At 57.2% G+C, this 55365-nt stretch carries 62 protein-coding genes, 1 tRNA gene and 1 riboswitch (2 of these 64 cut by a window edge); of the genes, 31 read left to right on the plus strand and 32 right to left on the minus strand.

Translation table 11 applies throughout. From position 1 onward, the window contains the following. Positions 1-1122 carry the 5' portion of an O-succinylhomoserine sulfhydrylase gene (metZ, locus tag GOW93_RS02785; RefSeq protein ID WP_170381537.1) on the minus strand. Its footprint begins 69 nt before the window's first position, so the window shows 1122 of its 1191 coding nt (coding positions 1-1122); the start codon lies at positions 1120-1122; its stop codon lies off the left edge, out of view. A 65-nt stretch (positions 1123-1187) separates the two neighbouring features. Further along, positions 1188-1265: riboswitch (SAM riboswitch) on the minus strand. A 121-nt stretch (positions 1266-1386) separates the two neighbouring features. On the opposite strand from metZ, the gene GOW93_RS02790 reads away from it, so the two are divergent. Both GOW93_RS02790 and GOW93_RS02795 read left to right on the plus strand, forming a co-directional pair. Further along, a complete protein-coding gene (locus GOW93_RS02790; RefSeq protein ID WP_170381538.1) occupies positions 1387-2076 on the plus strand; it encodes a glutathione S-transferase N-terminal domain-containing protein in 690 nt (229 codons plus the stop codon). 181 nt (positions 2077-2257) lie between these two features. After that, positions 2258-3241, plus strand: a complete 984-nt coding sequence (locus GOW93_RS02795; RefSeq protein WP_170381539.1) for a formylglycine-generating enzyme family protein — start codon at positions 2258-2260, stop codon at positions 3239-3241. A 50-nt stretch (positions 3242-3291) separates the two neighbouring features. Here GOW93_RS02795 and GOW93_RS02800 read toward each other — a convergent pair whose 3' ends face one another. Beyond that, a complete protein-coding gene (locus GOW93_RS02800) occupies positions 3292-3660 on the minus strand; it encodes an OB-fold nucleic acid binding domain-containing protein (protein ID WP_170381540.1) in 369 nt (122 codons plus the stop codon). Positions 3661-3787: 127 nt separating this feature from the next. Here GOW93_RS02800 and GOW93_RS02805 point away from each other — a divergent pair, with 127 nt between their 5' ends. Both GOW93_RS02805 and GOW93_RS02810 read left to right on the plus strand, forming a co-directional pair. After that, positions 3788-4111 (plus strand): 2Fe-2S iron-sulfur cluster-binding protein, encoded by a 324-nt coding sequence (locus GOW93_RS02805; protein WP_170324526.1) that lies wholly within the window; start codon positions 3788-3790, stop codon positions 4109-4111. Beyond that, the gene (locus tag GOW93_RS02810; protein ID WP_170381541.1) at positions 4111-4857 is read left to right on the plus strand and encodes an FG-GAP repeat domain-containing protein; all 747 of its coding nucleotides are present in this window, start codon (positions 4111-4113) and stop codon (positions 4855-4857) included. Before GOW93_RS02805 ends, GOW93_RS02810 begins: the two co-directional genes overlap by 1 nt. A 91-nt stretch (positions 4858-4948) precedes the next feature. On the opposite strand, the gene purD is transcribed toward GOW93_RS02810, so the two are convergent. Then, complete coding sequence (gene purD, locus GOW93_RS02815) at positions 4949-6211, minus strand: phosphoribosylamine--glycine ligase (protein ID WP_170381542.1); 1263 nt, start codon at positions 6209-6211, stop codon at positions 4949-4951. 75 nt (positions 6212-6286) lie between these two features. On the opposite strand from purD, the gene xseA reads away from it, so the two are divergent. After that, positions 6287-7780 (plus strand): exodeoxyribonuclease VII large subunit, encoded by a 1494-nt coding sequence (xseA, locus tag GOW93_RS02820; protein ID WP_170381543.1) that lies wholly within the window; start codon positions 6287-6289, stop codon positions 7778-7780. 7 nt (positions 7781-7787) lie between these two features. Here xseA and GOW93_RS02825 read toward each other — a convergent pair whose 3' ends face one another. After that, positions 7788-8183, minus strand: a complete 396-nt coding sequence (locus GOW93_RS02825; protein ID WP_170381544.1) for a hypothetical protein — start codon at positions 8181-8183, stop codon at positions 7788-7790. A gap of 126 nt (positions 8184-8309) precedes the next feature. Here GOW93_RS02825 and GOW93_RS02830 point away from each other — a divergent pair, with 126 nt between their 5' ends. The 5 genes from GOW93_RS02830 (at position 8310) to GOW93_RS02850 (ending at position 12610) form a co-directional block, all read left to right on the plus strand. After that, complete coding sequence (locus GOW93_RS02830; protein WP_170381545.1) at positions 8310-8948, plus strand: lysoplasmalogenase; 639 nt, start codon at positions 8310-8312, stop codon at positions 8946-8948. 58 nt (positions 8949-9006) lie between these two features. Further along, positions 9007-10170, plus strand: a complete 1164-nt coding sequence (ftsY, locus tag GOW93_RS02835) for a signal recognition particle-docking protein FtsY (protein ID WP_170381546.1) — start codon at positions 9007-9009, stop codon at positions 10168-10170. Positions 10171-10257: 87 nt separating this feature from the next. Beyond that, positions 10258-11160, plus strand: coding sequence for an EamA family transporter (locus tag GOW93_RS02840; RefSeq protein WP_170381547.1), 903 nt, complete (start codon positions 10258-10260; stop codon positions 11158-11160). A 16-nt stretch (positions 11161-11176) separates the two neighbouring features. After that, the gene (locus GOW93_RS02845) at positions 11177-11782 is read left to right on the plus strand and encodes an inner membrane-spanning protein YciB (protein ID WP_170381548.1); all 606 of its coding nucleotides are present in this window, start codon (positions 11177-11179) and stop codon (positions 11780-11782) included. Between the two features lie 159 nt (positions 11783-11941). Beyond that, positions 11942-12610 carry a Crp/Fnr family transcriptional regulator gene (locus GOW93_RS02850; RefSeq protein ID WP_170381549.1) on the plus strand — a complete coding sequence of 223 codons (669 nt, stop codon included), beginning with the start codon at positions 11942-11944 and terminating at the stop codon, positions 12608-12610. Between the two features lie 289 nt (positions 12611-12899). On the opposite strand, the gene GOW93_RS02855 is transcribed toward GOW93_RS02850, so the two are convergent. From GOW93_RS02855 to rpiA, 6 genes are all read right to left on the minus strand, one after another. Continuing rightward, positions 12900-14336, minus strand: coding sequence for a Do family serine endopeptidase (locus GOW93_RS02855; protein ID WP_174818995.1), 1437 nt, complete (start codon positions 14334-14336; stop codon positions 12900-12902). A gap of 185 nt (positions 14337-14521) precedes the next feature. Next, positions 14522-14716 carry a DUF2065 domain-containing protein gene (locus tag GOW93_RS02860; RefSeq protein WP_170381551.1) on the minus strand — a complete coding sequence of 65 codons (195 nt, stop codon included), beginning with the start codon at positions 14714-14716 and terminating at the stop codon, positions 14522-14524. After that, positions 14716-15603, minus strand: coding sequence for a protease modulator HflC (gene hflC, locus GOW93_RS02865; protein WP_170381552.1), 888 nt, complete (start codon positions 15601-15603; stop codon positions 14716-14718). The genes GOW93_RS02860 and hflC overlap by 1 nt, the downstream gene beginning before the upstream one ends. After that, a complete protein-coding gene (hflK, locus tag GOW93_RS02870) occupies positions 15603-16745 on the minus strand; it encodes an FtsH protease activity modulator HflK (protein WP_170381553.1) in 1143 nt (380 codons plus the stop codon). Before hflK ends, hflC begins: the two co-directional genes overlap by 1 nt. A gap of 72 nt (positions 16746-16817) precedes the next feature. Continuing rightward, entirely contained in the window at positions 16818-18176 is a 1359-nt protein-coding gene (gor, locus tag GOW93_RS02875; protein ID WP_170381554.1) for a glutathione-disulfide reductase, read from the minus strand. 172 nt (positions 18177-18348) lie between these two features. Next, positions 18349-19134, minus strand: coding sequence for a ribose-5-phosphate isomerase RpiA (gene rpiA, locus GOW93_RS02880; protein ID WP_170381555.1), 786 nt, complete (start codon positions 19132-19134; stop codon positions 18349-18351). Between the two features lie 167 nt (positions 19135-19301). Here rpiA and GOW93_RS02885 point away from each other — a divergent pair, with 167 nt between their 5' ends. The 4 genes from GOW93_RS02885 to GOW93_RS02900 are packed head-to-tail and all read left to right on the plus strand — an operon-like array spanning position 19302 to position 22764. Continuing rightward, on the plus strand, positions 19302-20003 hold the full coding sequence (locus GOW93_RS02885) for a glutathione S-transferase family protein (RefSeq protein ID WP_170381789.1): 702 nt from the start codon (positions 19302-19304) through the stop codon (positions 20001-20003). A gap of 1 nt (position 20004) precedes the next feature. Then, positions 20005-21378 carry an L-serine ammonia-lyase gene (locus tag GOW93_RS02890; protein ID WP_170381556.1) on the plus strand — a complete coding sequence of 458 codons (1374 nt, stop codon included), beginning with the start codon at positions 20005-20007 and terminating at the stop codon, positions 21376-21378. A 20-nt stretch (positions 21379-21398) separates the two neighbouring features. Continuing rightward, positions 21399-21809, plus strand: a complete 411-nt coding sequence (locus GOW93_RS02895) for a GFA family protein (protein ID WP_170381557.1) — start codon at positions 21399-21401, stop codon at positions 21807-21809. A 40-nt stretch (positions 21810-21849) separates the two neighbouring features. Continuing rightward, positions 21850-22764, plus strand: a complete 915-nt coding sequence (locus GOW93_RS02900) for a DMT family transporter (RefSeq protein WP_170381558.1) — start codon at positions 21850-21852, stop codon at positions 22762-22764. Here GOW93_RS02900 and GOW93_RS02905 read toward each other — a convergent pair. Next, positions 22709-23437 (minus strand): thiamine diphosphokinase, encoded by a 729-nt coding sequence (locus tag GOW93_RS02905; protein ID WP_170381559.1) that lies wholly within the window; start codon positions 23435-23437, stop codon positions 22709-22711. The two genes, GOW93_RS02900 and GOW93_RS02905, sit on opposite strands and share 56 nt — an antisense overlap. Positions 23438-23538: 101 nt before the next feature. Here GOW93_RS02905 and GOW93_RS02910 point away from each other — a divergent pair, with 101 nt between their 5' ends. Then, positions 23539-25149, plus strand: a complete 1611-nt coding sequence (locus tag GOW93_RS02910; protein ID WP_170381560.1) for a hypothetical protein — start codon at positions 23539-23541, stop codon at positions 25147-25149. A gap of 430 nt (positions 25150-25579) precedes the next feature. Here the strand turns inward: GOW93_RS02910 and GOW93_RS02915 are convergent, their stop codons facing one another. From GOW93_RS02915 to nthA, 5 genes are all read right to left on the minus strand, one after another. Next, positions 25580-25822: a DUF2842 domain-containing protein gene (locus GOW93_RS02915; protein ID WP_170381561.1), complete on the minus strand. Its 243-nt coding sequence runs from the start codon at positions 25820-25822 to the stop codon at positions 25580-25582. Beyond that, positions 25822-27117 (minus strand): adenylosuccinate synthase, encoded by a 1296-nt coding sequence (locus GOW93_RS02920; RefSeq protein ID WP_170381562.1) that lies wholly within the window; start codon positions 27115-27117, stop codon positions 25822-25824. The genes GOW93_RS02915 and GOW93_RS02920 overlap by 1 nt, the downstream gene beginning before the upstream one ends. A 217-nt stretch (positions 27118-27334) precedes the next feature. Beyond that, positions 27335-27670 carry a nitrile hydratase accessory protein gene (locus GOW93_RS02925; RefSeq protein ID WP_254443434.1) on the minus strand — a complete coding sequence of 112 codons (336 nt, stop codon included), beginning with the start codon at positions 27668-27670 and terminating at the stop codon, positions 27335-27337. Next, the gene (gene nthB, locus GOW93_RS02930; RefSeq protein WP_170381563.1) at positions 27667-28344 is read right to left on the minus strand and encodes a nitrile hydratase subunit beta; all 678 of its coding nucleotides are present in this window, start codon (positions 28342-28344) and stop codon (positions 27667-27669) included. The genes GOW93_RS02925 and nthB overlap by 4 nt, the downstream gene beginning before the upstream one ends. Continuing rightward, positions 28341-28955: a nitrile hydratase subunit alpha gene (nthA, locus tag GOW93_RS02935; RefSeq protein ID WP_170381792.1), complete on the minus strand. Its 615-nt coding sequence runs from the start codon at positions 28953-28955 to the stop codon at positions 28341-28343. The genes nthB and nthA overlap by 4 nt, the downstream gene beginning before the upstream one ends. 150 nt (positions 28956-29105) lie before the next feature. Here nthA and secG point away from each other — a divergent pair, with 150 nt between their 5' ends. The 10 genes from secG (at position 29106) to GOW93_RS02985 (ending at position 37347) form a co-directional block, all read left to right on the plus strand. After that, on the plus strand, positions 29106-29471 hold the full coding sequence (gene secG / locus GOW93_RS02940; protein ID WP_170381794.1) for a preprotein translocase subunit SecG: 366 nt from the start codon (positions 29106-29108) through the stop codon (positions 29469-29471). Between the two features lie 160 nt (positions 29472-29631). Beyond that, positions 29632-31275 carry a CTP synthase gene (locus GOW93_RS02945; protein WP_170381564.1) on the plus strand — a complete coding sequence of 548 codons (1644 nt, stop codon included), beginning with the start codon at positions 29632-29634 and terminating at the stop codon, positions 31273-31275. A gap of 102 nt (positions 31276-31377) precedes the next feature. Beyond that, positions 31378-32151, plus strand: a complete 774-nt coding sequence (locus GOW93_RS02950; RefSeq protein WP_170381565.1) for an isocitrate lyase/PEP mutase family protein — start codon at positions 31378-31380, stop codon at positions 32149-32151. A gap of 122 nt (positions 32152-32273) precedes the next feature. Next, a complete protein-coding gene (locus tag GOW93_RS02955; protein ID WP_170381796.1) occupies positions 32274-32723 on the plus strand; it encodes a TerB family tellurite resistance protein in 450 nt (149 codons plus the stop codon). Positions 32724-32743: 20 nt separating this feature from the next. After that, positions 32744-33181, plus strand: coding sequence for a TerB family tellurite resistance protein (locus GOW93_RS02960; protein WP_170381566.1), 438 nt, complete (start codon positions 32744-32746; stop codon positions 33179-33181). A gap of 5 nt (positions 33182-33186) precedes the next feature. Continuing rightward, positions 33187-33903: a phosphate/phosphite/phosphonate ABC transporter substrate-binding protein gene (locus GOW93_RS02965; protein WP_174818996.1), complete on the plus strand. Its 717-nt coding sequence runs from the start codon at positions 33187-33189 to the stop codon at positions 33901-33903. A 152-nt stretch (positions 33904-34055) separates the two neighbouring features. After that, positions 34056-34832 (plus strand): ABC transporter ATP-binding protein, encoded by a 777-nt coding sequence (locus GOW93_RS02970; protein WP_170381568.1) that lies wholly within the window; start codon positions 34056-34058, stop codon positions 34830-34832. A 38-nt stretch (positions 34833-34870) separates the two neighbouring features. Then, positions 34871-35584, plus strand: coding sequence for a transporter substrate-binding domain-containing protein (locus GOW93_RS02975; protein ID WP_170381569.1), 714 nt, complete (start codon positions 34871-34873; stop codon positions 35582-35584). Positions 35585-35656: 72 nt separating this feature from the next. After that, positions 35657-36544 (plus strand): ABC transporter permease, encoded by an 888-nt coding sequence (locus GOW93_RS02980; protein ID WP_170381798.1) that lies wholly within the window; start codon positions 35657-35659, stop codon positions 36542-36544. Further along, positions 36541-37347 (plus strand): ABC transporter permease, encoded by an 807-nt coding sequence (locus GOW93_RS02985; RefSeq protein WP_170381570.1) that lies wholly within the window; start codon positions 36541-36543, stop codon positions 37345-37347. Before GOW93_RS02980 ends, GOW93_RS02985 begins: the two co-directional genes overlap by 4 nt. Positions 37348-37451: 104 nt before the next feature. Here the strand turns inward: GOW93_RS02985 and GOW93_RS02990 are convergent. Further along, a tRNA-His gene (locus GOW93_RS02990) sits at positions 37452-37528 on the minus strand. 47 nt (positions 37529-37575) lie between these two features. Next, entirely contained in the window at positions 37576-38058 is a 483-nt protein-coding gene (locus GOW93_RS02995) for a GNAT family N-acetyltransferase (protein WP_170381571.1), read from the minus strand. A 77-nt stretch (positions 38059-38135) separates the two neighbouring features. Here GOW93_RS02995 and GOW93_RS03000 point away from each other — a divergent pair, with 77 nt between their 5' ends. After that, positions 38136-38324 (plus strand): DUF6324 family protein, encoded by a 189-nt coding sequence (locus GOW93_RS03000; protein ID WP_170381572.1) that lies wholly within the window; start codon positions 38136-38138, stop codon positions 38322-38324. Positions 38325-38328: 4 nt separating this feature from the next. Here the strand turns inward: GOW93_RS03000 and GOW93_RS03005 are convergent, their stop codons facing one another. Continuing rightward, positions 38329-38760, minus strand: coding sequence for an MmcB family DNA repair protein (locus tag GOW93_RS03005; RefSeq protein ID WP_170381573.1), 432 nt, complete (start codon positions 38758-38760; stop codon positions 38329-38331). A 9-nt stretch (positions 38761-38769) separates the two neighbouring features. Between GOW93_RS03005 and GOW93_RS03010 the strand changes: the two genes are divergently transcribed. Beyond that, entirely contained in the window at positions 38770-39822 is a 1053-nt protein-coding gene (locus GOW93_RS03010) for a hypothetical protein (protein ID WP_217354774.1), read from the plus strand. A gap of 214 nt (positions 39823-40036) precedes the next feature. Here GOW93_RS03010 and GOW93_RS03015 read toward each other — a convergent pair whose 3' ends face one another. The 6 genes from GOW93_RS03015 to GOW93_RS03040 all read right to left on the minus strand — a co-directional run bounded on the left by GOW93_RS03015 (position 40037) and on the right by GOW93_RS03040 (position 45106). After that, on the minus strand, positions 40037-41422 hold the full coding sequence (locus GOW93_RS03015; RefSeq protein ID WP_170381575.1) for a PIG-L family deacetylase: 1386 nt from the start codon (positions 41420-41422) through the stop codon (positions 40037-40039). A gap of 147 nt (positions 41423-41569) precedes the next feature. Beyond that, positions 41570-41866 (minus strand): hypothetical protein, encoded by a 297-nt coding sequence (locus tag GOW93_RS03020; protein ID WP_170381576.1) that lies wholly within the window; start codon positions 41864-41866, stop codon positions 41570-41572. A 58-nt stretch (positions 41867-41924) separates the two neighbouring features. Then, the gene (gene nusB, locus GOW93_RS03025) at positions 41925-42407 is read right to left on the minus strand and encodes a transcription antitermination factor NusB (RefSeq protein ID WP_170381577.1); all 483 of its coding nucleotides are present in this window, start codon (positions 42405-42407) and stop codon (positions 41925-41927) included. Next, complete coding sequence (locus GOW93_RS03030) at positions 42404-42955, minus strand: 6,7-dimethyl-8-ribityllumazine synthase (protein ID WP_170381578.1); 552 nt, start codon at positions 42953-42955, stop codon at positions 42404-42406. Before GOW93_RS03030 ends, nusB begins: the two co-directional genes overlap by 4 nt. A gap of 2 nt (positions 42956-42957) precedes the next feature. Beyond that, on the minus strand, positions 42958-44079 hold the full coding sequence (ribB, locus tag GOW93_RS03035; protein ID WP_170381579.1) for a 3,4-dihydroxy-2-butanone-4-phosphate synthase: 1122 nt from the start codon (positions 44077-44079) through the stop codon (positions 42958-42960). Between the two features lie 439 nt (positions 44080-44518). Beyond that, positions 44519-45106, minus strand: a complete 588-nt coding sequence (locus tag GOW93_RS03040; protein ID WP_170381580.1) for a riboflavin synthase — start codon at positions 45104-45106, stop codon at positions 44519-44521. 138 nt (positions 45107-45244) lie between these two features. Between GOW93_RS03040 and GOW93_RS03045 the strand changes: the two genes are divergently transcribed. From GOW93_RS03045 to GOW93_RS03055, 3 genes are all read left to right on the plus strand, one after another. Then, on the plus strand, positions 45245-46543 hold the full coding sequence (locus tag GOW93_RS03045; RefSeq protein ID WP_170381581.1) for a capsule biosynthesis protein: 1299 nt from the start codon (positions 45245-45247) through the stop codon (positions 46541-46543). Positions 46544-46639: 96 nt separating this feature from the next. Beyond that, positions 46640-47770, plus strand: coding sequence for a polysaccharide biosynthesis/export family protein (locus GOW93_RS03050; protein WP_368039629.1), 1131 nt, complete (start codon positions 46640-46642; stop codon positions 47768-47770). Further along, entirely contained in the window at positions 47770-49767 is a 1998-nt protein-coding gene (locus GOW93_RS03055) for a capsular polysaccharide biosynthesis protein (RefSeq protein WP_170381582.1), read from the plus strand. Before GOW93_RS03050 ends, GOW93_RS03055 begins: the two co-directional genes overlap by 1 nt. Here GOW93_RS03055 and ribD read toward each other — a convergent pair. The 6 genes from ribD to GOW93_RS03085 all read right to left on the minus strand — a co-directional run bounded on the left by ribD (position 49764) and on the right by GOW93_RS03085 (position 53374). Then, positions 49764-50864 carry a bifunctional diaminohydroxyphosphoribosylaminopyrimidine deaminase/5-amino-6-(5-phosphoribosylamino)uracil reductase RibD gene (gene ribD, locus GOW93_RS03060; RefSeq protein WP_170381583.1) on the minus strand — a complete coding sequence of 367 codons (1101 nt, stop codon included), beginning with the start codon at positions 50862-50864 and terminating at the stop codon, positions 49764-49766. The two genes, GOW93_RS03055 and ribD, sit on opposite strands and share 4 nt — an antisense overlap. Further along, complete coding sequence (gene nrdR, locus GOW93_RS03065; RefSeq protein WP_037307671.1) at positions 50861-51331, minus strand: transcriptional regulator NrdR; 471 nt, start codon at positions 51329-51331, stop codon at positions 50861-50863. Before nrdR ends, ribD begins: the two co-directional genes overlap by 4 nt. A 120-nt stretch (positions 51332-51451) precedes the next feature. Further along, positions 51452-51865 (minus strand): secondary thiamine-phosphate synthase enzyme YjbQ, encoded by a 414-nt coding sequence (locus tag GOW93_RS03070; RefSeq protein WP_170381584.1) that lies wholly within the window; start codon positions 51863-51865, stop codon positions 51452-51454. An 18-nt stretch (positions 51866-51883) separates the two neighbouring features. Continuing rightward, positions 51884-52273 carry a hypothetical protein gene (locus GOW93_RS03075; RefSeq protein ID WP_254443435.1) on the minus strand — a complete coding sequence of 130 codons (390 nt, stop codon included), beginning with the start codon at positions 52271-52273 and terminating at the stop codon, positions 51884-51886. Positions 52274-52363: 90 nt separating this feature from the next. After that, a complete protein-coding gene (locus GOW93_RS03080) occupies positions 52364-52912 on the minus strand; it encodes a DUF4166 domain-containing protein (RefSeq protein WP_170381586.1) in 549 nt (182 codons plus the stop codon). Beyond that, positions 52913-53374 carry a thiol-disulfide oxidoreductase DCC family protein gene (locus GOW93_RS03085; protein ID WP_254443436.1) on the minus strand — a complete coding sequence of 154 codons (462 nt, stop codon included), beginning with the start codon at positions 53372-53374 and terminating at the stop codon, positions 52913-52915. It lies immediately after the preceding gene. A gap of 300 nt (positions 53375-53674) precedes the next feature. On the opposite strand from GOW93_RS03085, the gene GOW93_RS03090 reads away from it, so the two are divergent. Further along, positions 53675-54694 (plus strand): helix-turn-helix domain-containing protein, encoded by a 1020-nt coding sequence (locus GOW93_RS03090; RefSeq protein WP_170381587.1) that lies wholly within the window; start codon positions 53675-53677, stop codon positions 54692-54694. Positions 54695-54880: 186 nt separating this feature from the next. Here GOW93_RS03090 and rpoD read toward each other — a convergent pair whose 3' ends face one another. Then, positions 54881-55365 carry the final stretch of an RNA polymerase sigma factor RpoD gene (gene rpoD, locus GOW93_RS03095; RefSeq protein ID WP_170381588.1) on the minus strand. Its footprint extends 1504 nt past the window's final position, so the window shows 485 of its 1989 coding nt (coding positions 1505-1989); its start codon lies beyond the right edge, outside the window; the stop codon is at positions 54881-54883.

Raw genomic sequence — 55365 nt, forward strand, 5'->3', positions numbered from 1 at the left:
GGACAGGCGGATCAGGCCGGGGGTGATGCCCAGCTCGTCTTTCTGTTCATCGCTCAATCGCTGGTGAGTCGTGGTCGCCGGGTGCGTTGCAATCGACTTGGCATCGCCCAGGTTGTTCGAAATCACCGGGATCGTCAGCGCGTTCAGGAAGGCAAACGCAGCCTCTTTCCCGCCTTTGATGTCCAGCGACAGGACCGTGCCGCCCTTGCCGCCAAGCTGCGTCTGCACCAGCGCGCTCTGCGCATGGGATTTCAGGCCGGGATACAGCGTCCGCTCCAGTGCACCATGACCTTCCAGTGATTCTGCCACCATCTGCGCGGTTTCAGCCTGTGCATTGACCCGCAGCGCCATGGTTTCAAGACCTTTCAGCATGATCCAGGCGTTGAACGGGCTCAGCGCACCTCCGGTATGCTTCAGATAAGGTTCAACGGTGCCGCGGATAAAGTCTTTCGTACCGATGATGACACCGCCCAGCGCACGCCCCTGCCCGTCAATATGCTTGGTAGCCGAATAAATCACCACATCTGCACCCTGCTCGATCGCGCGCGAGAATACCGGGGTCGAAAAGACGTTATCCACAATCACCTGCGCGCCGACCGCATGGGCAAGATCTGCCACAGCCGAGATGTCGATCACCTCAAGCGTTGGGTTCGACATGGATTCGAAGAACACAGCCTTGGTGTCTGGCCGGATCGCCTCTTTCCATTCATCCAGATTGGTGCCGTCGACAAAGGTCACATCGACACCAAAGCGGGTCAGAATGTTTTCGACAATATACAGGCAGGAGCCGAACAACGCTTTGGCCGAAACGATATGATCCCCAGCCTTCAGCATCGAGGTCAGCGCCCCGTTCACGGCCGCCATGCCAGACGCCGTTGCAAACGCGTCTTCCGCCCCTTCCAGCGCGGCAATACGCTGTTCGAACATCGACACGGTCGGGTTTCCGTAACGGGCATAAATGAACTCGTCCGGGCCACATTCCAGAAAACGCGCCTCGGCTTGCTCGGCGTTTTCATAGACAAAGCCTTGCGTCAGATAGATGGCCTCGCTGACCTCATTATATTGGCTGCGACGGATGCCGCCGTGGACGGCTTGGGTGCGTTTGTTCCAGCTCTCGCTCATGTCAATCCTCTCGACCCTTGTCTGGCAAGGGCATCAAAAAAACCCCAGACGCGGTCAAGCGAAAGGGGCCTTTCATCCTGACCTTTTAGCGGTGTTGTTTAGCGTGGCCCGCAATCCGGTAACAAATCGCCACGTAGCTTCCGCGACGCAAATACGCCGCGCGCCACTGGCAGTCAAGCCCAGCCCCACTCTGTCACGCTTTCGTAACACCCTCTTGCCGATTGCACAGAAAACCTCATGATCCTGGGAAGCTGAGGAGATATCATGATCGATCTATATTTCTGGCCCACGCCGAATGGCTGGAAGGCTTCTATCGCGCTGGAAGAGATGGAACTGCCTTATACCACCCATCTGATCAATATCGGCAAGGGTGATCAGTTCGACCCCGAGTTCCTGAAGATCTCTCCGAACAACCGAATGCCCGCCATTGTTGATCCCGACGGTCCGGACGGTGAGCCGGTTTCCGTATTCGAAAGCGGTGCGATCCTGATGTATCTGGCCCGCAAGACCGGCAAGTTCTATGGCGAAACCGAGCGAGATCGGATCGCCGTCGAAGAATGGCTGATGTGGCAGATGGGCGGCGTCGGCCCGATGGCCGGTCAGGCGCATCACTTTCTGAAATACGCGCCCTACATGGAGCCGCCGCAGGACCTGCCCTATGCCAAGGATCGCTATCGCACCGAGGTTGGTCGGTTGTATGGAGTGCTCGACCGGCGACTGGCCGAGAACGAATATGTCGCGGGCGATTTCTACTCCATCGCCGATATGTCGATCTGGGGCTGGGCCAGCCTGTGGGAGGGTCAGCAGCAGGTACTGGAGGACAAACCTCATTTCGCCCGCTGGCTGGAAACCGTCAGTGCACGCCCGGCCGTTCAGGCAGGTCGCGCGTTGCATGCAGAGTTGCGTGGGGATCATCGGAACAAGCAGGCGCAGGGGGTTTTGTTCAAGCGATAAGCCGCGTTGATCCAATGTCAGCTCTGAGCCCAAATTCACCGATTTCAAAAAGTCATTCTGCCAGCAATCTCTAGCCGCAACCGTCTTATTCCGGCTGTAGATCAACTTGTCAGAAGCCTAGCGATTGAATAATTATTGAGAGATTGTCTCTTCAAAGGTTTTTAATAATGGGAATTACTCTGTGTCGCCTAATAAACCGATACTTGTTACGAGTCTGATTGGCCTCTTTTCTCTTCCCGTGCTGGCCGAATCCATCCTGAAAAATGACCCCACGGTTGCGCCGTTGGAGATGTTTCAGGAATGCGATGTTTGCCCTGAAATGATCGCATTGCCATTAGGTGAATTTCTTATGGGCGGGCCGCCGGGGGAATCTCGAATTAAAACTTATTGGGCGAATGGCGGAATGCGCGAAGCCACACCCGAAGCCCCATACATTGCGTATCACGAAGGGCCCGTGCACCCGGTTGAAATCGACATGCCGATTGCGATGGGGCGGAATGAAGTTACACATGACCAGTGGATGGCTTGTGTCAACGACGGTGGTTGCAACGGGTACGTTCCAAGTACCTGCGTTTTGACAATAGACAACCCTTGCGTGAAGGTAGGTGGAAACCACCCAGTTATCGAAGTTTCATATTTGGACGCCGTAGCCTATGCGAATTGGCTAAATGGCAAGGTCGGCGCAAATGTTTATCGGCTGCCGACCGAAGCTGAGTGGGAATACGCTGCTCGAGCAGGAACGCAAACACCATTTGCGCAGGGTGAAGAGCTCACTTCGGACCAGGCGAATTTTAGCGCGATAGCGACCGAGAAAATGCTTGAGGAGGAGCGACCTGATCTTGTGTCCCGCGGTAAACCTGTTCCAGTAGACCAGCTCGACGCGTCGAACGCCTGGGGCCTAAGGCACATGTCGGGGAATGTTGGAGAACTGACACTGTCATGCTGGTCGGACAGGTATGAAGGATGGCCTACGTCCAGCCGGTATTTAAGTGAGGCCGTTTTACCCGATTGTAAACGAAGAGTCGGACGTGGAGGGGCGTACTGGGTTGCAATGGACTTCTCCCGAGCCGCCTTTCGAGGAAGGATTAAGGAAGGCAGCCGATTAAGATCGGTTGGTTTTCGTGTTTTGCGAGAGATGCAAACACTCCATGTTCAAACCAACTAGCTAAGAGCCGGGGACAGCTTATCCAAAGCAGCTTCGTCCGCACATCAAACCTACCCCTCACCCCGCACCAGCACATCCAGCATGCCTGAGATGTCCTCGATCTCTTCCGCGATCACATGGGTCACCGAATGCGCCCGCTGCATCCGGCCTGTGACCTTCAGCAGACGCCCCGAGATCACTGCACGGCGGAACTGCTCATAAATCTTGCGCCAGACCACCACGTTCACGATGCCGGTCTCATCCTCAAGCGTGACAAAGATCACCCCCTTGGCCGTCCCCGGCCTCTGGCGCAGGATCACTAGCCCAGCCACTGTCACACGCGCGCCCTCGGGCGGATCATCCAACCGGTTTGCGGGCAGGCAGGATGGCGGGCGCGGCCAGTCGCTATTACGCGAAGCAGGGATAGGGGCAACAAGCATGGGAACAAAGATAGAACATATGGTAAGAAAGTCCACACACGGCGTGCAGAGACGCAAATGAGGCTGGAAAGACCCAGATGCCTTCACTAAGGAAGACTTCGACAATCGAAAAAGGAAGACGCACGCAATGGCAAAGATCACCTATGTCGAGCACAGCGGGACCGAACATACAGTCGAGGTCGCCAACGGGCTGACCGTCATGGAAGGCGCCCGTGACAACAACATCCCCGGCATCGAGGCCGATTGCGGCGGCGCTTGCGCCTGCTCGACCTGCCATGTCTACCTCCACCCCGACTGGGTCGAGAAGGTTCCGGCCAAAGACGACATGGAAGAGGACATGCTGGACTTTGCCTACGAGCCCGACCCCGCCCGCTCGCGCCTGACCTGCCAGATCAAGGTCACGGATGAACTGGACGGTCTGGTGGTACAGATGCCCGAAAAACAGATCTGATGATCGCCAAAGCGCCGCACCTATCCGTCCGCCTGTGGCAAGATCGGGTACGCGGCGCGCTGCTGGCGTTGAGCTTGTGGCTGGCGGGAGAAACGCCTGCGGTTGCCGAAACAATTACAAGCGCTCGCTTTACAGAACCCACCACACGCTATGCTCACGGTGTCCTGGGCGACAATATCGAGTACAGCGCGCTGGAATTGACAGTCCAAAGCGACACACTCACCATTCGACTGCCTTCAGACAGAGTGTTTGAAGATTTGGCTCCACGGCTGATAGATATCGACCTGGATGGCAAATTAGAGGTCATCGTCGTCGAATCCCACAACCGGACAGGCGCTCAACTTTCGATCTATGACCGTGGTGGAAAGAAAATTGCCGCCACGCCCCATATAGGTACCCGTTTCCGCTGGCTGGCCCCGATTGGTGCGGCCGATCTGGATGGAGACGGTTATGTGGAAATCGCCTATATCGACCGGCCTCACCTGGCTAAGACCCTGCGCATCTGGCGATATAGGGATGGCGACCTGACCGAGGTCGCCACCCTGCCCGGCCTGACCAACCATCGCATTGGTGAAGACTTTATCACCGGCGGAGTCAGAGATTGCGGCACGGGCCCTGAACTGATCGTCGTCAGTGCCGATTGGCAGCAGATCGCCAGCGTCAGCTACGAAGACGGTTGGACAACGCGAATGCTGTCCTCTTTCACCCACAAGGCAGTGAAGCAAACTCTCGACTGTTTACGCTAGGCGCACCCGCAGCCCGCGCCAGCGGGCTGCCCGGCCCAAGGCCTTCGGCGTTGCATCTTTGATGCAGCGTCAGGGCGCGGGAGCCTTTGGGTTAAAGCGCCCGCCAACCGATATCGCGGCGAAAGAACCCATCGGGCCAGTCGATTCCGTCTACCATTGAGTAGGCTCGATCCCGCGCTTCCTGCAGCGTCCCGCCCCGCGCGGTGACATTCAGGACGCGACCTCCCGAGGCCAAAACCTGGCCGTCCGAGGCCTTTGTTCCGGCGTGGAAAACCATGTTTGCGCTGTCTTCAGGCAAGCCCGCCAAACCGCTGATCACGCTTCCTTTTTCATACGAACCCGGATAGCCATTCGCGGCCATCACCACGGTCAGGGCGTGATCGTCTGCCCAGTTCACACGCGCTTCACCCAGGCGCCCTTCAGCGGCTGCATGCATCAAATCCATCGCCTGTGCGCCAAGGCGCATCATCAGAACCTGGCACTCGGGATCGCCAAACCGCACATTGTATTCCACCAGACGCGGCTGCCCGTCCTTGATCATCAAACCGGCATAGAGAACACCCTGAAACGGCATCCCACGCCGTTTCATCTCGGCCACGGTGGGCTTGATGATCTCTTCCATCGCGCGTTCTTCAACGTCGGCGCTTAGAACTGGCGCCGGGGAATAGGCGCCCATACCGCCGGTGTTCAGGCCGGTATCGCCCTCGCCTACGCGCTTATGATCCTGCGCGGTGCCAACGGACAGGATGTCCTCACCATCGCACAACACAAAAAGCGACGCCTCTTCGCCCTCCATGAATTCCTCAATGACGACCTCGGCGCCAGCGCCGCCAAAGGCGCCGCCGAACATATCGTCGATGGCCTCCAGCGCGGTTTGTTCGTCCATCGCCACGATCACGCCCTTGCCCGCAGCCAGACCATCTGCCTTGACCACAATCGGCGCGCCTTGCTCTCGGATGTACTTTTTCGCCGGCTCGGCCTCAGTGAACCGGGCGTAACCCGCCGTCGGAGCACCGGACGCATCGCAAATCTCTTTGGTGAAGCTTTTCGAGGCCTCCAATTGCGCCGCAGCCGCTGAGGGTCCGAACACCAGCACGCCCGCCTCGCGCAGGCGATCCGCCACTCCGGCGGCCAGAGGCGCCTCGGGGCCAACGATCGCGAAATCAATCGCGTTCTCTTCGGCAAAGCTGACAACGGCCCCACCATTCTCGATATCCAGCGCGGCACAATCCGCGATCTGCGCGATCCCGGCATTGCCCGGTGCTACAATCAACCGGTCACATTTTGGGTTCTGCATCACTGCCCAGGCCAGGCTGTGTTCCCGCCCACCACTGCCGAGAATGAGGATATTCATGACTGCTCTCCGATCTGCTTGGCCTCGCCTTGCGGGCGTTCTAAGCTGGGCAGGCATTTGACACAAGGCGCTGAAATGTCCGACCTGCTTGACGACCCAATTCCCGGCCAAAACACCCCTGAATACACTGTCTCGGATATCTCGGGTGAGGTGAAGCGCACGCTGGAAGGCGCGTTCGGACGAATCCGTGTGCGTGGAGAGGTCGGGCGCGTGTTCAAGGCGCGCTCGGGGCATTTGTACTATGACATCAAGGACGACCGGAACGTGTTGGCCTGCACCACGTGGAAGGGTCAGGTTTCGGGCCTGTCCGTTGTCCCTGAGGAAGGGCTTGAAGTCGTCGTCACCGGTCGACTCACTGCCTTCGGAGCTCAGTCGAAATACAATCTGAACGTCGATGAGGTTGCGGTTGCCGGGCAAGGCGCACTGATGGCGCTGCTGGAAAAGCGCAAGAAACAGCTTGAGGCCGAAGGGCTGTTTGCACCCGAACGCAAAAAGCCGCTGCCCTATCTGCCGCAGATTGTCGGCGTGGTGACCTCGCCTTCGGGCGCGGTGATCCGAGACATTCTGCACCGCTTGCGCGACCGCTTTCCGCGCAAAGTTTTGATCTGGCCAGTGGCCGTTCAGGGATCGAACTGCGCCCCCGAGGTCGCCAATGCAATCGAGGGCTTCAACCAACTATCGCCCAGCGGGGCCCTGCCACGGCCCGATCTGATCATCGTCGCACGAGGCGGTGGATCGATCGAAGACCTCTGGGGGTTCAACGAAGAGATCGTGGCGCGGGCTGCCGCGGCTTCGGACATCCCGCTGATATCGGCTGTAGGGCACGAAACCGATACCACGCTAATCGACTTCGTCTCGGATCGCCGCGCACCCACCCCTACCGCTGCCGCCGAACTGGCGGTTCCTGTGCGGATGGAACTGCTGGCGTGGACCGGCGAACAAGGTGCGCGTCTGTCCCGCGCCGCAACGGATGCCGTTAAACGAAGATCACAGCGCCTGCGCGACCTGTCCCGTGCCTTGCCGCGCCCAGACAGCCTGTTGAACACTCCGCGACAACGACTTGATTTAATTGCAGATCGTTTGAGCCCTGCGCTGGAACGAGGCGTGCAGAATCGCCACTTGCAAGTGGTGAAACTGTCGGCCCATCTACGCCCATCGACCTTGCGCAACCTGGTTACAAGCCGTCAGGAAGCGGTCCGCAACCTGTCCTCTCGCCTGTCGCTGCGCCCGATCCAGCGCGAGATCGAGGTACAGCGTCAAACCCTCTCCCGCCTAAGTGAACGCATGGACACGGCCCAGACGATAAGGCTGGACCGGATGCGGCAACAATTGGACGCAACCGATCGTTTGCGCGAAACACTCAGCTACAAAGCCACATTGCAGCGAGGATATGCCGTGGTGCGTGCCGATGATCAGGTTCTGACGACCAAGGAACAGGCCGCCAAGCACAGCTCGCTACAGATCGAGTTTGCAGATGGTATTCTGAACACTGGCCAATCCTCAGCGCCGCGGCCAACCGCGAAGAAAGCACCCAAAAAGGACGCGCCAGATCAGGGGTCACTGTTCTGAAACAAGCCTAAGCACCAACATCCGGCCCGTAGCAGACCATCTCTTCGTCAATATCTTCGGCCTCATAAAGTTCCGTTTGCTCCGGATCACCTTCGAACTGCGCGATCAGGCCGTTCCCTGACCGGGTAAACACCCAGCATTGCGGGTCCAGGCGATCTTCGTAAAGGAAACAAATCTGGTCACCCTGCTCGTACCAAATGCCTTCCTTGCAGTCGCCATCCAGAAACGACCAGATTACCCGGCGATTGGGCAGATACCGTTCAACGCCATAAACCTGCCCCTGAAACCCATAGAAAAGTGTTTTTCCGCGTGTGTAATCGTCAAAATCCGCCGCCGACAGCGCGGATTGAGCCGACGCGGAATGCGCCGACAAAAGAAGAAGAATCGCAAGGAATCTGAGCATGAACACATTGTGTCAGATGTGATTGAGCCGCGCCAATCACCATTTCCACATAATCATCTGCCTCAACGTCACCGGTTGAAGCGAATCAACTACTCGCCCCAAGCTTTTGAAAACGGAGTAGTTTCCATGGCGAACGCCTTTATTTTCGTCGCAGCTGTCTTTGCATTGGCCTATCTGCCCCTCTCGCCGCACCCTGCAACCACTTTGCGGTCGTTCGTAAAGACAGCGTCGGTGGCTATTCTAGTCGTGATCGCCTTACTTAACGAAGCTCCGCTACCTCTGGCGCTTGCTCTCTCATTTTGTGCCGTTGGCGACGCGCTGTTGTCGCGCGAAACGGACAACACCTTTATGGCCGGCATCGGCGCATTCGCCGCCGGACATCTGGCTTATATCGCTCTGTTTCTAACCTACCCCTCTAGCGACCCCACGCTGATCCTCGACCGGTCCGGATATTTCTGGTCACTGATCATCCTCGGCATCGTGGCAGCCACCCTGCTTGCCCCGCGTGCTGGAGAGTTTAAAAGACCCGTTCTTGCCTACATCCCGGTCATTCTAGGAATGGGAATCACAGTCCTGGCGCTACCGGAAACCGGTTCGCTGCGATGGGCCCTGCCTGCGGCCCTGGCCTTTGTTGCTTCTGATCTGATCCTGGCGACCGAAAAGTTTCTGCTGCCCGCAAATCATCCCGCCCTCAAAATCACGCCATACATGGTCTGGTCCCTCTACTGGGGTGCACAAGCCGGATTGCTGGTCGCGTTTCTCTGACCCTTTGCAACTGCCGCAAAACCGCATTAGGTGAGGAGAACACCTGCGGAGACCAAAAATGGCGTTTTTCTCAAAGCTCAAGGACAAGCTGTTCAAATCCTCGTCCCGCCTCGAACAGGGGCTTGAGGCCATCGTCGAGGATGGCGGTGAGGAAACGACCGCACCGGACCCGATTATTCCTGAGCCTGAGCCGCAGCCCGAACCGGTGCCAGAAGTTCCGCAACCAGTGCCGGAAATACCAGAGCCCACTCCAGCGCCGCAACCGGTTGAAGTCCCTGAACCCGCACCAGTTGACCCGACACCGGCACCCCCGCCACCCGAAGCCGCGCCCTCCAAAGGTATGCTGGGCCGTCTGTTCGGTCGCAGCGAGGCCAAAACCGCCGTCCGCCGTACGCTGGATGACGACATGCTGGAACAGCTCGAAGAGCTGCTGATCACCTCGGACATGGGCGTAGACACCGCCCTGCGCGTCACGTCCAACATGGCCGAAGGGCGCTATGGGCGCAAACTCTCAACCCAGGAAATCAAACAGCTGCTGGCCCAAGAAGTCGCCCGCGTAATGGAACCTGTCGCCAAACCCCTGCCGATCTACCCCAAACGACCGCAGGTGGTATTGGTCGTTGGCGTGAACGGCTCAGGCAAGACCACCACCATCGGCAAGCTGGCCAGTCAGTTCAAATCAGCAGGTAAAAAGGTCGTCATCGCCGCCGGTGACACCTTCCGCGCCGCCGCAGTCGAACAACTACAGGTCTGGGGCGAACGCGCAGGCGTGCCCGTCCTGACCGCCCCGGAAGGGTCCGATCCCGCCAGCCTCGCGTTCGACGCTCTGACTAAGGCGCAGGAAGACGGCGCAGACCTTCTGATGATAGACACTGCAGGCCGCCTGCAAAACCGCGCCGACCTGATGGAGGAACTGGCCAAAATCGTCCGCGTGATCCGCAAGAAAGACGAGACCGCTCCACACAACACGCTGCTGGTTCTGGACGCCACCACCGGCCAGAACGCACTGAGTCAGGTCGAAACCTTCCGCAAGCTGGCCGACGTCTCTGGCCTTGTGATGACCAAACTAGACGGCACCGCAAAAGGCGGCGTTCTGGTGGCACTGGCGGACAAGTTTGGCCTGCCCATCCACGCCATCGGCGTTGGAGAGCAAATTGACGACCTCGCCCCCTTCGACCCCGAAGAATTCGCCGCCGCCCTGACCGGCTTGGACCAAAGCTGATCCGGCCCTTCATCTGGCCAAAAATATCCTCGGGGGTCTGGGGGCAGACAGCCCCCAGCCTCTTCACCAAGCACAAAGATCTGACACTTGAGCGACTGGCTGATCTCACTCGAAGGCACGGAAGCAGGCCATCAGCTTGCCCTGGGGCTGGCCCTGATGGCCGCCTTTCTGCACGCGGTTTTCGGGGCGTTGCAAAAGGGCCGCCACGACCCGTGGTTGTCGCGCGGGGCAATCGACGCCTGCTACTGCCTGATGGCCGCCCCGTTTGCCTTTTTTGTGGTGCCTTGGCCGGAACCCTATATGTGGCCGATCTTCGCCGTCGTATGGCTGATCCACATCGCCTACAAAACACTACAGGCAATGGCCTACACCAAAGGCTCGTATACCGTTGTCTACCCCGTGGTCCGGGGCACTGGCCCGTTATTCACCGTCATCGGAGCCTATCTCCTGTTCGGGGAAACCTTCACCGGCATGCAATGGTTCGGCGTAGCCGTCTTACTGGCCGGTATCTTCGGGCTGGCCGCCTATAACTTCCACTTTCTGGAAACCAACCGCGAGACGCTGGGCATTGCCCTTATTCTGGCCGTATGCACGGGCCTGTTTGTTGCTCTCTACACCACCTATGATGCTTATGGCATTCGTGCCACCGCCGATCCGTTCACCTTTCTGGCCTGGTTCTTCATGATCGATGGTGCCACCATGCCTTTCTACGCCTTCCTCAGGTGGCGCGCGATGATCAACCGTCCGGCTATCGGACCTTTGATGCTGCGCGGTCTTGCAGGGGGGATTATCGCCCCCATGTCTTTCGGAGCCATCATGCTGGCCACGAGGCTCGACAAGGTCGGTGAAGCTGCCGTTCTGCGGGAAACGTCAACCGTCTTTGCGGCTCTGATCGGATGGTTGGTATTGAAGGAAACTGTGGGGCCAAGGCGGATCGCATTGATGGCATTGATTGCACTCGGCGCCGTAATAGTTGAAATGGGCGGGTAAGCAGCAGGAAGAACCGATGACCGGCAAAAAAGAGATAAACCCAATTCTGAAACAGGTTCTGGAGCTTGGCCCCCCGCTGGCCTTCTTTTTTATCTATCTGCGCCTGCGAGATGACAGTTTCCTGATCGGTGGCATCGAATATTCCGGCTTTATCGTTGCCACCATAATCTTTGTACCCTTGATGCTCGCTGCAATGGGCATCCTCTGGTATCTGACAGGCAAGCTCAGCCGGATACAGATTTTCACTGCAATCATGGTCATTTTCTTTGGCGGCCTGACCGCTTGGTTTAATGATGAGCGGTTCTTCAAGATGAAAACCACACTGGTCTACGGCTTCTTCTCGATCATGCTGGGCATTGGCCTTTTGCAAGGCAAATCCTACCTTGCCTATGTCCTGGATGAGATGCTGCCCATGCGCCACGAAGGCTGGATGATCCTGACGCGGCGCTTGTGCGCGTGTTTCGCGGTTTTGGCCATTGCTAACGAGTTCGTCTGGCGCACAATGTCGACAGACATGTGGGTGAAAATCGAAACCTTCGCGTTCCCCATCGCTCTGATGGCGTTTCTGATGCTGCAATTCAGTCTTCTGCAGAACTATATGGACGATCCGGACAGTCAGTAAGAAAACCGCTTCCAACGCATTCACCCTGAGAGTTTAAAAGGATTTGCGTCTGTTCCCGGCCAGATTGTGCGGAAAAGCGGACAAATAACTTGGCTAAATGCCGAAGCTGTGAAAAGTTGTGTCACCATTCACCACTCGCAGCCGGAGAATTCGAAACGCATGACGGCTTTCCCAGACAGCGGCTTTCTGTCCGAGGCGTCCGACAGGCTGAAGGCGATGCTTTCCGCCCAGGCGACTGAAATTTCTCTGGACCGGGGGGACGTTCTGTTTGAACAAGGTGACAAAGGCGACGCTCTGTTTGCCATCCTTGAAGGCACGCTTGAGGTCTCGTTTCTTGCCATGAGTGGCCGTAAACTTTCGCTGACCCTGATGCGCCCCGGAGAGATCTTTGGCGAGATTGCCCTGTTTGACAGCGGCCCCCGCACTGCCACCATCGCAGCGGCCGAGCCGTCCCGCGTGTTGCGCGTGCGCCAAGGCGACGTAATGGAGCAAATCCGAGAACATCCTGATCTGGCCGTCGACTTGATCCGCCTTGCAGGATTACGCATGCGGTGGATGGGATCGCAACTGAACGAACAGGTCTTTCTGCCGATGCCGATCCGACTGGCGCGCAAACTGTTGCATCTGTCGGAACTTCAGGACGACCCCTCTACCCGGATCACCCTGTCGCAAAGCGAGTTGGCAGAATTCGTCGGCGCCACCCGCGAAGCGGTGTCCAAGACCATTTCCACCTGGAAGCGAGACAATGTTGTCGAGGCCTCTCGCGGTGGAATAATGATTCAGGATTTCGAGGCTCTCAGGGCGCTCGCTGAGTCGGACCTTATATAATCCTTGTGACCTGCTTCACAGACCAAGGATCACATTAAGACTATTTTCAGAAATGTTACCGTAGGAGGTCAGAGAATCATCCCCGATATCTGTCCACTGACCTCTCCCTGTATCAGAGCCATACACCTACCCGGGTGTATGGCTCGTTTATTTTGCGCCCCGCAGATTGAGGTTCCCAGCATCAGTTGCTTGGCAATCTGGTGCCATCAGAGCCTGTGGTCGATGGCGCATTGAACTGACGTAAAAAAGGCCGGGTGAACCCCGGCCTTTGTCGCACTATGAGAAACGGTTACCCGTCAATGCTCAGCGCCACAAACCGAGGTTCGCCGCCACGGCGTACCAGCAGCAACAGAGATTTGCGCCCCGCTTCGCGTGCTTCCTCCATGCGCGCCTCAAGGTCTTCGATCGAACTCACCTTTTGCTGACCGGCCTCGGTGATCAGATCACCGGCACGCAAGCCTTTGGAGAAAGCCTCGGACCCTTCGTCAACCTCGGTCACAACCAAACCTTCGGCGTCGGCATCCAAACCAAGATCCGACCGCAACGTGTCAGTCAGGGGCGAGATGGTCAGACCCAGAATATCCGCATTCTCCTCGGTCGGAGCTTCAGAGGTTTCCTCTTCACCTTCTTCGTCACGCTCTGCATCCTCTCGACGGCCCAGCGTTACCAGTATGGTCTGGGTGCCGCCATCGCGCTGCACCACCACGCGAACAGACTTGCCTACCGTGGTTTCACCGACTTGACGCACCAGACCGCGCGTGTCTTCGACTTCAACTCCGTCAAAGCTCAGAATCACGTCCCCGGCCAGCAGACCAGCATCCTTGGCGGGTCCGTCGGGCACATCACTGATCAGAGCACCGCCGGGCTTATCCAGCCCCATTGCCTCGGCCATGTCCTCGGTCACGTCCTGAATCCGCACGCCCAGCCAGCCGCGGCGGGTTTCTCCGAACTCGCGCAGTTGGTCGACAACCTTGACCACGACGTTCGACGCCATCGAGAACCCAATCCCGATCGAGCCACCATTGGGCGACAAGATCGCCGTGTTCACACCAATCACCTCGCCATCCATATTGAACAGCGGCCCTCCCGAGTTCCCCCGGTTGATCGCCGCATCCGTCTGGATGTAGTCGTCGTAAGACCCGCTCAGGGCCCGGTTCCGCGCTGAAACGATACCAGCCGATACTGAGAAGCCCTGACCCAACGGATTGCCCATGGCGATAACCCAATCGCCCACTCGCGCAATGTCGCTATCACCGAATTGCACATATTTCAGCGGACCAGTTGCCTCGACCTTAAGCAGTGCAATGTCGGTTTTCTCATCCGTACCAATCACCTTGGCTGGCAGCTCTTTCTTGGGCTGACCGTCACCGGGGAAGAATTCTACAAGGATTTCATCTGCTTCCGCGATGACATGATTGTTGGTGACGATATAGCCATCCTCAGAAATCACAAAGCCGGATCCCAGCGCATTGCTGCGGCGTGGGCGGTTGTTATCATCACCGTTGCGGTCCTGAAACTCACGAAAGAAATCCTCGAAAGGCGAGCCTTCGGGCACAATCCCCTGCGGACCTGTTTGCCCTTCGACCAGCGTAGAGGTCGTGATGTTAACCACGGCCGGGCTAATCTTCTCGGCCAATGGCGCCAGACTTTCCCCTCGCGCCTGCGCGGTGACGGTCTGGGCCAGTACAAGCAACATCCCCGCAAAGGCCAGCCACATCAGCCGCATGAAACCAACACCATCGTCTCTGTGGACGGAAATACTGCGTGCTTGAGCCTGCACTTGGGAACTCCTTGTCGACAATTATCGTGCGGTCGCCCCTTAGCGACCACTCTTAGCAACCAATGTAGTCAGTTTGTTCAAGCCCGCAACTCGGGATCGCGGGGAATTCACCGGCAATTGAAATCATCACCCTAAAACCCAAGCTGATATGCGCCCCACAGCAGCACCAGACCGCTGACCACGCAAAGCAAGCCCGCCAGCCTCCGCGCCTGTTCGGGCAAGGTTCGCAGCGCCTCGAGCATACGTTCAATAAGCGAAGGGGCCAGCGCATAGGCCAGCCCCTCGACAATCAGCACCAGCCCGAAGGCCAGAAGGATCATACCCATTACTCAGCGACCGGCGCACGCCGTCCTGTTGGAGATCCAAGGTAGTTGAAGAACTCAGAATCTGGGCTCAGCACCATCGAGCTGTTACTACCTTGAAGGGCATTCTCATACGCGGTGAGTGAACGGTAGAATTCAAAGAACTCCGGATCCGCACCATAGGCTTCGGCAAAGATCGCGTTGCGTTCGGCGTCAGCCTCACCTCGGATAATCTCAGCCTCACGGTTGGCGTCCGAAACCAATTCGACCACGGTCCGGTCGGCCTGAGCACGGACACGCTGTGCGGCCTCGTTACCACGGGCGCGTTCGTCGGTGGCCTCACGTTCCCGTTCAGCTTTCATCCGGTCAAACGTGGCTTCAAGGTTGGCCTGAGGCAGATCGGTCGCCTTCAGACGCACGTCGATCACGTTGACGCCCAGCGCCTGTGCTTCGGCAATCGCGCTGTTGCGGATCCGCAGCATCAACGCGGCACGGTCAGAACTCAGGATGTCGCGAGACGACACCGAACCCAGAACTTCGCGGGTTTCGGCGCGCAGGATGCGATCCAGACGATCTTCGGCAACTGGGATACCACCTACACCGACAGCCTGACGGAAACGATTCAGATCCGAAATCCGATAGCGCGCGAAGGCGTCTACAACCAGACGACGGTCATCCAGAGGTGTCACCTCGAGCGGTTGAACGTCGATGGAGAGGATACGGTCGTCATAGCGGACAACTTCCTGAATTAGCGGGATTTTGAACGCCAGACCGGGCTCTTCCTTGACCGCTACCACACGACCAAATTGCAGAACCAGCGCGCGCTCCCGTTCATCGACGATGAAGATCGACGACAGGCCAACAACGCCGAGAATCACGACGAGGATGAGAAGAATGGGTGATTTACGCATTAGTTGCTCTCCCCGCTCTGATTGCGGCGCAGCTCGTTCAGCGGCAGATATGGCACGACGCCCTGCCCCTGACCGGTCGAGTTTTCGTCCAGAATGATCTTGTCCACGTCACCCAGAACCTGTTCCATCCGTTCCAGATAGAGACGTTTTCGGGTCACGTCCGGCGCTTTGGTATATTCCTCCAGAACCGCACTGAAACGGCTGGCTTCACCCTGTGCGCTGTTGATCTGCTGCGCGCGATAGGCTTCGGCTTCTTCCAGTACCTGCGCAGCTTCACCACGGGCTTCCGCGAGAACGCGGTTGGCATAGGCATCGGCCACGTTTTGCAGGCGGTCACGCTCCTGCGCGGCAGCCTGAACGTCGCGGAAGGCTGCGATTACGTCCTGCGGCGGGTCGGCCTTGTCGAAGTTCACGCGTACGATGTTAATTCCGGAATCGTAGCTATCCATTGTGGACTGGATCAATTCCTGAAGACGATCCGCGATGATACCGCGATCCCGGTTCAGAATTGGTGCCAGTTCGCTTTGCGCAATGATTTCCCGCATCGCTGATTCCGACACAGCACGAATTGTCTGGCGTGGATCACGCAGGTTAAACAGGAACTTGGCCGGGTCGCTGATATTCCAAACGACCTGATAATCGATATCGACCACGTTTTCGTCGCCAGTCAGCATCAAGCCGTCGTCACTGCCACGCGTGCCGCCCATATCCTCGGTCTGTTCGCGGGTGACCGGGATGACCTCAGCGGTCACAAAAGGCCACGGGGCAAAGTTCAGACCCGGATTGCCAACGGCTGAGAACTCACCCAAGAACAACTCAACCGACTGCTCTTCAGGCTTGACGGTGTAAAAGCTGGCCGCACCCCACAGCACGGCTGCAACGACCACGCCGATCAACACTGTGCCTTTGGTAAAGATGGGTCCACCCCCACCGGCACCTTGTCCACCGCCGCGACCCGAACCGCCACGACCGCCCATCAGGACGCGTAGCTGTTCCTGGCCTTTCTTCATCAGCTCGTCGATCTCGGGGATTTGCGGGCTTTCGCCTTCGGGGGGCTTGCGCCCGTCCCCGTTGTTACCCCGATTTCCTCCGCCACCCGAGGAGCCTCCGCCCCCCCAGGGGCCACCGCTGTTGCCCGCCATATGTATCTATTCCTTCGTGTTGGACCGTGTGATCACGGGTTCCCTTGTAACTTGTGTGCGCGCGGTTGCAAATCAAGCAGTGCGCACAGGTTGCCGCATTGTCACCAGTTCTTCGGCCATGACCGGGTGAACCGCAACCGTTCGGTCAAAATCTTCCTTGGTCGCGCCCATCTTAACGGCGATTCCTGCCAACTGGATCATCTCACCCGCGCCGGGTGCCACGATATGACAACCCAGCACCTTACGAGTGGCCTGGCTGACGATCAGCTTCATCAACACACGCTGTGTTCCACCTGCAAAAGCCTTTTGCATTGGCTTGAACGAAGTGGCGTATACCTCAATCGGTTCCTGAGCCGCAGCTTCTTCTTCGCTGAGACCAACCGTGCCGAATTCCGGCTGGGTGAAGATCGCAGTTGGGATTAACTCATGATCCACCGGCGTCGGATTACCCTTGAAGACGGTTTCGACAAAAGCCATCCCCTCGCGGATCGCAACCGGGGTCAGGTTTACACGGTCAGTCACGTCACCAATGGCAAAGATCGAGGGCACGCCGGTCTGGCTGTACTCATCCACGATGATCTCACCCTTGCGGCCGCGTTCGACGCCTACGGCCTCAAGCCCCAGATTGTCGGCGTTGGGCGCACGGCCGGTGGCATACATAACCACATCGAACAGTTGCTCGGACCCGTTGGTGGCTTTGACCCAGATCTTGTCACCTTGCTTTTTCATCTCAAGCACATTGGTGCCCAGATGCAGATCGATGCCGTTCTGGCACATCTCTTCACTGATCAAGCCACGCGCCTCTTCGTCGAAACCGCGCAGGATTTGCGCACCGCGATAGAACTGGGTCGTCTTTACACCCATTCCATTCATGATCCCCGCAAATTCGCTGGCGATATAGCCGCCGCCGACGATCAAGATGCTTTCGGGCAGTTTGTCGAGATGGAAAATCTCGTTCGAGGTAATCGCTAGGTCCGAACCCGGAAACTCGGGCACAACCGGGCGGCCACCGGTGGCGATCAGAATATGTTTGGCCGTCTTACGGGTGCCGTCGGCCAGCTCAACTGTGTGAGCGTCAACAACGGTGGCGCGCTGATCAAAGCTTTCGACGCCGTTGTTCTTTAGGATATTGCGATAAATACCTTCCAAACGGTCCAGTTCCGCCACCAGCTTTCCGTGGAACGTGTTCCAGTTCAAAGCACCGGGCTGAATGTCCCAACCATAGGCCTGCGCATCCCCGACCATGCCCGAGAACTCACTGGCAAAGACCATCAGCTTTTTCGGCACGCATCCTCGAATGACGCAGGTTCCGCCATAGCGGTCCTCTTCGGCCAGCGCCACCTTGGCACCGTTCTCACCAGCCGCCACACGAGCCGCGCGAACCCCGCCCGAGCCACCTCCGATGACGAACAGATCATAGTCAAAGCTCATAGTAATTCCCGTCGTTTGTCTGATTGGGGTGAAATTCAGCAACCCTCAGATATGGTTTAGTTCCAAAGTTGCAATTCATTCTTTGTCAAAGCGCGGCCAGAACCCAGAAAGCGGGCGCACAACCCACGATATCTTGCCAGAGTTTTCGTGAAACTTGGCATGCGGTCGTTCCTTAATCCGCCAAATCCGAGAACAGGTTATCGCCGCCCTCAATCAATTGGTCCAGTTCGGTGATGGAAGCGTTTATGTCCCGTACTTCAACCCGACCATCGCCATGACCGATCACAACTTTGTCACAAATGTCGATGAACAGCCCGTTTTCGACCACGCCGGGAACCTGATTGAGCACCAGCGCCAGTTGCCGCGCATTGCCGATGCGCTGCAGATGCAGGTCGAGGATGTGGTTCCCCTCATCCGTCACGAAAGGCGCTTCGCCATTCATCCGCAGCATTGCCGAGGTGCCCAGAACATCCATCGTGTCCAATGCTTCCTCGATCAACGTGCGGGTCGTCTGCCAACCGAATGGGATGACCTCAACGGGCAAGGGAAACGCGCCTAGCGTCTCAACCTCTTTCCCTGCATCGGCAATGACGATCATCTGGTCGCTGGCTGTGGCGACGATCTTTTCCTGCAGATGCGCGCCCCCGCCCCCCTTGATCAGGTTCAGTTCTCCGTCGAACTCGTCCGCGCCATCAATAGTCAGGTCCAGCCAACCAGCCTGATCCAGCGAGACAACCTCGATCCCGACCTCGCGGGCCAATTGTGCGGTGCGGGTCGAAGTAGGAACCCCTTTGACACGCAGACCCTCATTCTGAACCCTTTCACCTAGGCGGCGCACCATCCAGGCGGCGGTCGATCCAGTACCTAGCCCGACGCGCATCCCATCCTGAACCATGTCCGCAGCACGGCGCGCGGCGGCGTATTTTGCCTTGTCGATGGGTGACAAATCTCGGGTCATGGCAGCGTTTCCCTGTAGTGCTGCGGAACTTATACGGAAAGTGACCGCCAACTGCGAGTGCCAATTCAGTCACTTATACTGCAAACATACGCCTAAAATACGCGTTTCCGATGGGAAACGTCGCAATCGATGCTTCGCGCAGACACCCCACGATATACATACAAGACATGACCGCGCCCTATCGCCTTCACTATGCCCCCGACAACGCCTCTCTGGTCGTCAGATTGGTGTTGGAAGAGATGGGCCTGCCCTATCAGACCGTTCTGGTAGATCGCCGCCGGAACGAACAGGACAGTGCGGCCTACAGGGCGCTGAACCCGAACGGGCTGATCCCGGTGTTGGAAACGCCAAACGGGCCGATCTTTGAAACAGCTGCAATTTTGCTCTGGCTGGCGGATACACATGGGCAATTAGCCCCTGCCCCCGACAGCCCGGACAGGGCGGCGTTCCTGAAATGGCTGTTTTTTGCGTCCAACACGCTTCACGCGGACCTTCGCATCTTGTTCTACGCCGAGAAATACATTGACGCCGCGCAGGCCGAGACGTTGCGTACCGGCATCCGCCCGCGACTGCGGCAACATCTGCGAGCGCTTGATGCCGAAGCGAAAAATGCACCGATTTGGCTATGTCCAGATCACTCCTCGGTTCTGACCTACTATCTGGCGTGCCAAATGCGCTGGATGGCCCTCTATCCTGCCTGCGCAGATCGCAGTTGGTTTCAATTGGCGGACACGCCTTACCTGCAAGCTATCCTGATGCAGCTTGAAACCCGCCCCGCTACGCAAGCCGCAAACGCGGCCGAGGGGTTGGGGGTTACGCCGTTCACCTCTCCTAGTTATGCTACTCCTCAAGAAGGCTCAGCTACCTGATATGTTCTTATCTGTCTTCGATATGTTCAAAGTGGGCATCGGCCCGTCTTCGTCTCATACCATGGGGCCAATGGTGGCCGCCGCACGCTTTCTGGACATGATGCGCGCGTCTCCGTTCGAATTCACCGGATTACGCGGGTCTCTGCACGGTTCGCTGGCTTTTACTGGCGTTGGCCATGCGACTGATCGGGCCACCATCCTCGGGCTGGCCGGGTTCGTGCCCGACACTTACGACAACAACAAAGCCGAGGCCGCGCTGGCCGAGATTGCCGAGACACACTGCGTTACCCCGGAAGGCCTGCCGACGCTGCAGTTTGATCCCAAGGCCGATCTGGTCTTTGACTATGAAAACAACTTGCCCGGTCACGCCAATGGCATGATCCTGATGGCCACCGACGCACAGGGCGATGTGATCCTGCGGCAAGTCTTTTACTCGGTCGGCGGCGGCTTTGTCTTAACCGAAGAGGAACTGGCCGAGGGCAAGGCGACCGAAGAGGGCGACCCAGTGCCGTTCCCGTTCAAATCCGCCGCCGAAATGCTGCAGATGGCCAAGGACAGCGGCAAGAGCATCGCTCAGATGAAGCGCGAAAACGAAATCGCGCGCGGCTGTGCCAACAGTTTTGCAAAGGGTACTGCGCGCCTTTGGGAGGTCATGAACAATTGCATCGAACGTGGCCTCAGGACCGATGGCATCCTGCCCGGAGGTCTGAATGTCCGCCGCCGGGCCAAAGGCATCTACGATGCACTGCAGGCCGAGCGGGGCATGAACCTGAACGCGCCGCACACCATCAATGACTGGATGAGCGTCTATGCCATGGCAGTGAACGAGGAAAACGCCGCCGGTGGTCAGGTTGTCACCGCGCCGACCAACGGAGCGGCGGGTACGATGCCTGCTGTGCTGCGTTATTACCTCGAACATGTGCCGGGTGCGTCGGAAAGCCACGTTGAGGATTTCCTGCTAACGGCTGCCGCCATTGGCGGCCTGGTCAAATACAACGCCTCGATCTCGGGCGCCGAAGCGGGCTGTCAGGCCGAGGTTGGAAGTGCATCCGCTATGGCCGCCGCAGGGCTGTGCGCCGTGATGGGTGGAACCCCCGAACAGGTTGAAAACGCCGCCGAAATCGCGCTTGAGCATCATCTGGGAATGACCTGCGACCCGGTTGCCGGGTTGGTGCAAGTCCCCTGTATCGAACGCAACGGTTTGGCAGCAATCAAGGCGGTCTCGGCAGCTTCGCTGGCTTTGCGTGGTGATGGGAAACACTTTGTACCGTTGGATTCCGTGATCGAAACCATGCGCCAGACCGGGCATGATATGCACGAGAAATATAAGGAAACGTCGCTAGGTGGATTGGCGGTGAACATACCCAACTGCTGACGCAAACATTGAGGGGTGAGATGCTAGGACATTGCCTGTGCGGCACCATCCGATACGAGATTGACCCACCGGTCTTGTCCTGCGTGTCCTGCCACTGCGACAGTTGCAGACGGCAGTGCGCTGCGCCGATGACAACCTATTTCGGCGTGCGTGACGGGCAGTGGCGATGGACTGGCGAGTCGCCGAAAATCTTCTATTCTTCCCTGGGTGTCGAGCGCAGCTTTTGCCCACATTGCGGCACGCCGATTTCGTTCCGGTCACAGTCTATGTCGGGCGTTTTGCACCTGTATGTAGCAACGCTGGAAGACCCAAACCGACTGGAACCCACGTTGCACGTGGCGCATGAGGAAAAGTTGGACTGGCTGCGGCTGGATGACGGTCTACCGACTTGCATCGGGCCGGACTACACCAAGGTTCAGCCGCTGCCCTAGGAGCTTTCCACCGGTCAACAAAACCCGTAGCGTCGCGACTATGACAAGGGATCGTCCGGTCTTTGGCATCATTCTGATGCTTGGTTTCTGCATCATCGCACCGCTTGGCGACGCGACGGCCAAATTGTTGGGCAAAACAACTCCCGTAGGTACACTTGTTTATGTACGCTTTGTCGTCCAGGCGCTGGTACTGGTTCCTTTGGTTGTTCTAAGCGGTCGCACTTTGCGCATGCGGGGCCGAATTCTCAGGCTGGCTTTCATCCGCACCGTTCTTCATATCATCGGCATCTCAGCCATGTTCAGCGCGTTGCTTTTCCTGCCGCTGGCCGACGCGGTCGCCATTGCCTTTGTGATGCCGTTCATCATGCTTTTGCTGGGTCAATATGTCCTGGGTGAAGAGGTCGGATTACGCCGTTTACTTGCCTGTATTGTGGGCTTCGTTGGTACCCTTCTTGTTATCCAGCCCAGCTTTGCCGAGGTAGGCGCCGCGGCTCTTCTGCCGCTCGTCGTGGCGCTGGTCTTTTCACTGTTCATGCTGGTGACACGTCGCATCGCCAAAGAGGTCGATCCAATTGCTCTGCAGGCTGTTTCAGGCCTAATGGCCACGACCCTTCTAGTGCTGTTCCTACTGGCTGGAACCTTCGGTGGCGTGGACGCCGCTTCGCTGGCCCTACCACATCCAGACAGCCATTTCCTGTTGATCGGTATCGGGCTTCTGGGAACTGTCGCACATCTGTTTATGACCTGGTCATTGCGCTATGCCCCCTCTGCGACACTAGCTCCGATGCAATATTTGGAGATCCCTGTGGCCACTTTGTTCGGCTGGATCATATTTCACGACCTGCCAGACGGCATCGCGGCTATCGGCATCGCAATTACCATCGCTGCGGGCCTTTACGTCATTCTTCGCGAGCGGGCCAGCGCCCGGTCTTCCCCGACAGAAACGCCTGCATGACCCGATCCAATGCCGCTCGCGGCACCATCACCAGTAGGCCCGGCCCATCCACTGTAAGCTCCACCTCTGACAGTGCACGATTGGATGTCCCAACGCGACCGTTCGGCTCTAGTACCAGATCGTCGATCGACCATTCCAATCCTCGGCTGCGACCTGTTACGCGCTGGAACGGGAATAACGAGACCACGTCACCGGGCGTCAGCCCGAGCGTTATCCCGGGCGGCGCATGAAACACGACTTCGTGTTCTCCCAGCAGCAGGCAGGGGCGGTCTCGTAATCGAACCAATGCATTGAGCACCGCAAGCTGATGATCCAGCCGTCCCCCCAGAAATCCAACACCCAGCACCAAGGGTGTCTCGACGTTACGAAGTGCCTTGTCAAAATCCGTGCTGTCCTGTTCGCGGATCGGGAACAATCGGTCTTCTGGAATCCGCTCACGATAGCTGCTGTCCAGCGAATCAAAGTCACCGATCACCGCATCCGGCATACGCCCCGAATCCATCAGCGGAATCGCCCCACCATCTGCGGCCACGACCTTGCTGACGTTGATTAGCGTCATATTTAGATCATCAGGACCGATTCGACCGCCACCGACCAACGCGATTGGCCTTTCAGAACGCACAATTGCTGTACTTTTCGACGATTGATCAATTTTTCCCGCTTTTGGACACATTGAGACCACAAAATGATAAGTTGATGCAGAGAGTTTCGAGCCACAGGTGTACCTATCGCAGTGTTAGGTGGCTCATGTAGTTTGTAGAGGACGTGCGTCTGATGGTACAGAATAACAAGGTATTGACCGTTTCTTACGGGACCTTCTCATGCACATTGGAAGGCTTTGACGATTCCTTCGAGACGATGAAGGCGATCGCCGAGTACTTTCGTGACCTCGCCGCTGATGATCGCTACTTTGGTTCCGAGCCTCCGCAACCCGACACAGAGATGCTCACGCGTATCGCGCAACGGGATGTTTCGCGCAGGGTTGAAGCCAGCCGGAATGAGGCTGGATTGCTGATCCGATCCACAGAACAGGCCGCAGCGCAGTCGCACCCAACCACAAGCGCACCACAGCCGAGCGTCGTCGACACGCCTCCTACCCCGCCCTCTGCTCAAGCGTTTTTTGCCGAGGCGGAACCCGTCGAAGATGCAGCAGCACCTGCGGCTGACAGCATAGCCGCCAAATTGCAGCGTATCCGGGCCGTTGTCTCTCACTCCGATGAAAATTCGGTCATCTACACAGAAGATGAAGATACGTCTCTTATGAAAAGCGCCGGACCTTCTGATGCCGTCGCTGCAGCCTTTGCTGCTGGCACATTGGATCCAGCAGATTTGGACGATGCCACCGCCGAGCCCAGTCCGCTTGTTGAAGCGCCAAATGTAACCGAGGAACCGGTCGAACCCGAAACAGAGTTCACTGCCGAAGTAGAAGAAACAGAGCTGTCGGAACTGGAAAACGAACCAGAGGCACTGGCAACAGACTCTTCAGAGGTTACCGACGAGGAACAGCCAGAAGACGAATCCACCCTGACGGGCGCCTGGTTCACGGATTTCGATGAAGATGAGGAAGACGCCAATATCCTCAGCGACGCCGAGCCTGACAATGACGTCGTTGCGGAGTCTGAAGATAACGTTCTTACCGAAGATGATGAGGTTGATCTGCTGGAAGAGATTGCCAGCGTGGAAACCATTTTGGCAAACCGCGCAGCCAAGGCGGATGCTGAGAAACTGGATATGGATCAAGATGTTTCGCGCCTGATGGACAAGGCCAGCGAGCGTCTGAACGACCCGAGCACCAGCGACCAGCGCGAAGCTTACACACACTTGCGTGCAGCCGTAGCTGCGACCGAAGCCGAACGCCATGTTGCAGCGGTCACGCAGGAGGACAACAACGAAGGGGACTACCGCGAAGATATGTCCTCAGTCGTCAGCCCCCGCCGTCCGGAAACCGAAGTGACCACCGCGCGTCCTAGCAGCGACGCTAACGCGCCGCTGAAACTGGTGGCGGAACAACGTATCGACAATCGGGCCACTGAAGATACAGGACCGATTAGCCCCCGCCGCGTGAAGACCAGTTCCGCAGATGGCTCTACCGAAGAAGGCGGCTTTGCCCTGTTCGCCCAAGAGCAGGGCGCGCAATCCCTGCCTGACTTGCTTGAGGCGGCCGCGTCATATCTGTCTTTCATCGAGGGCCAGGAACAGTTCTCGCGCCCGCAGTTGATGAACAAGGTTCGCTCACTCAAGCAGGACGACTTCAACCGAGAGGAAAGCCTGCGTTCATTCGGCCAACTATTGCGAGACGGCAAGATTGAAAAAGCGGGAGGTGGACGTTTCTCGGCCTCGACCCAGATTGGCTTCCGCCCGGATGATGAGCGGGCTGCAGGTTAACCGCCAAGCATCTCGAATGATGATGGGGCAGAGGTAATTCTGACCCATTTTGGTTGAACAAAACCTTTCACGCCTTTGTTTGCAGGTCGGAATCCCACACCACATTGAGCTGCTATGCACAAATGCGCCTATCTCGGGCATTTAGTATTGTTCATGCCCAGTTCATTCAAACGGGGACGACCCCAGATTGAATTTCCAGCACGCTTTAGAGTTTACGACTGACTGAAATTAACAAACCAATTCACGACCTAGATACAGACGTTCTGACGTCTCCGTTCGGGCTCATAACTCGGCACCAACGTGTAGACTTTGGGTGAGTATCCCGTATCAGCCTACGCGATACTCAGTTGGCTCATGTCAGACACGCGCATAGGTCCCGCCAATAACGCATTGCGGTTCTGATTTGGTCGCTATCGGAAAACGACCAACTTCAGTCAGATGACTGATCCGGGTCTTCTTTGCCAACACCTTTGAAAACGAACTTGAAGGGCAGTGCCCACAAGATGCCCAGCGCAACATAGACCAAAAGTTCCAGCCAAATCGGCGGGCGGTCAAGCCAGTTCACGACAGTCACCACCGCCACGATATAGACGGGCAGCCCAATCAGCAGAAGCACCAGCGACCATCGCCGCCGGGCTTTATAGCTGAGGCCGGGTTTGCCTTCGCCGCTCATCAGTCGGCAAACGGGTCGGTCACCAAAATGGTGTCTTCCCGCTCCGGGCTGGTGGACAGAAGGGCAACGGGGCACTCAATCAGTTCTTCAACGCGGCGCACATATTTGATCGCGTTTGCAGGCAGATCAGCCCAGCTGCGCGCGCCTTCTGTGGATTCGCTCCAACCGGGCATTTCTTCGTAGATTGGCGTACACCGGGCCTGCTGATCGGCAGCGGTGGGCAGATAGTCCAGACGTTCACCGTCCAGCTCATAGCCGACACAGATCTTCAGCGTCTCGAACCCGTCCAGAACGTCCAGCTTGGTCAGTGAGATGCCGTTCACGCCACTGGTGGCGCAGGTTTGACGCACCAGACACGCATCGAACCAGCCACAGCGGCGCTTGCGCCCGGTTGTGGTCCCGAATTCATGCCCACGCTCTCCAAGGCGCTGACCGTCCGCATCGTCCAGCTCGGTCGGGAATGGCCCCTCACCCACACGTGTTGTGTAGGCTTTGACGATGCCTAGAACAAAGTCGATCGACCCCGGACCGATGCCCACGCCCGTTGCTGCCTGACCGGCGATCACGTTGGACGAGGTCACAAAAGGATAGGTGCCGAAATCGATATCCAGCAGCGCGCCCTGCGCCCCTTCGAACAGGATGCGTTTGCCCGCCTTGCGCTTTTCATTCAGCACTTTCCAGACAGGTGCGGCGAAGGGCAGGATTTCCGATGCGATCTCTTTCAGTTGCGCAATCAGCGCGTCCCGATCCACAGGTTCGATCCCCAAACCCTTGCGCAGCGGGTCATGGTGCTGCAGTGCACGGTCCACACGCGCCTCAAGCGTCGCCTCATCGGCCAGATCGGCAACACGCACAGACCGGCGGCCAACCTTGTCTTCGTAAGCCGGGCCAATGCCGCGGCCGGTGGTTCCGATTTTGGTGCCTTTGCTGGCAGCCTCTTCGCGCGCACGGTCAAGTTCGCCATGGATCGGCAGGATCAGCGGCGTGTTCTCGGCGATCATCAGGGTTTCGGGCGAAATATCGACGCCCTGCGCGCGGATGGTTCCGATTTCCTTGATCAGGTGCCACGGGTCCAGCACGACACCATTACCAATGACACTCAGTTTACCACCGCGCACAACGCCCGAAGGCAACGCGTGCAGTTTGTAGACCTCGCCATCGATCACCAGCGTATGACCAGCGTTATGCCCGCCCTGAAAGCGCGCGATCACGTCTGCCCGCTCGCTGAGCCAGTCGACGATCTTGCCTTTTCCCTCGTCGCCCCACTGGGCGCCGACAACAACCACGTTGGCCATATCCGGTCCTTTTTGCGCTGAATTACCAAACTCGGCTCGTATAACGAGGACAACGCGGCAGGGAAACCGGTAATTCGCCGCAGAATAGAACGGCGCCAAGCGCGGTGCCTCCGGCGGAGATATTTGGGGCCAGATGGAGAATGGATCCCTGCTTCATCTGGCTGTAAATATCTCGGAGGAGGCGCCCGGAACGGGCGGCGGGGGCAGAGCCCCTTTTCTAGCTCTGTCTCAAATGCACCGGCTGCCCATGAGGTGTGGTCAGATAGGCCTCTTCCCAGGCCAGATGCAGGTTTCGCACGTCATTCGGAAAGGCTGCGCCCTGCTCCGCCAACAATTCCTCAAGCGTTTCCAGCCAAGCCTGGAAATAGTCGTCGCCCCCATCCAATTCTCGCGCAAGACCGTTACGTTTAAGAGTTACCGAAAAGCGAGTCGCCCAATCAGACCAGTCAAACCGCCCTGCCTCGTTCAAGGCAACAGTTACGGCAAAAACTTGCGCGTGCCAGGGTTCGGCAAAAACCGGCTCGGGTGCTGTATGCGTGGTGCAGCCACTCATGCGGGCTCCAGATAACTTTGCCAGAGATCCAACACCACTTCGTCACCGGGGTGTTCTGGGTTTGGCCAAAGCTCGGAGGCCGCAAAAACCACAGCGTAAAGCGGTTCTGGAGCCTCACCCAGACCGTGTGCGTTGGAATCGGGCAGGACATGCGTACCGTGCAGCCTCACGACCTTTCCGGTCGCACCAGAAGCGTAAAGCGGTAGGCGCGTATGGCCACCATCAACCAGTCGGTTGGCTGCCGGACGCACCGTACGCACCTGTTGCCCGGCCACAAACTGCGCTGCAATGCTTGTGGGGCGGTCCGCAGGGCCTCCCTTGGACAGTGCTGCAGCGACATCCTCGGCCTTTAAGGCGCGTATCGCCAAGGGGTGCTTTGCGGAATCTCCGCTGCCACGCAGATCATCCGGAGTAAGCACACCTTTTTCGATCAGAAGATTAGTTAGCCCTGCGATCCATTTCTCATAGTAGGAAAAACGGCTGTAGTCTTTCGGCAACAAACATTCACGCGCATGGCGCTTGATATCAATGTTCCACTGTCCCAGAAAATCTGACGCCACTGTTACCGCCAAGGCGCGGCCGTGCCACTCTTCCGAAAACACCGGGCCGTTTTCGCTTTCGGGGATAACTGGCCCATCGCCAAACCGGCCCCCCATATCATGAACCCGAGTCATGCTGGCACCGTTGGCAGACCTGTACCAATCATGCTGTCGCGGGTCACCAAAGCGGCCAACTCCTCTTCATTCATCCCGTCTGTCCCAACGGGACGCATGGGAAGGATCAGGTAGCGAATCTCAGCCGTCGAATCCCACACACGCACCGACGTTTCGCTTGGTAAGGTCACACCAAACTCGGCCAGTACCTTGCGCGGCTCGCGCACTGCGCGGGCGCGATAGGCATCGGATTTGTACCAGCCCGGCGGGATGCCCAGCAGAGGCCAAGGGTAGCAACTGCACAAGGTACAGACGACCATATTATGTTGTTGGGGCGTGTTTTCGACCACCACCATATGTTCGCCCTGTCGACCATAGTACCCGAGGTCGGCGACAACCAGCGTCGCATCTTTCAACAGCGCGGCCTTGAAGTCTGGATCGATCCAGGCTTTCGCGACAACGCGCGCGCCATTCTGCGGACCGATCTTGTTCTGATAGGTATCGATGATCTCATCCAGCGCTGCCGGATCAATCAGCCCTTTGCGGGTCAGAATCGTTTCCAGCGCTTTAACGCGTAGCGCGGGTTCCGGCGGCAACAGGGCGTGCGGGTGGTCGGGATCGTCATGAGGCATGGCCGCAGCCTGCGTCACCGATTACCCACCTGTCCAGTCTCTTTGATGTGATACCGCTTATCACGGAAAGTGATGGCAACTCATCCCTTGCCCCCGATGGCAAACTTGCATAAGTACCTCGCGATACACGCCACGCTGTACAGGACCACCATGGAAAACGTCGTTCTCATCATCCACCTTCTCTTGGCTTTGGGCCTGATTGCCGTTGTTTTGATGCAGCGGTCCGAAGGCGGCGGCCTGGGAATGGGCGGTGGCGGCGGCGGTGCCATGACAGGCCGCGCGGCAGCGACGGCGCTGGGCAAGGTCACATGGATTCTGGCGGCGTGTTTTATCGTCACCTCGATCACGCTGACCATTCTGGCGGCTCAGAAGTCCTCGGGCAGCTCGGTGATTGACCGTCTGGGCGTTCCGGCACCGGCTCCGGTCGAGGAAAGCACTCCGGCGGTTCCGTCGGCAAATGATCTTCTGCCTCCGGCACAGGGCGACAACGCGCCGCTGATTCCGCAAGCCGACTGATCCACAAAACCTAGAATTCAGAAAGAGAGCTGCAACAGCATCTTGCGGTTCTCTTGCGCTATTGGCGCGAATCCTTTATACGTGAAGTCCCGTGATGCAGCGGTTTTTCGGAACCGCCGGGCAGCTGATTTTGACGTCTCACGGGAGCAGCCGAACAAACATGGCGCGTTTTATTTTCATCACTGGTGGTGTGGTTTCGTCCTTGGGCAAAGGACTGGCTTCGGCGGCTTTGGGCGCTTTGTTGCAGGCCCGGGGATATTCGGTGCGTCTGCGCAAGCTGGACCCCTATCTGAACGTCGATCCCGGCACCATGTCGCCATTCGAACATGGCGAGGTTTTCGTGACCGATGACGGGGCCGAAACCGATCTGGACCTTGGCCACTATGAACGATTCACTGGGGTTGCTGCGCGCAAGACCGACTCGGTCAGCTCGGGGCGGATTTACTCCAATGTGTTGGAAAAGGAACGCCGCGGCGATTACCTAGGCAAGACTATTCAGGTGATCCCGCACGTCACCAACGAGATCAAGGATTTCATCGCCATTGGTGAAGATGAGGTCGATTTCATGCTGTGTGAGATCGGCGGCACCGTGGGCGACATCGAAGGACTGCCCTTCTTTGAAGCCATCCGTCAATTTAGCCAGGACAAACCGCGCGGCCAGTGTATTTTCATGCATCTGACGCTGCTGCCCTACATCAAGGCGTCAGGCGAGCTGAAAACCAAACCGACCCAGCACTCGGTGAAAGAGCTGCGGTCGATCGGTCTGGCCCCCGATATTCTGGTCTGCCGCTCCGAAGGGCCGATTCCAAAGAAAGAACGCGAGAAGCTGGCCCTGTTCTGCAACGTGCGCCCAGACAGTGTGATCGCTGCACAGGATCTGAGCACCATCTACGACGCCCCTCTGGCCTATCACAAAGAAGGTCTGGATCAGGCGGTTCTGGACGCGTTTCAGATCAGCCCAGCCCCGAAACCGGATCTGGCAAAATGGGAAGACGTCAGCGACCGCATCCACAACGCCGAGGGCGAAGTGAAGGTTGCCATCGTCGGCAAATACACCCAGCTGGAAGACGCCTATAAGTCGATCGCCGAGGCGCTGACCCATGGCGGCATGGCCAACCGGGTCAAGGTCAAGGTTGAGTGGGTCGATGCCGAGGTATTCGACACCGAAGACGCAGCGCCGCACCTTGAGGGATTCCATGCGATCCTTGTCCCCGGTGGGTTTGGCGAGCGTGGCACTGAAGGCAAGATCAAAGCGGCTCAATATGCGCGCGAACACAAAGTGCCCTATTTGGGCATCTGTCTGGGCATGCAGATGGCGGTCATCGAAGCCGCACGGAACGCGGCGGGCATTGCCGAAGCCGGGTCTGAAGAATTCGACCACGAAGCCGGGAAGCGGCGTTTTGAACCTGTGGTTTACCACCTGAAAGAATGGGTTCAGGGCAACCACAAGGTTGAACGCAAAGTCGGCGACGACAAGGGCGGCACCATGCGTCTGGGTGCCTATAACGCGGTTCTGGCCGAGGGCTCGAAAGTGGCCGAGGTCTATGGTGGAACCCAGATCGAAGAACGCCACCGTCACCGTTATGAGGTGGACATCAAGTATCGTGAAAAGCTGGAAAAAGCGGGTCTGAACTTCTCGGGCATGTCACCAGATGGCCGTCTGCCGGAAATCGTCGAATGGTCGGATCACCCGTGGTTCATCGGTGTGCAGTACCACCCGGAACTCAAGTCCAAACCGTTTGATCCGCACCCGCTGTTCCGCGACTTCGTGCGCGCGGCCAAGGACAGCTCGCGACTGGTCTGACGGCAGATCAGTCACTGCATTGTGACGGCGGGCGCGAAAAAACCTGTACGCGCCCGCTGTTTCCACGGTTAACTGTCCTCGACCCAGCGACAGGAGACCGACATGTCCAACCAAATCACCAAAGCTGAAAGTTTTGCAGCCCTGCACAAGAAGGGCGATCCGGTTATTCTGTACAATATCTGGGATGCAGGCAGCGCCGTCGCTGTAGGTGATGCAGGGGCCAAGGCAATTGCGACGGGCAGTGCTCCGGTGGCGATGGCACAGGGATTCGGGGATGGTCAGAACATCCCAATGGATGCGGCGCTGGACAATGCCCGCCGGATCGTCGCAGCGGTTGATCTTCCGGTGACGCTGGATTTCGAAGGGGCCTATGCCGAGGATGTGCTGGGTGTTGCGACCAACGCGCAACGCGCGCTTGAGACAGGCGTGATCGGTTTCAATTTCGAAGACCAGATCGTTGGCACCAGCGACTTGTATGACATTGAAACGCAAGAGGCTCGGGTCCGGGCCATGCGCGAAGGCTGCGATGCGGCAGGTATCCCGGCCTTTATCAACGCCCGCACGGACATCTTTTTGAAGGCCAAACCTGAAACCCATGACGACACGATGTTGGACGAGGCGATTGCCCGGGCCCAAGCCTATGCCGATGCCGGGGCAAGCGGGTTCTTTGCACCGGGCCTTAAGAACGAAGGCCTGATTGCCCGCCTGTGCGAATCGACCGATCTGCCGGTCAACATCATTGCCCTGCCCGGCACCCCGGATACAAAAACGCTGGCGCGTTTGGGCGTGGCGCGCATTAGCTATGGCCCGGTCCCCTATCGGCAGATGCTTGGATGGCTGCAGGAGCAGGCAAAACAGGTGTTTCAAACGGATTGAACCAAGTGCGAATGGATCACGCTCAGCGTGTTTTCGCCTCGTCTGGCGGTCATTCGAACATTCAATGTAATGACGGGTAGTCCGCGCTTGGCGGCCCTCAAATAATGAAATATCCTCGCACTATGTTGAAGAAATTCTTTCAGGCTTTTCGCCCGCCACAAACCGACAACCTGCCCGACCCAGATGCCGAACTGGCCTTGGGCGCGCTCATGGTGCGCGTGGCGCAGGCAGATCGGGACTACAAGCTGGAAGAAATCAGCTTGATCGACCGCATCCTTGCACGGCTCTATCAGCACAACGCGATAGAGGCCGCCAAAGTACGGGCCACATGTGAAAAGCTGCACGCCGCAGCGCCTGATACCGACACGTTTGGCAAGCTGATCCGCGAGACCACCGATTTGCACGAACGTTTGGCAGCTTTGGACGCCCTGTGGGAGGTCGTCTTGGCCGATGGCAACTCGGACGAAGGTGAGATCAACATCGTGGAAGAGGCGCGCATCGCGATGGGCCTCAGCTTCAACGACAGCCAGGCCGCCCGTGAGCGCGTGCAAAGGAGCTTGGAAGAGCGATAGCCCCCATCTATATCTAAGCCATGTTTAGTGATTTCCTGTCCCGGCTCACGCAGCCTGCGCCCGACCCTTTGGCCGAAGATGACGCTCGCCTGGCCTTGACGGCCTTGTTGGTGCGTATTGCCCGATCCGACAACGATTACGCCGACAGCGAGATGGCCCGAATCGACAAAATTTCGGCCCAACGCTATGGCCTGTCTCCGTTCGAGGCCGCAGCCCTGCGCGCCCGGGCCGAGGATCTTGAAGCCGAAGCCCCCGACACTGTGCGTTTCACCCGCGCGATCAAAGAGGCTGTGGCTTATGACGACCGCCTAGCCGTGGTGCAGGCGATGTGGTCAGTTGCTTTGGCTGACGGCCACCGTACCGGCGAAGAGGATTCTCTGCTTCGGTTGGTGGTCAGCCTGCTCGGCGTCAGCGATGTGGACTCTGCGCTGGCTCGACAGAAGGTTGCCAAATCGTGATTGCGATGCTGGGCATGTACGACATGCCCGCGCTGCAGCCCGCGAATGATCGCTTTTGGACTTTGATTCGCAAACACTTGGGATTCGGCCCCGATAATCTGACAAGAGATGTCGATTTCTGGGATATCTGGCAAAGCCCGGACCTGACCTTTGCCCAGACTTGCGGCATGCCCTACCGCACCCACCTGCGTGGCAAGGTGCAACTTGTCGGCACACCGGACTATGGGTTGGACGGGTGTCCCCCGGGCTATTACCGCTCTATCTTTGTCGCCCGTCAGGGTGATCCTCGCGACCTCAGCCAGCTCTCGACCGGCACCTTTGCCTTTAACGAGCGCCTGTCCCAATCTGGCTGGGCGGGTCCAATGATCCACCTTGAAGCGCTCAACCTCAGCCCCAATGCCACTCTGGAGACCGGGGGCCATGCAGTCTCGGCGGATGCCGTGGCAGAAGGGCGCGCCGATTTTGCCGCGTTGGATGCACTAACATGGGAATTGCTCAAGGAGCATTCCGACCTTGGAAAGTCCCTGCGCGCAGTGGAGGCCACTGTCCCTACCCCGGCCCTTCCCTATATCACCAGCAAGAACCAAGACGCGCACGCCATCACATGCGCCATTCGAGCTGCGATCACTGATTTGCAACCGCGCGACCGTGATTTGCTGCACTTGCGCGGCTTGATCGACATTCCGGCTACGGACTATCTCTCGATCCCCAATCCTGCCTGAAACTAGACCGGCCAGCTCTGTCGCTGATCGATTTGGCCAATACGTATGGTCAATTTGACGGTTTCAGTGCCCGATGGTGTCAATTGCGCATTGCATTGCCCCGAAATTTAAGCCCTATTACCGCACCAACACCGATAACACATGGGCCACTCGTGACAGATTCCGCACCCGTAATCGAAATCAAGAACCTCCACAAAAGCTTTGGCCAGCTCGAAGTGCTGAAGGGGGTCGATATTACGGCAAGGCGCGGAGATGTGGTTTCGCTGATTGGATCGTCCGGATCGGGTAAATCCACGCTACTTCGCTGCTGCAACCTACTCGAGGACAGCCAGCAAGGCGAGATTCTGTTCAAGGGTGAACCGGTGCGCTGGTCGGGGGACATGCACAATCGCCGCCCCGCAGACCCGAAACAAGTCATGCGCATCCGCACCAACCTGTCGATGGTGTTCCAGCAATTCAATCTGTGGGCCCACATGACCATCCTGCAAAATGTGATGGAGGCACCTGTCACCGTTCTTGGCCGTGACCCTAAAGAGGTCGAAGACAGCGCCCGTAAGTATCTGGAGAAAGTGGGAATCGGAGACAAGTGTGATGTCTACCCCGCTCAACTGTCCGGTGGCCAGCAACAACGCGCGGCAATTGCACGTGGCCTTTGCATGGAACCCGAAGCCTTGCTGTTCGATGAACCGACGTCGGCGCTCGACCCTGAGTTGGAGCAGGAAGTGATCAAGGTAATCAAGGACCTGGCTGCCGAAGGCCGCACCATGATTATCGTGACCCACGACATGAAAATGGCTGCTGACATCTCAAGCCACGTCGTTTTCCTGCATCAAGGCCTGATTGAGGAAGAAGGTCTGCCGGAAGATATCTTCACCTCCCCCGAATCTGAACGGCTTCGGGGCTTTCTCTCCGCCACAAAGGCGGCTTAAATTAACTTCAGGACAGAAAACAAACTGGGGAGTATCCAATGAAAAAACTGATTCTGACCACAGCGGCTCTGGCGCTTGGCGCAGGTATGGCCATGGCGGACACCGTCCGTCTGGGCACCGAAGGCGCCTATGCTCCGTGGAACTTCGTCAACGACGCTGGCGAAATCGACGGTTTCGAGCGCGAACTGGGCGATGAACTGTGCAAGCGTGCCAACCTGGAATGCGAATGGGTCAAAAATGACTGGGATTCGATCATTCCGAACCTCGTGTCGGGCAACTACGATGCGATTATCGCGGGCATGTCGATCACTGACGAGCGTGATGAAGTCATCGACTTCACTCAAAACTACACGCCGCCGGATCCGTCGGCCTATGTCGCGATGTCTGACGGTGTAGACTTGGCAGGCGGCGTGATTGCAGCACAAACCGGCACCATTCAGGCCGGCTATGTCGCAGATTCCGGCGCAACTCTGGTTGAATTCGCAAGCCCTGAAGAAACCATCGCAGCCGTTCGTAACGGCGAAGCCGATGCGGTTCTTGCAGACAAGTCGTTCTTGGTGCCCTTCACCGAAGATGGCTCGGGTCTGGTCTTTGTTGGCGACGAAGTTCCGTTGGGTGGTGGTGTCGGCATGGGCATCCGTGAATCCGATGGTGACCTGAAAGAGACGTTCAACGCAGCTATCCAGTCCATGAAGGACGACGGCAGCCTTAACGAGCTGATCACCAAGTGGGAAGTGTCCTCGACCTTCTAATTTAATACTCTGCGGCGCGCCTGCCCGTAAGGCGCGCCTCATCTGAGCCCTTGCCAGTCAAAGAGGCCCGCCATTTTTTCGTTCTGCACTGATCCCGATACACTCGGCACGTTCCGCTGGTTCTCATGCTATCTGACCAACGGTGTGCATTGGCTGTTCTACCTGTCCTTCTTCAAGGTCTTGCTGTTGCTTGCGATTACCGCACCGGTGGCATTGGGCTTTGGCTTTTTGGGGGCCATGGCAGCCCGGTCGCATTTCCTGCCGCTCACCTTGCTCGGCAAAGGTTACATCGCCATCGTTCGGGGTGTTCCGGATATCGCCTTTTTCATGTTCTTCGTGATTGCGCTGGATCAGGCGTTCGAATGGACCCGTCATAAGATTTTATGTCCTGAGTGGACTGACCCGATCCGTCAGGGCAATGACTTCATCGTGTGTCAGGCGGCCAAGCTACCGCTGGGCAGCTCACCCGAATGGGTGCACGAGACTTACGGCTTCTTTTTGGCCGTCATTACCTTTTCAATCGTTTTCGGCGCTTTTGCCGCCAACGTTCTGTTCGGCGGCATGCGCGCCGTGCCGCATGCTCAGCTGGAAACGGCCGCAGCCTATGGCATGACCCGCCGCCAGACCTTCTGGCGCATTCTGGTGCCGCAGATGTGGGTTTATGCCCTACCCGGCCTGTCGAACCTGTGGATGGTGCTGATCAAAGCCACACCGCTGCTGTTCCTGCTGGGTATCGAAGACATCGTCTATTGGGCGCGTGAACTGGGAGCGTTCAAGAACCCCAAATTCACCCAATATCCGCATGGCGACTGGCGCATGTGGTACTTCCTTGCCCTGCTTGTGTTCTATCTGGGCATGACCCGTGTCTCTGAAATTGGCCTTGAGCGGCTGATGCGCCGCCTGTCGCACGGTCAGGCGACATCGGGCGGAGAGCTTCTGCGCAAGGAGACCACGGCATGAGTTGTATTCAGACCATCCAGGACTACGGCCTGCGCTCGATCGGTATTGGCGAACGTCTTCTGCCCCGCAGCGACTTTACCCTGTGCGAACAGTTCACCCTGATCGGCTCGGGCATGATTTGGAACGTGTATTTCGGGATCATGGCGCTGGCGACCGGGTTTTTCCTGGCCACTGCACTGGCCTTGGGCAAAGCGTCCACGAAGAAATGGCTGCGTAAGCCGTCGGAATGGTTCATCTTCCTGTTCCGGGGCTCTCCGCTGTTCATCCAATTCTTCTTTGCCTACTTCTTCTTCCTGTCGCTAAAGCAGAATTATCCATTCCTCGACGTGCTCACCTCCGCCTGGCTGGGCGCACTGATCGTATTGTTCTGCAATACCGCGGCCTATTCGGGTGAAATCTTCTATGGCGCGCTGAGGTCGATCCCGAAGGGCGATATCGAGGCTGCAGATGCATATGGCATGACCGGTTGGGCGCGCTTCCGCCGCATTATCTGGCCGACCATGCTGCGGCTGGCCTGGCCTGCCTATACGAACGAGGCAATCTTCCTGTTCCACGCCACCACGCTTGTGTTCTTCTCGGCCTTCCCGGTCTGGCAGCAACGGGGCGACGCGCTGTATTACGCGGGCTATTTCGCAGACAAGACCTTCAACCCGTTCATCTCCTACCCGATTCTGGCCTTCTACTTCATCCTGCTGACCCTGATGGTCATCTGGGGATTCGGTATGGTGAACAAGAGGTTGAACCGGCATCTTCCAGAAGCCAAGCGGACCAAGTTGAAGCTACGAATGAATCTGGCGCGCTGAATACGGGCGCGCCAACCGTTGCTTGCACCATTGTCCAATGACATCGAAATCAACAATGAGACCGGGGCCATCTGCCCGCTGTTCATGAGGATGAATAAGAAGGATGGTACCGCCTCCCTGGCTTGAACAGGGGACCTCTGGATCCACAATCCAGCGCTCTAACCAACTGAGCTAAGGCGGCACTTGTGAGGGGCGATGTACCGAACGTGCCCAAGGAATGCAAGAGGATTAAAGCCGAATTTTCCAGCTTTGTTCGACAAGATCGACACCAAAGGAATGCACCGGTTTGCTGTCCAGCAACTGCCAACCATTGCGCCGATAAAGCGCGCAGGCTGCCCGATGGCTTTCATGAGTCCAGAGCCGCATTTCAACGAACCCTACGCCGCGCGCAAAGCCCATACACGTGTCCAGCATGCCTTTTCCCAACCCCTGCCCCCGCGCCTCTGGCACCAATAGAAAAAGCCGAAGCTTTGCGGTTCGCTCATCCAGCGCGACGCAGAAGATACTGCCCAGACGTTTCCCACTTCGTTCCGCGATCCAGCCCCTCTCGCACGTCGGATCATGACTGGCGACAAAATCATTCAGTATGTCCTGAACCAAAGTACCGAACGAGGCATCAAACCCTTCATCTTGGGCATAGAGCCTGTCGTGCTGCTCAACCAGCCAAGGTACATCTGTAGCGCGAAAAGGTCTGATCTGAACGTCCTGCATACCTCAATTGACTGCAAAGGCAGCTTGATTCTCAACCCTTTGCGCGCTAGCACGAACGCTCAGTCCCGGAGGCGAACATGGGCATCAACACCGAACGCGACATTCAGGCCAACCTGCAGATCGGCCCCACCGATCAAGGCATGATACGGCTGTTCATCGAAGCCGATGGCATCGAGATTCCGATGGATTTCGACCCCGAAGAAGCCGAAGAAATCGCGGACGAAATTCGCGCGGCGGCTCAAGCAGCCCGTGCTGTAAAGCGCTGAACGTTCATAGCCGGGGATCGCGCAGCACCTGCAAACGGCGTGCAGCGTCGGTTGCAAACTTCTGGATCATCTTCTTGCGCCGTGCCGGAGCGACCTTGTCTTCCGGCGCCATCCGCACGATTTCGGCATCGTAAGCGTCTGCTATGATCAGGCCAGTTTGTTCGGGCAACAGATCGGTCGGGAAATCGGTATCGACGGCCCAAAAAAACCGGTCGCACCATTCAAGATAGCCCTGCCACTTGGAATCCGCCTGATAATCCGCCCGGCTGGACTTACATTCAACCACCCACAGCTCACCCTTCGGCCCCAACCCCATGACATCGACACGCAACCCTCGGGCTGGCACAAATTCTTCAATTGAAACAAAGCCGTGTGTCGAAAAATGCCGGGAAACGCCCCGCGCCAGCCTTTGTCCGGGTTGCAATTCTAGTGTCATGAACTCAGTGTGAACAATTGCAGAACAAAAGGCAATGCGGCGATCGCTCAACCTTCAATTTCACGCTTGCACGGAGGCCAATCAAAGACATGCCAACTAGCATTCCACTCCAGTGGACGGACAAGCCATCATGAAGTATCCCAAAAGCAACTGGCACTCTACAAGGTAGTGAATTTGTTGCACGATAATGTCGCAATATGGACTATGGTTCGCAACGAGAACTTTTTTTTGAGGCTCTGGGTCGAGTATTACTCAAAATTCGTCCCGCGTCGTAACCTTTTTATCCTTGTTGATGGTGCCGACAGCGAAGTACCGGACAACCTTGAGGGATGCACGCATATTGTCCTGCCGCAAGACGACCCGAGCCCGGGGTGGGATCAAAGACGATGGGAATTTCTTTCCTCGTTTGCCAGCTCATTGACCCAGCGATATGACGTGGTCATCGGGGGCGACGTAGATGAAGTGATCACCGTTGACCCCGAATTTGACCAAGACCCAATCCAATTCATATTGGAAGAGACCACCGCGGATGTAATCGCACCGTTTGCCATAGACCTGATACATCGCATTGACCTCGAGGACGATTTCGATCCCTCTCGTGGCGTTCTTGAGCAGCGATCATTCGGGCGAATAAATACGCTCTACAGCAAGCCCTGCATAATTCGGAAACCGGTAACCTGGAGTTTGGGCCAGCATTTTTCGTCCAACCCTGACCGCGAGCTTTCTGACAAATTGTTCCTGTTCCACCTCAAGTACTTAGACCATGGCATGCTGATCGAGCGTCAACGGGAACGGTTGCAACAGATCTCAAATGCAAATTCCCAAATGGTAAATGGAGTTGCGGGCAGAGGTTGGTATCGCACTCTCGATCAAATCTCGAACGAGTTGAAAGTCTTTGTTGATGCTGGTCCTCCGCGAGACGTGGATATGTCTTTCCGGCACATCCACAAGAAACTGCGGGAAACTTGGGCCTTCGACAAAGACGAAGGTCTATGGCGGCACGCAACCATCAGAAGATCTTGGACTTTTCCAATTCCGGAACGCTTTAAAATGCTGTTTTGATCGCCAGCACTTGCGAAAAGCCGTTGTACGCCCTACTTAAGCGCGTGGCGGGTTCTGCCCTTCTTGTGACTGGTAGCATTCTGGTGGCCTTAAGCAATTCCGAGGGGGCTGGCTCTGTTCAGGTCCTGGCCTGATTACCTGGCGCCCACCTGTACATACAGGTCCTCGGGAATCACACCGCACGGTTGACTGGCGGTCCCGCCACATTTTCACATCAGCTTTCGATGTTAGACACATCCTGTACGACGAAAGCCTCATCTGACAGCGCAAAATCATACATTCGACGGCCATTCCATTGCGGCATGTATTCGTCGTACAGTCTGTTTTTTAGTTCCGGCCGGGAAGGCACCACCAAATCAGCTTCCTGCAATCCAACACCAAAATTTAACACACGCGTTTGTTCATAACGTTTGGCTGCCTGCGCCACTGCATGGTGCAGTAAAACATGTTCGATATGCCCATATTCCCCGACATGATTATGAGTGATGACTGTCGAAGGCTTTATCTGTTCCATTAGTGCAAAGGCCGACCCGCTAAGCAATTCGAACAATGGGTGCCGGTTCAGAGGGCGCAGTATTTCCGGTGGATGAACCTCTGACGCAGAAGGCATTTCAATGAAGCGCCGCAACCTGCGGTGATCCCGCTCTACCGCAAAGGGGAACTGAATCCTGCTTGCACCAAGCGCATCGCATACGCTCTGCATCGCCGCCTCGCGAGTTTCCGTATCACGGCGGTTCGGTGCCGGACGGAAGAAACTGGCAATCGTCACGTCAGCGCGGTCTTTCAAATGGGAAAGGGTGGATCCGCAAAACAAGGTTTCATCGTCCTGATGACACACACAGAGCAGAATTCGATCATCCTTTAGGCTGGCGAGGCTGACCCTGCCCGCTGCAACACCCGGACCCGTTTCCAAGACATCATAGTTTGCGCTTTGAATGGCCTGAAACCGCGAAGAGGTCACCCGGCGTGCTCGCCCCTCTGCGATCAGCTTCTCAGAACTGGCCTTAACGTGGCCGTTTTTGTTGTCTCCTTGCAGAAGATAGCACCGCTCTGCCAATCCCGGCCATGCGGCTTCAAGCTCGGCAATTCTGTTGTTTTTCATTGCATCCAGATGCAGCAGATCAATTGGCCCGAATGGCTGATCCACCGCAGCTTGCCGCAACCCGTCGATAGCGTCGGACAGATACAGCTTTACGCGCGTGGGAAACCTGTTTTCGAACCAGTTGAAAACGACCGGTACATAGACATCCACCGGCGGCCAGGATTGTCGCAACCGCTGTCCCAGATCTATCCCGACAAATGTCAGGGACGGGTTGGAGTGCAAGGCCAGCAAAGCCGCATGCCCCCCGGCGACGCCCAATTCAGCAAAACACGAACTTTCTTGCGCCATCTGAAACAACGCGCGCCGCTTTGGCTCCATCGCGGGTTCCAGATCGCCCAAATGGAAGTCCTGCTGCATATGGCCATAGCAAACGTTCCCATTGATTGCGACGGGCTCACCAGCCTGCATCAGGCTATCGGCGATGGCGTGATTCAGGTCATTAAGGTCATTGCGAAAGGCGTCAGACGCGATGACCTCTTCATAGGTAGGAGTGTTCAAAGGTACTGCTCTTTCCGTGCCGGTCGTTTTGTTTGACCGACATCAGAGGGTAAGGCGCGACGACATTCAAGTGGTTGAGATAACCAAGGATCAAATCAGGACGGCACCCGGCGCTAACGCCTTGGCCCTTTTGTTCCCTGCAGGTTTTTAGTTTTCTTCAACCTTGACCGTCGCAGGTTTGAAACTGACAGCCACCGGGGTCCCGCGACGCGGCCCCCGAGGTTTGTCTGCCATGCTCATAATCGCATAAGCAAACTGAACTCCGGCAAAGACGATGCCGTTCATAAACCAGATCATGAGCAGCGCGATCAGGCCCATATCAGATCCGGTGATCAAGTTGCGCAGGTTGGCAACGTTCAGCGCAAGCAAAACCCCGACGAAAACCGCCGAGATTACAAATCCCCAAGCAACCTGTGTGATATACAGACGGATCAGTTTCGGCATAACGGCCTCCTTGCGCTCTGACTTTCAGGCTAGCGCATATCAAGCCGTGGTAAAGGCGTCAGAACGCCTCGGGCTGGGCCTCGCGCGCCATGTGATCCAGCACAGCGTTGACGAATTTCGGCTCCTTACCTTCTGGGAAGAAGGCGCGGGCCACATCAACAAATTCCGTGATTACAACCTTGGGCGGCGTGTTGCTTTGCGTCAGCTCAGCCCCAGCAGCGCGGAAGGTGGCGCGTAACGTTGGGTCGATGCGCGCGATGGGCCATTTGGCCACCAGCGCGCGATCAGTCATCTGATCGATCGGTGCCTGATAGTTCACCGCGTCTTCGACCAGTTTGCGGAAAACGGTGATATCACCGTCCAGCATTTCATCGCCCTCATAGACTGCACCAAAACGGTGATCCAGAAACTCGTTCACTACCTGTTCGGTTGTCTGACCCGACTGCTCCATCTGGAACAGCGCCTGCACGGCATAGAGGCGTGCGGCGGATTTCATCAGGCGTTTCTGGTTGGCCGGTTTTGGCGCGTCTGTCTGGGTCATGCTGTCGTGGATCCGTTGCTGTCGCCCGCCACAAGGATGGACTCGGACGGCGGTTTGAAGCCAACGCCCTTTTTAGAAGCGCCCCACTTACGGCTGAGTGCGATCAGATGCAAGGCCGCAGCGGCTGCTCCGCCACCTTTATTCATCTTTTCGGGGTTCGCACGAACCTCGGCCTGCTCGTCATTTTCGACGGTCAGGATGCCGTTGCCGATAAGAAGCCCCTGCAGCCCCATCAGCTGTATGGCCCGGCTTGAGTCATTGCAGACGGTTTCATAATGCGTAGTCTCGCCGCGAATAACGCAGCCCAGCGCGACATAACCGTCGAAATTGCACTGGCGGTCGGCCATAGCGATGGCAGTGGGAATCTCCAGTGCACCCGGCACCTCGACCACTTCGCAAGTACCACCTGCGGCCTCAACCTCGGCCTTGGCACCGGCAACCAGATTGTCCGCGATAGCGCGGTAGAAAGGAGCCACCACGAGCAGCAGTTTCACCGGCTTATCAAAGGTCGGCGTCGGCAGAACGCCATGTTTGTCTTGTTCAGCCACGATCAGTCTTCCTTAAGAATCGAGCGGGTTCCGACGATGGACAGGCCAAAGGCGTCGAGCCCCAGATACACGGTTTCCGGTGAGTCAGTTAGCAACACCAGTTCTTGAATGCCCATCTTAGACAGGATCTGCGCACCTAGACCGGTTTGCTTGATGGTACGGGGGCCTTCATCCTCGGCTGCGTATAGCGAATTGCGGGGCTGGCGGAACAGGCAGACCACACCACGACCTTCTGCTGCAATCTTCTCCATCGCGCGGGGCAGTTCCTGTGGCGATTTTGGACCCAAGCCCAGAATGTCCGGCGCTTCGTGCAAAGCATGGGTACGCGTTAGCACGGGTTCGGGCGTGGTAATGTCGCCCTTGACCATAACCACATGTTCGATGCCGTGGGTCTGGTCAGTGAACAGGCGCATCTCCCACTCACCGCCATATTCCGAAGTGACGGTCTCGCGCGACGTCTCGACCACCAGATTGTCATTACGCGAACGGTACGAGATTAGGTCACTGATCGTACCGATCTTCATGTTGTGCTCTTTGGCGAATTCCACCAGATCGGGCAGGCGTGCCATGGTGCCATCAGCCTTCATGATCTCGCAGATCACGCCCGAAGGGTTCAACCCAGCGAGCCGAGAGATATCCACGGCGGCCTCGGTATGACCCGCGCGCACCAGCACCCCACCCCGTTTAGCACGCAGAGGGAAGACGTGGCCGGGGGTGGCGATATGTGCCATCGTATTTTGTTCGTTGATAGCGGTCGCCACTGTCAAAGCCCGATCAGCCGCCGAAATACCAGTGGACACACCTTCGCGCGCCTCGATGGAAACCGTAAAGGCGGTTTCGTGGCGCGAAGAGTTGTTCACTGCCATCATCGGTAGGCCCAGCGCATCCACTCGTTCGGCAGTCATAGGCAAGCAGATCAACCCGCGCCCATGGGTCGCCATAAAGTTAATCGCCTCGGCATCAGCGAATTCAGCAGCTATCACCAGATCACCTTCATTCTCGCGATCCTCGTGATCGACCAGAATATACATCCGGCCCTTACGAGCTTCTTCGATGATGTCTTCAATCGGGCTGATCGCGTCGCGCAGCTGGGCTTCGACGGGTCCGGGGGTTTCAAAGCTCATGAGGCAGCCTTTCACAGAGCAAGTCTTTCGGCGGGATAACTCACTCCAAGCGCAAAGACCAGTACACAAACACTCAGCAACGGCCCGAAGTTGATGCACTTCCCGAAGTTCATGGTTGGCCACACAGTCGCATACCACGCGCAATACTGGCAAACAGCGCTAATACCGAGCACCAGATAGTCCGTAATTCCTGCCTATGCTGAGAATTATAGCAGTACTTTCTATAGAATATCCTACTTCAACATCTAGGTTGCCGGATGCGGATAACTCAAGACTTGCGGATTTACCGATGCGCAGCGTTCACGCTCATAAAACTATTGGGCTACGCACACCTTGCTTAGCACTGTGCCAAAGACGGCAATACCGCGATCCAGTTGGTCCCATTTTCTGGTGGTTGGCCAAGAAGCTGACCACCCGATTTGGATCAAACACTTAGTTTTCAGGACATCTCGGCAAGGCGCGCGACATAACGGGCCAGTGTGTCGATCTCAAGGTTTACACGGTCACCGACAGTTACGTCTCCCCAGGTCGTCACCTCTTTGGTATGCGGGATGAAGTTGATGCCAAAGTCGCATTCGTCCACATCGTTGACAGTCAGCGAGGTACCATTCAGCGCGACCGAGCCTTTTGGAGCGATAAATCGGGCCAACTCCTTAGGCGCGCGCAGTGTGACACGGGTGCTGTCACCTTCGTCCTGAATCGCAACCACCTCAGCCACTCCATCGACGTGACCCGAGACGATATGCCCGCCCAACTCATCTCCGACCTTCAGAGCGCGCTCCAGATTTACGCGGTTACCGACGGTCCAACTATCCAGGTTGGTTTTCGACACCGTTTCAGCGCTGATTTGCACGTCGTACCAGTCATCGCCCAGTGCGATCACGGTCAGGCAGACACCATCGCTGGCGATCGAGGCGCCAATATCAATACCCGTTGTGTCATACGCTGTTTTGATCCGGGCCCGCAGATCGCCTTGCTGGTCCAGCTCGGTGACAGTGCCGATATCGGTGACGATCCCTGTAAACATTCCGTTAACCCTTAGTTCTTAACTTGGCCCAGTGCTCCAACCCGAGGTAATCCTAAGCGACGTAACGAGCAAGACCCACCTTGTCGACTAGGACCAAAACAGGCATTAAATGATCAACGAAGGACAAGGGCAGTACTAATGTCACCCTCGACCAAAGGGCCAAACCGCCGCGTTTTTCTCTTTCTTCAAGGACCACATGGCCCGTTCTTCAACGGGCTCGGCCGTATGCTACGGAATGCGGGGGCCGAGGTATGGCGCGTTGGGTTCAACGCCGGTGATCAGGCGTTCTGGTTCGACAAATCCTCGTACATCCCGTTTCTCGACACGCTTGAGCGGTGGCCGGAAACGCTGTCCAACCTAATCGACAGCCGGGGCATTACCGACATCGTATTGTACGGCGACACCCGCCCGGTTCACGCCAAGGCAATAGAACTGGCCCGAAAAATGGGCGTTATCGTCCATGTATTCGAAGAAGGCTATCTGCGCCCCTGGTGGGTTACGTATGAACGGTTCGGTTCGAACGGAAACTCTCGCCTGATGACGTTGAGCGTAAAACAGATGCGGCACGCGCTGGATCATACCACTGCGCAATCCCCGCCCCCACCGTCACATTGGGGGGATATGCGGCAGCACATCTTCTACGGTGCGCTCTATCATTGGTTCGTGCTGTTTCTGAACCAGCGCTATCGAAATTTCCGACGGCACCGCGACCTACCAGTGTCAAAGGAGTTTCGGCTATATTTCAAACGTTTGCTGCTGATGCCGCTGCACAGAATCCAACGCCACTGGGCCACGGCACGCGTGAGATGGGGGGGATACCCCTATCATCTGGTATTGCTGCAACTTGGGCATGACAGCTCGGTTCAGGCCCATTCAGATTATTCCTGTATGTCCGATTTTCTGGATGACGTGACTAAAGGATTCGTCGAGGGGGCCCCATCGCATCACCGGTTGGTGGTTAAAGAGCATCCACTTGAAAACCACCGAGAACCCCTGCGCCGTCGTGTACATCAGATTGCCAAGACGCACGGCATTGCTGATCGGGTCCACTACGTCCCCGGAGGAAAGCTTGCCAGATTGCTGGACGAGGCAAGCTCGGCTGTCACGATCAACTCCACCGCCGGGCAGCAGGTATTGTGGCGCGGTATCCCGCTGCGGATTTTTGGCAGGTCTGTCTATGACAAGCCCGAATTCGTGTCGCAGCAGCCACTGCCTTCGTTCTTTGCGGCACCGATGCCTCCGGATCAGAATGCCTATCAAAATTACCGACAATTTCTGCTGAAAACGAGCCAGATACCCGGAGGCTTCTACTCCCGCCGGGGCCGCCGACAATTGCTGCGAGGTGTGGCCGACATGATGTTGGACGCCGAAGACCCCTATCAATCTGTCCTGAACCACAACGAGGCGTGGACGCCACAGTTAAGGGTAGTTGAGTAATTCAAACCTGTTGGCGCTAGAAGTTGTCGGACGAACCGAGTAGCCTGCGCCAAACAAAAAACAACAAGTATAAATGACGACTGAGGATAACCGGCAGTGAAGCGTTTTCCAATCCGATGGATCCGGGGGATCTCTCTTGTGGCGGCAATGGGGCTGATGGCTGCTTGCCAACTGCCTAAATCAGGCCCCAACAAGAGTGAAATCCTATCGGGTTCAACCACGCAAGGCGGCAATGCTTTCGTGGTCGAGGTTGATGATCGCGTCACGAAAGCCACCTCGGCCATTCCTGAATACGGGTTTTCCTCGGCCTTCCGAACCGCACCGAACTTGGCGGCCGACACCGTTCGCCCCGGCGACATCCTTGGCCTGACGATCTGGGAAAACGTGGATGACGGTCTGTTGTCCGGCGAGTTGAGCGGTGCCACGAGCCTGGAACAGATACAGGTCGATGGCGAAGGTTTCATCTTTGTCCCTTATGCCGGGCGTATTCGCGCCGCGGGCAACACGCCCGAGCAATTGCGCCAATTGATTACCGACAAACTTCAAGAACAAACGCCTGATCCTCAGGTCGAAGTGCGCCGCACCGCCGGCAATGGATCGACCGTGTCCTTGTCTGGAGAGATTGGCGCGCCAGGCGTATATCCGATAGAACGGCCCAGCAGAACACTGCTGGGAATGCTGTCGCAGGCTGGTGGGGTTGCCGCGGGTTCCGACATTGCGCTGGTGACGCTGATCCGTGGCGATCAGCGCGGAACAGTTTGGTACGACGATTTGTATCAAGACCCCAAGCTGGACATTGCTCTGCGTGGAGGGGACCGCATTCTGGTCGAAGCGGACAGCCGGTCCTACATTGCGCTTGGCGCGACCGGACAGTCGCGCGTTGCATTCGATACGCAAGACCTTTCCGCGCTTGAGGCCTTGGCACAAGTGGGTGGATTGCAATCCTTGTCGTCAGACCCGACCGGTATCTTTGTTCTGCGTAAGGAAAGGCAGGACATTGCCCGCAGCGTCATGGGGCGCTCGGATCTGCAAGGGGATCAACGCATGATATACCTGCTGAACCTGACGGCACCCAACGGCCTGTTTATCGCCCGAGATTTCGTCATTCGAGACGATGACACGATTTTTGTAACCGAAGCCCCGTATGCACAGTGGAGCAAGTCGATCTCACTGATCGCTGGTGGTCTGACGCCATTTGCAAACGTTGCTACACTGACGGGCGGTTAATGCAGGTTGAGCCAACAGCCGGGGCACAGCGTACCCGGTTGCTTATTTATAACGGCGGTTTTCTGACACAGCGCCGTCTTCGGCGCATTCTCTACTTAAAAGGCTATGACATACGCCTGGGCCTGCCGAAATACGGCGATGTCGTTGGTGTTTGGGGAAACAGCCCGACGGCGTACCGTGGGATGACCATCGCCGCGCGGTACAACGCTCCGATCTTGCGGGTCGAAGACGCCTTTCTGCGCTCCTTGCACCCAGGGCGCACGGGCGAACCCGCTTTGGGTCTTTTACTCGACCAGTCTGGCGTTCATTTCGATCCGACACAGCCGTCTGACCTTGAAACCCTGCTGGCAACACATCCCTTGGACGATACTGCATTACTGAACCGCGCCCGGCACGGGGCCGAAAGGATGCGTGAATTACACCTCAGCAAATACTCTGCCATCGATCCCACCTTGCCGCCTCCGGATCCCGGTTATGTGCTGGTGGTCGATCAGGCCCGGGGCGACGCTGCAGTCACCGCCAGCGCAGGGGACGACGCCCGGTTTCGCGAAATGCTGGTCATGGCGCAAGAAGAAAACCCCGGTGCCCGCGTTCTGATCAAGGCGCACCCTGAAACTCTTGCGGGGCACCGCAGTGGGTATTTCTCAGAGCAGGATGAGACTGACAGGGTCTCGTTACTGCGCGCCCAAATCAGCCCGTGGACATTGCTGGAAGGCGCAGTAGGTGTTTACACCCTGTCCTCACAAATGGGGTTCGAAGCCATCATGGCTGGACACAAGCCTCGTGTTTTTGGCCAACCCTTCTATGCCGGCTGGGGCCTGACCCAGGATGAAAATTACTTTCCACGCCGTCAGCGCAGCCTGACACGCGCCCAGTTGTTTGCGGCGGCAATGATCCTCTACCCCACGTGGTACGATCCCTACCGGAACCAATTGTGCGAATTGGAAACCGTTCTCGACACGCTAGAGGCACAGACGCGCGCATGGCGTCAGGATCGCAAGGGGTGGACCGCGTCCGGTATGCGGCTGTGGAAACGCAAACACCTGCAGCAGATGTTTGGGCGAGAAAAGAAAATTCGGTTTACTGATGGCCCTCCAGAGGAATCCGACCATCCCCATATGGTCTGGGCCAGCCAGACCCGCGGAGCTGAAAATGCGGTCAGGATCGAAGACGGTTTTCTAAGATCCCGAGGTCTTGGTGCCAATCTGGTTCCACCGCTCTCACTGGCGACAGACGATCTGGGCATCTACTACGACCCGACGCACCCAAGCCGGTTAGAGGAGCTGATCGCTGCTCGGGAAACCCTGCGCCCGGATCAGGAATTACGGGCCGAGCGGCTGATGACGCAAATCGTCTCGGCTCAGCTCAGCAAATACAACATTGGGGAAAACGCACCGGAACTGCCTGAAGGGCATCGCATCTTGGTTCCGGGGCAGGTCGAGGACGACGCCTCGATCCTGCTTGGTACGACGACGGTGCGCACCAATACCGATCTGCTGCGCACCGTACGAAAAGCCAATCCAAATGCGATACTGATTTACAAACCCCACCCAGATGTCGAGGCCGGACTGCGGAAAGGGATGCTGCACGACGAAACCCTTGCCGACGTCATCGCCCACCACGCTGATCCATCAGCACTGTTGTCTCAGGTGCAAGAGGTCTGGACCATGACCTCATTGCTCGGGTTCGAGGCTCTGTTGCGCGGGGTGCGCATCACAACGCTGGGTGCTCCGTTTTATGCAGGATGGGGGCTGACGACCGATCTGGGGACTGTGCCTGCGCGGCGGGGCGCACAGCCCTCGCTACTGGGGTTGGTACATGCCGCCCTGATTGACTATCCGCGCTACCTGGATCCGGTCACGGGCCAACCCTGCCCCGTCGAGGTAGCCGTGCAGCGCCTGTCTGAAGGCAATCTTCACAAAGGCAGTTCCGCGCTGCGCCTGCTTTCAAAACTGCAAGGCGCATTTGCTACGCATGCACATCTGTGGCGGCGCTAACCAAGCGCCCGTGTCCAACGATGTAGCACGTCTGGCCCGATGGCCCGAGTTCCGATCAGTTCAAACCGAGGTGCGTCGTCCAGCTTATCTAAGCCCAGTGACCCAATTGCAGGCAGCCCCTCGGCCCCGATCGTCAGACCTGCGCTAAAACCCACCAGCTCATCCACTAGATCATCGGCCAGCAAGGATGCTGCTAATGCCGATCCACCCTCACAGAATACCCGAGTCAGACCGGCCTGCCCCAATTGCTGCAACAGGTCAGAGGCATCTATGTGGTGCTCTTGCAGGGCACAGGAAATCAGGCGGGCACCCAAACCTTCCCACGCGCGGGCGCGTTCGGCATCCGGGGACGGTCCATGGCATAGCCAAACCGGTATTTCAGACGCAGTCCGCGCCAATTGGCCCATCAGGGGAATATCCAGATGGCGCGAGACGACAACTCGAACCGGTTGCGCCTCGATCCCCAGATCACGAACCGTCAGCGACGGATCATCGGCCCGCGCAGTACCCGCGCCAACAATCACTGCATCATGGCGTGCCCGCATGGCGTGCACAGCGCGCCGTGCCTTTGGCCCGGTGATCCACTGGCTGTGACCGCTGGACGTGGCAATCCGCCCGTCGAAACTGCTGGCCAGCTTAAGCGTCACAAAAGGCCGCCCCTGTTCGGTTTTCAGAAAGAAACCTGCGTGATCGCGCGCGGCTTGCTCAGCCAGAACTCCTGTGGTGACCTCAATCCCTGCCTCACGAAGCATGGCAAAGCCCTGACCCGCCACACGCGGATCGCTGTCTTCAATTGCAGAGACTACACGGGAAACACCCGCCTTGATCAGAGCCTCGGCGCAGGGAGGGGTTTGGCCGTGATGGGAACAAGGTTCCAACGAGACATAAGCTGTAGCCCCACGCGCGGCCCCTCCGGCCTGCGCTAGCGCCTGTGTTTCACCGTGCGGGCGGCCACCAGGTTGGGTCCAGCCACGTCCGACGATCCGTCCTTCACGTACAATCACGCACCCGACAGCCGGGTTGGGCCAACACGTACCCTGACCGCGCTGCCCCAAAGACAAGGCCAGCGCCATATATCGCTTATCTGTTTCGCTCACTCGTCCGTCGAAGGCTGCGGCGGTCGCAGTTCGTGGACAAACTCCTCGAAATCATCGGCCGCCTGGAAATTCTTGTACACACTCGCAAAGCGAACATAGGCCACGGTGTCGATCCGCGCCAGAGCTTCCATAACGATCTCACCGATCTTGCTGGACGGAATATCGGTCTCACCCATGCTTTCCAGACGCCGGACAATGCCGGAAATCATCTGGTCGATACGTTCCGGATCTATAGGGCGTTTTTGCATTGAGATACGGATGGAGCGCTCCAACTTGTCCCGATCGAAATCTTCGCGTTTTCCGTTGGTTTTAATTACCACCAGATCGCGCAGTTGCACGCGCTCGTACGTAGTAAATCGCCCTCCACAAGCGGGGCAGAACCTGCGCCTGCGGATCGCGACGTGATCCTCTGCCGGGCGTGAATCTTTCACCTGAGTGTCAATATTTCCGCAAAACGGGCAGCGCATCCGCCGTCTCCTCGTCCCTGGTTCGGCCTCTTTTGTAAGCGCTATGGCTTACTTATCCACAACTATAGGGCAGCCGCTAGGATTTGGGTAGTCGGAATTTTTCACCGCAATATAAAGGGGTCACGCAAAATGCGCCGCGACCTTTCGGAGATGCGGCGCAGTTCGGTGTTCAAACAGATAAACGCCCTGCCACGTCCCCAGAACAGGCCGCCCCAAGGCAACGGGAATAGACAGCGAAACCGGCATAAGCGCGGCCTTGATATGAGCCGGCATATCGTCCGGGCCTTCATAGGTGTGCCGCAGATACGCCATGGCAGGATGGTCCGAAGGCGGGACCAGCCGATCAAAAAAGGCATGCAGGTCCGTTTGCACTTCGGGGTCGGCGTTTTCCTGAATAAGCAGCGAACACGACGTGTGCCGAACAAATAGCGTCAGCACACCATCGCGGTCGACCGAGTTTAGCCAATGCCGCAGATCCAAGGTGAATTCGTAAAGGCCCGGCCCCTGCGTCGAAATTGCGAATTCGGTCTGCATTTATAGATTCACTAGCGCTCAGTCCACAAAGGGTCGAAAATTGCACCGGGCATTGGCGGCCTGCACAGACATACTGTAACCCGGTTGGAAGCCAGAAGAAAACACTCCGCTGGACTGCTGTGGAACCCCGTCTGGAGCTGCTAAGGAAAACTGTACTGCCGTTCTACGGCCGGTCGCCTCGCTGGGGCCATAGCCGCGTTGCACGTAGATGCGTTGCTGCCAACCAGCGCCCAAAGTCCTCCGGGCAAAATCAGCGGCAGCACACCAATACCCATCCACATCAGTGCGCCCTCTGGGGATCACTTCAAAGGACGAATTGCTCAGTGCTGCGGTCTGAAACCCCAAGCGTGCATTAAACGCCGAGACCGGAGTGCTCAGTAAAAGGGCGGCAAAAACTGCGTATGTCATAACCTGTTTCATAATCATACTCTTTCCTGTTTCGAGGTAGGTATTGATCTAGTTTACCTTGAATCCCGGTAAATCCGGTTCACGATGAATTCAGTCACGGCGCGGCTGCGCGTGAACGGGTGCAAGCCAACCGCGGTACCGGATCAATGGCCCCAACCCTGGCATCTCGGCCGATACATCAAAACAAAAATGCCCTGTTTCTCCTTGCCATTCTACCGTCGACGAACGCGGTAGCAAAAAGGCGGGGCAACGAAGCCCGAAAACGCTCAGCCGCTGGATATGGATCAACAGGCGCCCTTCGTTGAATTCTGGCGTCAGCCAAAGGGTCAAGGCGCCCATCCGTTCACGAACACATTCGACGCCGTGATCAAACGTCAACCGGGATACGGTGGAGTGGCCGTCAAAATCCCGCACCCACTGCCACACCTCACCGGATCGATCTATTTTTAACTTTACCGGAATGTCGTCTGCCTCGGGCGGAAACCCTCCAAACTGCAAGACGCGCGAAATCAACCTCCCTTGCCCCCTGACAATACTGCATCGCCCAGCATAATGGCCGGGCTGACCGTGCAATTGACGCAAGGCCTTCGGCACGTCTGCGCCGGCTGACAGAGATTGAAGAAAGGGGTCGGGTTTCACTCAATATCCCTCAGGCAAAAACCTTGACTTTAAGGCCAAGTCCGGAATCAAACAGGTTCGGGAACGACCGAAGACTTTGTACCTGTTCCGCGCTATGGCGTTATACAGTGGATCCTTCACCCATCCCGGAAGAAACCGGCACACAGACAAAATCGGCCATATCCCGGGCAATGCCTTCATAGCAGCAGAAAACGCATCCAAGCGTTGATGGACCACACCGTTCACTGTGACCAGATTGGTTTCAAAATCATTCGTTGGCAGGCCAAGATCCCGATAGAACCGCTGCCCCAACGGCGATTGCGCAGTTGCGAACTTAAAGCGCTGCGATTTGTCCCGTGCGACCATGAACTGGAAGAAGCCCGAACACAAAACACAGTTCCCATCAAAAACTATAATATCCTGAGAAGCCGCCAGTTCGGCTAGGGTAAGATTTTGCATAAGGGGTTCGTCAGACAAATCCATCAAACCAACCCTTCCACTCAGCCCCTTGCGCTGCAATGCGACAAGAGGCCGTCTTGGATCAGCCTAAAGCGAATTCAAATGCGCCGGGGAGCCACCGGTTTGATTGGTTTTTTTACCAGGGCTCTGACCTTATCCCCTAAAAGGTCCTGACCCGACGATGACCGGAAAGTAAAATATATCAGCCTTTAGGTCTTGTTTTCATTCGCCAGAACCATTCGAATTCCAGACAGTTCATTGACCTGACATCGTCCAACCGACCGCAAGATTGCGGAGATCGTTTAAAATATAGTGGAGAAATCCATGGAAGTTGATATCGCCCGCATCCAGCTATTGACCAAAGCGCTTGATCAACACACCAATTGTTCCAAGACATCTGATCGCATCTTACGAAAATGCGACCTGACCCGCGATGCCATCGCCCCGCCGGCCACGACATGCAGTGCGCATCAGGAAGCCCTATTCGTACGTTACGCCTGTGATACTGTAGGGGATATTACCTTTGCCGCACAAACCGGCTTGCAGTTTTCATCAACCTCCAGCCTGACCGCATATATCAGTAAATACTCGCGCGACCTGCGGCAGGTCCTCGAGAACACCTCTTACTTTCACCGGATCATCGACCCGGCCATCGCATTCACGCTGCGACTTGCCGGAAATTTCGCCACTATCGAGGCCGAGTGGAAGGATGCCAGCTATGCGCGTTACCATCGGCGAACAGAGTTTCTGATGTTTGCAGGGCTCGCCCGCATGCGCGCCTTAACGCAGTCGAACTTTTATCCGATTGAGATGCGATTTCAGCATGAAGTTGGCGAAAACAGAAAAAAATTTCAGAAGCTTGCAGGGTTCCCGATTGTATTCGGCGCGGAAAAGCTGGAGATCGTGCTTTCTGTTTCCTCGCTGAATTTACCGGTTCCGACCTATGACTCGAACCTGCGTGAACACCTTTTGGAATACGGAGAACGTGTTCTGGCCGAGCGACGCTCGCCCAAGCAAAAGCTGCGCGCTCAGGTCGAAGGTCTGATCACGCAGTCTTTGCCCGGTACGGTTGTTCATGCCGACGAAGCTGCCGCCAATCTGGGATTGAGCCCCCGTACCTTTGCCCGGCGTCTCAAAGACGAGGGCACGAGCTACCGCGACATTGTCGACGATCTTAGGTGCGATCTGGCACAGACTTTCATCACCAACGGCATGCCCCTATCCGAGATCGCCTATTCGCTGGGCTATGCCGACCAGCCCGCCTTTTCCACGGCCTTCAAGCGTTGGACCGGTCAGGCCCCCAGCACTTTTCGCAGTCGTTTGGATTTCTCGGATGACCCCTGAACTGGGTGGCCGGGGGTCATCGGCGGCATGGCCTCGCCCCGGCCTGTCCCATGAGTGGACACTAAGGATATAAAGGCGTGCGGGGCTTACACATTGTGAATTGCCGCCAATTTGATCGTTGGGCCGGACAATGTGATAAACTGGCTGCTCAAAGAAAAAGGCGCCTCGGTTGAGACGCCTTTAATCTTACTGATCCAGGAAAGATCGCAGTTTGCGCGACCTACTCGGGTGCTTCAGCTTACGCAGTGCCTTCGCCTCGATCTGACGAATACGCTCGCGGGTTACGCTGAATTGCTGACCGACCTCTTCCAATGTGTGGTCGGTGTTCATACCAATACCAAAGCGCATCCGCAGAACACGTTCCTCACGCGGGGTGAGCGAGGCCAGAACCCGTGTGGTGGTTTCCTTGAGGTTTTCCTGAATGGCGCTGTCCAGCGGCAGCACGGCATTCTTGTCCTCGATGAAATCGCCCAGCTGGCTGTCTTCCTCATCACCAATCGGTGTTTCCAGAGAGATCGGCTCTTTGGCGATCTTCATCACCTTGCGGACCTTCTCAAGCGGCATCTGCAGCTTTTCGGCCAATTCCTCAGGCGTCGGCTCGCGACCGATTTCGTGAAGCATCTGACGACCGGTCCGTACCAGCTTATTGATCGTTTCGATCATGTGAACCG

The sequence above is a fragment of the Ruegeria atlantica genome (assembly GCF_013032455.1).
Taxonomy (GTDB): domain Bacteria; phylum Pseudomonadota; class Alphaproteobacteria; order Rhodobacterales; family Rhodobacteraceae; genus Ruegeria; species Ruegeria atlantica_B.

Excerpts from the sequence above, each read along its gene's own strand:
- GOW93_RS02915 (WP_170381561.1), bottom strand. The coding sequence starts at position 25,822 with ATGAGCGGCGAAGGCAAACCCGGCCTCAGCTATAAAGCCCGGCGGCGA.
- GOW93_RS02950 (WP_170381565.1), top strand. The coding sequence starts at position 31,378 with ATGTCCAACCAAATCACCAAAGCTGAAAGTTTTGCAGCCCTGCACAAG.
- GOW93_RS03045 (WP_170381581.1), top strand. The coding sequence starts at position 45,245 with ATGTCACCCTCGACCAAAGGGCCAAACCGCCGCGTTTTTCTCTTTCTT.
- gor (WP_170381554.1), bottom strand. The coding sequence starts at position 18,176 with ATGAGCTTTGACTATGATCTGTTCGTCATCGGAGGTGGCTCGGGCGGG.
- GOW93_RS02945 (WP_170381564.1), top strand. The coding sequence starts at position 29,632 with ATGGCGCGTTTTATTTTCATCACTGGTGGTGTGGTTTCGTCCTTGGGC.
- secG (WP_170381794.1), top strand. The coding sequence starts at position 29,106 with ATGGAAAACGTCGTTCTCATCATCCACCTTCTCTTGGCTTTGGGCCTG.
- GOW93_RS03020 (WP_170381576.1), bottom strand. The coding sequence starts at position 41,866 with ATGCCGAAACTGATCCGTCTGTATATCACACAGGTTGCTTGGGGATTT.
- GOW93_RS02810 (WP_170381541.1), top strand. The coding sequence starts at position 4,111 with ATGATCGCCAAAGCGCCGCACCTATCCGTCCGCCTGTGGCAAGATCGG.
- GOW93_RS02960 (WP_170381566.1), top strand. The coding sequence starts at position 32,744 with ATGTTTAGTGATTTCCTGTCCCGGCTCACGCAGCCTGCGCCCGACCCT.
- GOW93_RS03070 (WP_170381584.1), bottom strand. The coding sequence starts at position 51,865 with ATGCAGACCGAATTCGCAATTTCGACGCAGGGGCCGGGCCTTTACGAA.
- GOW93_RS03040 (WP_170381580.1), bottom strand. The coding sequence starts at position 45,106 with ATGTTTACAGGGATCGTCACCGATATCGGCACTGTCACCGAGCTGGAC.
- GOW93_RS02900 (WP_170381558.1), top strand. The coding sequence starts at position 21,850 with ATGACAAGGGATCGTCCGGTCTTTGGCATCATTCTGATGCTTGGTTTC.
- GOW93_RS02860 (WP_170381551.1), bottom strand. The coding sequence starts at position 14,716 with ATGGGTATGATCCTTCTGGCCTTCGGGCTGGTGCTGATTGTCGAGGGG.
- purD (WP_170381542.1), bottom strand. The coding sequence starts at position 6,211 with ATGAATATCCTCATTCTCGGCAGTGGTGGGCGGGAACACAGCCTGGCC.
- GOW93_RS02855 (WP_174818995.1), bottom strand. The coding sequence starts at position 14,336 with ATGCGGCTGATGTGGCTGGCCTTTGCGGGGATGTTGCTTGTACTGGCC.
- GOW93_RS03000 (WP_170381572.1), top strand. The coding sequence starts at position 38,136 with ATGGGCATCAACACCGAACGCGACATTCAGGCCAACCTGCAGATCGGC.
- GOW93_RS02995 (WP_170381571.1), bottom strand. The coding sequence starts at position 38,058 with ATGCAGGACGTTCAGATCAGACCTTTTCGCGCTACAGATGTACCTTGG.
- GOW93_RS02890 (WP_170381556.1), top strand. The coding sequence starts at position 20,005 with ATGTTCTTATCTGTCTTCGATATGTTCAAAGTGGGCATCGGCCCGTCT.
- GOW93_RS02965 (WP_174818996.1), top strand. The coding sequence starts at position 33,187 with ATGCTGGGCATGTACGACATGCCCGCGCTGCAGCCCGCGAATGATCGC.
- GOW93_RS03085 (WP_254443436.1), bottom strand. The coding sequence starts at position 53,374 with ATGGATTTGTCTGACGAACCCCTTATGCAAAATCTTACCCTAGCCGAA.
- rpiA (WP_170381555.1), bottom strand. The coding sequence starts at position 19,134 with ATGACCCGAGATTTGTCACCCATCGACAAGGCAAAATACGCCGCCGCG.
- GOW93_RS02920 (WP_170381562.1), bottom strand. The coding sequence starts at position 27,117 with ATGGCCAACGTGGTTGTTGTCGGCGCCCAGTGGGGCGACGAGGGAAAA.
- ribB (WP_170381579.1), bottom strand. The coding sequence starts at position 44,079 with ATGAGCTTTGAAACCCCCGGACCCGTCGAAGCCCAGCTGCGCGACGCG.
- xseA (WP_170381543.1), top strand. The coding sequence starts at position 6,287 with ATGTCCGACCTGCTTGACGACCCAATTCCCGGCCAAAACACCCCTGAA.
- GOW93_RS02955 (WP_170381796.1), top strand. The coding sequence starts at position 32,274 with ATGTTGAAGAAATTCTTTCAGGCTTTTCGCCCGCCACAAACCGACAAC.
- nthB (WP_170381563.1), bottom strand. The coding sequence starts at position 28,344 with ATGACTCGGGTTCATGATATGGGGGGCCGGTTTGGCGATGGGCCAGTT.
- GOW93_RS02845 (WP_170381548.1), top strand. The coding sequence starts at position 11,177 with ATGACCGGCAAAAAAGAGATAAACCCAATTCTGAAACAGGTTCTGGAG.
- GOW93_RS03075 (WP_254443435.1), bottom strand. The coding sequence starts at position 52,273 with ATGACATACGCAGTTTTTGCCGCCCTTTTACTGAGCACTCCGGTCTCG.
- GOW93_RS02985 (WP_170381570.1), top strand. The coding sequence starts at position 36,541 with ATGAGTTGTATTCAGACCATCCAGGACTACGGCCTGCGCTCGATCGGT.
- GOW93_RS02805 (WP_170324526.1), top strand. The coding sequence starts at position 3,788 with ATGGCAAAGATCACCTATGTCGAGCACAGCGGGACCGAACATACAGTC.
- GOW93_RS02850 (WP_170381549.1), top strand. The coding sequence starts at position 11,942 with ATGACGGCTTTCCCAGACAGCGGCTTTCTGTCCGAGGCGTCCGACAGG.
- GOW93_RS02825 (WP_170381544.1), bottom strand. The coding sequence starts at position 8,183 with ATGCTCAGATTCCTTGCGATTCTTCTTCTTTTGTCGGCGCATTCCGCG.
- GOW93_RS02830 (WP_170381545.1), top strand. The coding sequence starts at position 8,310 with ATGGCGAACGCCTTTATTTTCGTCGCAGCTGTCTTTGCATTGGCCTAT.
- GOW93_RS02910 (WP_170381560.1), top strand. The coding sequence starts at position 23,539 with ATGGTACAGAATAACAAGGTATTGACCGTTTCTTACGGGACCTTCTCA.
- ftsY (WP_170381546.1), top strand. The coding sequence starts at position 9,007 with ATGGCGTTTTTCTCAAAGCTCAAGGACAAGCTGTTCAAATCCTCGTCC.
- nrdR (WP_037307671.1), bottom strand. The coding sequence starts at position 51,331 with ATGCGCTGCCCGTTTTGCGGAAATATTGACACTCAGGTGAAAGATTCA.
- GOW93_RS02800 (WP_170381540.1), bottom strand. The coding sequence starts at position 3,660 with ATGCTTGTTGCCCCTATCCCTGCTTCGCGTAATAGCGACTGGCCGCGC.
- nthA (WP_170381792.1), bottom strand. The coding sequence starts at position 28,955 with ATGCCTCATGACGATCCCGACCACCCGCACGCCCTGTTGCCGCCGGAA.
- nusB (WP_170381577.1), bottom strand. The coding sequence starts at position 42,407 with ATGACCCAGACAGACGCGCCAAAACCGGCCAACCAGAAACGCCTGATG.
- hflC (WP_170381552.1), bottom strand. The coding sequence starts at position 15,603 with ATGCGTAAATCACCCATTCTTCTCATCCTCGTCGTGATTCTCGGCGTT.
- GOW93_RS03055 (WP_170381582.1), top strand. The coding sequence starts at position 47,770 with ATGCAGGTTGAGCCAACAGCCGGGGCACAGCGTACCCGGTTGCTTATT.
- GOW93_RS02895 (WP_170381557.1), top strand. The coding sequence starts at position 21,399 with ATGCTAGGACATTGCCTGTGCGGCACCATCCGATACGAGATTGACCCA.
- GOW93_RS02790 (WP_170381538.1), top strand. The coding sequence starts at position 1,387 with ATGATCGATCTATATTTCTGGCCCACGCCGAATGGCTGGAAGGCTTCT.
- GOW93_RS02925 (WP_254443434.1), bottom strand. The coding sequence starts at position 27,670 with ATGAGTGGCTGCACCACGCATACAGCACCCGAGCCGGTTTTTGCCGAA.
- GOW93_RS02885 (WP_170381789.1), top strand. The coding sequence starts at position 19,302 with ATGACCGCGCCCTATCGCCTTCACTATGCCCCCGACAACGCCTCTCTG.
- GOW93_RS03005 (WP_170381573.1), bottom strand. The coding sequence starts at position 38,760 with ATGACACTAGAATTGCAACCCGGACAAAGGCTGGCGCGGGGCGTTTCC.
- hflK (WP_170381553.1), bottom strand. The coding sequence starts at position 16,745 with ATGGCGGGCAACAGCGGTGGCCCCTGGGGGGGCGGAGGCTCCTCGGGT.
- GOW93_RS03090 (WP_170381587.1), top strand. The coding sequence starts at position 53,675 with ATGGAAGTTGATATCGCCCGCATCCAGCTATTGACCAAAGCGCTTGAT.
- GOW93_RS02975 (WP_170381569.1), top strand. The coding sequence starts at position 34,871 with ATGAAAAAACTGATTCTGACCACAGCGGCTCTGGCGCTTGGCGCAGGT.
- GOW93_RS02905 (WP_170381559.1), bottom strand. The coding sequence starts at position 23,437 with ATGTGTCCAAAAGCGGGAAAAATTGATCAATCGTCGAAAAGTACAGCA.